The 56,452-nt window shown below is 60.0% G+C and carries 54 protein-coding genes, 4 tRNA genes and 1 pseudogene (2 of these 59 only partly in view); 27 read left to right on the top strand and 32 right to left on the bottom strand.

What is annotated here, in order from left to right; genetic code table 11:
* The 7 genes and pseudogenes from clpB to HV782_RS29100 form a co-directional block, all read left to right on the top strand.
* Positions 1–1,668, top strand: the 3' portion of a protein-coding gene (gene clpB / locus HV782_RS24945) for an ATP-dependent chaperone ClpB (protein WP_186747894.1). Its footprint begins 897 nt before the window's first position; only the last 1,668 of its 2,565 coding nucleotides appear in the window; its start codon lies beyond the left edge, outside the window; the stop codon is at positions 1,666–1,668.
* A gap of 298 nt (positions 1,669–1,966) precedes the next feature.
* A tRNA-Asn gene (locus tag HV782_RS24940) sits at positions 1,967–2,042 on the top strand.
* 9 nt (positions 2,043–2,051) lie between these two features.
* Positions 2,052–2,128: transfer RNA gene (locus HV782_RS24935), tRNA-Pro, on the top strand.
* Between the two features lie 5 nt (positions 2,129–2,133).
* Positions 2,134–2,209 (top strand) — tRNA-Lys (locus HV782_RS24930).
* A 97-nt stretch (positions 2,210–2,306) separates the two neighbouring features.
* Positions 2,307–2,383 (top strand) — tRNA-Pro (locus HV782_RS24925).
* A 164-nt stretch (positions 2,384–2,547) separates the two neighbouring features.
* A pseudogene (locus HV782_RS29105) lies at positions 2,548–3,318 on the top strand (MCP four helix bundle domain-containing protein); the annotation flags it as partial.
* Positions 3,310–4,173, top strand: a complete 864-nt coding sequence (locus tag HV782_RS29100) for a methyl-accepting chemotaxis protein (protein ID WP_371044025.1) — start codon at positions 3,310–3,312, stop codon at positions 4,171–4,173. The pseudogene HV782_RS29105 and the gene HV782_RS29100, both read left to right, overlap by 9 nt.
* 59 nt (positions 4,174–4,232) lie before the next feature.
* Here the strand turns inward: HV782_RS29100 and HV782_RS24915 are convergent, their stop codons facing one another.
* From HV782_RS24915 to HV782_RS24895, 5 genes are all read right to left on the bottom strand, one after another.
* The gene (locus HV782_RS24915) at positions 4,233–4,640 is read right to left on the bottom strand and encodes an HvfA family oxazolone/thioamide-modified RiPP metallophore (protein WP_128616131.1); all 408 of its coding nucleotides are present in this window, start codon (positions 4,638–4,640) and stop codon (positions 4,233–4,235) included.
* Positions 4,641–4,955: 315 nt separating this feature from the next.
* A complete protein-coding gene (locus HV782_RS24910; RefSeq protein WP_186747896.1) occupies positions 4,956–6,254 on the bottom strand; it encodes an NAD(P)/FAD-dependent oxidoreductase in 1,299 nt (432 codons plus the stop codon).
* Positions 6,255–6,317: 63 nt separating this feature from the next.
* Positions 6,318–6,491: a DUF3094 domain-containing protein gene (locus tag HV782_RS24905; RefSeq protein WP_007909875.1), complete on the bottom strand. Its 174-nt coding sequence runs from the start codon at positions 6,489–6,491 to the stop codon at positions 6,318–6,320.
* Positions 6,492–6,542: 51 nt separating this feature from the next.
* On the bottom strand, positions 6,543–7,070 hold the full coding sequence (locus HV782_RS24900; RefSeq protein ID WP_128616129.1) for an MOSC domain-containing protein: 528 nt from the start codon (positions 7,068–7,070) through the stop codon (positions 6,543–6,545).
* The gene (locus HV782_RS24895) at positions 7,067–7,693 is read right to left on the bottom strand and encodes a DUF1780 domain-containing protein (protein WP_007909887.1); all 627 of its coding nucleotides are present in this window, start codon (positions 7,691–7,693) and stop codon (positions 7,067–7,069) included. The genes HV782_RS24900 and HV782_RS24895 overlap by 4 nt, the downstream gene beginning before the upstream one ends.
* 129 nt (positions 7,694–7,822) lie before the next feature.
* On the opposite strand from HV782_RS24895, the gene HV782_RS24890 reads away from it, so the two are divergent.
* The 3 genes from HV782_RS24890 to HV782_RS24880 all read left to right on the top strand — a co-directional run bounded on the left by HV782_RS24890 (position 7,823) and on the right by HV782_RS24880 (position 9,257).
* Positions 7,823–8,290: an FAD/FMN-containing dehydrogenase gene (locus HV782_RS24890; RefSeq protein WP_128616128.1), complete on the top strand. Its 468-nt coding sequence runs from the start codon at positions 7,823–7,825 to the stop codon at positions 8,288–8,290.
* Positions 8,287–8,976: an energy-coupling factor ABC transporter permease gene (locus tag HV782_RS24885; RefSeq protein ID WP_123464062.1), complete on the top strand. Its 690-nt coding sequence runs from the start codon at positions 8,287–8,289 to the stop codon at positions 8,974–8,976. The genes HV782_RS24890 and HV782_RS24885 overlap by 4 nt, the downstream gene beginning before the upstream one ends.
* A 65-nt stretch (positions 8,977–9,041) precedes the next feature.
* Positions 9,042–9,257, top strand: coding sequence for a hypothetical protein (locus HV782_RS24880; protein WP_123464064.1), 216 nt, complete (start codon positions 9,042–9,044; stop codon positions 9,255–9,257).
* Positions 9,258–9,262: 5 nt separating this feature from the next.
* On the opposite strand, the gene yacG is transcribed toward HV782_RS24880, so the two are convergent.
* From yacG to pilB, 5 genes are read right to left on the bottom strand one after another with little or no spacing between them, the layout of a single operon-like run.
* Positions 9,263–9,463, bottom strand: coding sequence for a DNA gyrase inhibitor YacG (gene yacG, locus HV782_RS24875; RefSeq protein WP_123464066.1), 201 nt, complete (start codon positions 9,461–9,463; stop codon positions 9,263–9,265).
* Complete coding sequence (gene coaE / locus HV782_RS24870; RefSeq protein WP_186747898.1) at positions 9,460–10,083, bottom strand: dephospho-CoA kinase; 624 nt, start codon at positions 10,081–10,083, stop codon at positions 9,460–9,462. The genes yacG and coaE overlap by 4 nt, the downstream gene beginning before the upstream one ends.
* Positions 10,080–10,952, bottom strand: coding sequence for a prepilin peptidase (locus tag HV782_RS24865; protein ID WP_186747901.1), 873 nt, complete (start codon positions 10,950–10,952; stop codon positions 10,080–10,082). The genes coaE and HV782_RS24865 overlap by 4 nt, the downstream gene beginning before the upstream one ends.
* A 1-nt stretch (position 10,953) precedes the next feature.
* Positions 10,954–12,171, bottom strand: a complete 1,218-nt coding sequence (locus HV782_RS24860; protein WP_186747903.1) for a type II secretion system F family protein — start codon at positions 12,169–12,171, stop codon at positions 10,954–10,956.
* Positions 12,172–12,173: 2 nt separating this feature from the next.
* The gene (gene pilB / locus HV782_RS24855; RefSeq protein WP_186747905.1) at positions 12,174–13,874 is read right to left on the bottom strand and encodes a type IV-A pilus assembly ATPase PilB; all 1,701 of its coding nucleotides are present in this window, start codon (positions 13,872–13,874) and stop codon (positions 12,174–12,176) included.
* 226 nt (positions 13,875–14,100) lie between these two features.
* Here pilB and HV782_RS24850 point away from each other — a divergent pair, with 226 nt between their 5' ends.
* Both HV782_RS24850 and HV782_RS24845 read left to right on the top strand, forming a co-directional pair.
* Entirely contained in the window at positions 14,101–14,544 is a 444-nt protein-coding gene (locus HV782_RS24850; protein ID WP_128616341.1) for a pilin, read from the top strand.
* A gap of 296 nt (positions 14,545–14,840) precedes the next feature.
* Positions 14,841–15,197, top strand: coding sequence for a BON domain-containing protein (locus tag HV782_RS24845; protein ID WP_128616340.1), 357 nt, complete (start codon positions 14,841–14,843; stop codon positions 15,195–15,197).
* A gap of 208 nt (positions 15,198–15,405) precedes the next feature.
* Here the strand turns inward: HV782_RS24845 and HV782_RS24840 are convergent, their stop codons facing one another.
* The 16 genes from HV782_RS24840 to dksA all read right to left on the bottom strand — a co-directional run bounded on the left by HV782_RS24840 (position 15,406) and on the right by dksA (position 36,236).
* Positions 15,406–15,702 (bottom strand): DUF2845 domain-containing protein, encoded by a 297-nt coding sequence (locus tag HV782_RS24840; RefSeq protein ID WP_128616339.1) that lies wholly within the window; start codon positions 15,700–15,702, stop codon positions 15,406–15,408.
* Positions 15,702–18,650, bottom strand: a complete 2,949-nt coding sequence (locus HV782_RS24835) for a DUF748 domain-containing protein (RefSeq protein ID WP_128616338.1) — start codon at positions 18,648–18,650, stop codon at positions 15,702–15,704. Before HV782_RS24835 ends, HV782_RS24840 begins: the two co-directional genes overlap by 1 nt.
* Before the next feature lie 155 nt (positions 18,651–18,805).
* Positions 18,806–19,822, bottom strand: a complete 1,017-nt coding sequence (locus tag HV782_RS24830; protein WP_123464081.1) for a class I SAM-dependent rRNA methyltransferase — start codon at positions 19,820–19,822, stop codon at positions 18,806–18,808.
* Between the two features lie 110 nt (positions 19,823–19,932).
* Entirely contained in the window at positions 19,933–20,805 is an 873-nt protein-coding gene (locus HV782_RS24825) for an oxygenase MpaB family protein (RefSeq protein WP_186747907.1), read from the bottom strand.
* A gap of 51 nt (positions 20,806–20,856) precedes the next feature.
* Positions 20,857–22,794, bottom strand: coding sequence for an acetate--CoA ligase (gene acs / locus HV782_RS24820; protein WP_186747909.1), 1,938 nt, complete (start codon positions 22,792–22,794; stop codon positions 20,857–20,859).
* 221 nt (positions 22,795–23,015) lie between these two features.
* Entirely contained in the window at positions 23,016–24,680 is a 1,665-nt protein-coding gene (gene pgi / locus HV782_RS24815; RefSeq protein ID WP_128613864.1) for a glucose-6-phosphate isomerase, read from the bottom strand.
* Positions 24,681–24,904: 224 nt separating this feature from the next.
* Positions 24,905–25,285 carry an aspartate 1-decarboxylase gene (gene panD / locus HV782_RS24810; protein ID WP_123464089.1) on the bottom strand — a complete coding sequence of 127 codons (381 nt, stop codon included), beginning with the start codon at positions 25,283–25,285 and terminating at the stop codon, positions 24,905–24,907.
* A 210-nt stretch (positions 25,286–25,495) separates the two neighbouring features.
* Positions 25,496–26,356, bottom strand: coding sequence for a pantoate--beta-alanine ligase (panC, locus tag HV782_RS24805; protein WP_123464091.1), 861 nt, complete (start codon positions 26,354–26,356; stop codon positions 25,496–25,498).
* Entirely contained in the window at positions 26,353–27,153 is an 801-nt protein-coding gene (panB, locus tag HV782_RS24800; protein ID WP_123464093.1) for a 3-methyl-2-oxobutanoate hydroxymethyltransferase, read from the bottom strand. Before panB ends, panC begins: the two co-directional genes overlap by 4 nt.
* A gap of 311 nt (positions 27,154–27,464) precedes the next feature.
* A complete protein-coding gene (gene folK / locus HV782_RS24795) occupies positions 27,465–27,950 on the bottom strand; it encodes a 2-amino-4-hydroxy-6-hydroxymethyldihydropteridine diphosphokinase (protein ID WP_186747911.1) in 486 nt (161 codons plus the stop codon).
* Positions 27,951–27,954: 4 nt separating this feature from the next.
* Entirely contained in the window at positions 27,955–29,355 is a 1,401-nt protein-coding gene (locus tag HV782_RS24790) for a polynucleotide adenylyltransferase PcnB (protein ID WP_123464097.1), read from the bottom strand.
* Between the two features lie 734 nt (positions 29,356–30,089).
* Positions 30,090–31,526 carry a sigma-54-dependent transcriptional regulator gene (locus HV782_RS24785; protein ID WP_186747913.1) on the bottom strand — a complete coding sequence of 479 codons (1,437 nt, stop codon included), beginning with the start codon at positions 31,524–31,526 and terminating at the stop codon, positions 30,090–30,092.
* A 22-nt stretch (positions 31,527–31,548) separates the two neighbouring features.
* Positions 31,549–34,503: a sensor histidine kinase gene (locus HV782_RS24780; RefSeq protein ID WP_177490416.1), complete on the bottom strand. Its 2,955-nt coding sequence runs from the start codon at positions 34,501–34,503 to the stop codon at positions 31,549–31,551.
* Positions 34,487–34,663, bottom strand: a complete 177-nt coding sequence (locus HV782_RS24775) for a hypothetical protein (RefSeq protein WP_003176118.1) — start codon at positions 34,661–34,663, stop codon at positions 34,487–34,489. The genes HV782_RS24780 and HV782_RS24775 overlap by 17 nt, the downstream gene beginning before the upstream one ends.
* Positions 34,664–34,740: 77 nt before the next feature.
* Positions 34,741–35,637: a tRNA glutamyl-Q(34) synthetase GluQRS gene (gene gluQRS, locus HV782_RS24770; protein ID WP_186747915.1), complete on the bottom strand. Its 897-nt coding sequence runs from the start codon at positions 35,635–35,637 to the stop codon at positions 34,741–34,743.
* Between the two features lie 155 nt (positions 35,638–35,792).
* A complete protein-coding gene (gene dksA / locus HV782_RS24765; protein WP_003228250.1) occupies positions 35,793–36,236 on the bottom strand; it encodes an RNA polymerase-binding protein DksA in 444 nt (147 codons plus the stop codon).
* Positions 36,237–36,570: 334 nt separating this feature from the next.
* Between dksA and HV782_RS24760 the strand changes: the two genes are divergently transcribed.
* Both HV782_RS24760 and sfsA read left to right on the top strand, forming a co-directional pair.
* Entirely contained in the window at positions 36,571–37,743 is a 1,173-nt protein-coding gene (locus HV782_RS24760; protein ID WP_186747917.1) for a pyridoxal phosphate-dependent aminotransferase, read from the top strand.
* Positions 37,743–38,456, top strand: a complete 714-nt coding sequence (gene sfsA, locus HV782_RS24755) for a DNA/RNA nuclease SfsA (RefSeq protein ID WP_186747919.1) — start codon at positions 37,743–37,745, stop codon at positions 38,454–38,456. The genes HV782_RS24760 and sfsA overlap by 1 nt, the downstream gene beginning before the upstream one ends.
* Here the strand turns inward: sfsA and HV782_RS24750 are convergent.
* Positions 38,453–38,770, bottom strand: a complete 318-nt coding sequence (locus HV782_RS24750) for a Rieske (2Fe-2S) protein (protein ID WP_123464111.1) — start codon at positions 38,768–38,770, stop codon at positions 38,453–38,455. The genes sfsA and HV782_RS24750 overlap by 4 nt on opposite strands.
* Positions 38,771–38,936: 166 nt before the next feature.
* Between HV782_RS24750 and HV782_RS24745 the strand changes: the two genes are divergently transcribed.
* From HV782_RS24745 to HV782_RS24730, 4 genes are read left to right on the top strand one after another with little or no spacing between them, the layout of a single operon-like run.
* Entirely contained in the window at positions 38,937–39,809 is an 873-nt protein-coding gene (locus HV782_RS24745) for a heme/hemin ABC transporter substrate-binding protein (RefSeq protein WP_186747922.1), read from the top strand.
* A gap of 50 nt (positions 39,810–39,859) precedes the next feature.
* On the top strand, positions 39,860–40,843 hold the full coding sequence (locus HV782_RS24740; protein WP_186747935.1) for a FecCD family ABC transporter permease: 984 nt from the start codon (positions 39,860–39,862) through the stop codon (positions 40,841–40,843).
* Positions 40,843–41,610 (top strand): heme ABC transporter ATP-binding protein, encoded by a 768-nt coding sequence (locus tag HV782_RS24735; protein ID WP_186747924.1) that lies wholly within the window; start codon positions 40,843–40,845, stop codon positions 41,608–41,610. Before HV782_RS24740 ends, HV782_RS24735 begins: the two co-directional genes overlap by 1 nt.
* A gap of 21 nt (positions 41,611–41,631) precedes the next feature.
* Positions 41,632–42,483 (top strand): ChaN family lipoprotein, encoded by an 852-nt coding sequence (locus HV782_RS24730; protein WP_186747926.1) that lies wholly within the window; start codon positions 41,632–41,634, stop codon positions 42,481–42,483.
* 233 nt (positions 42,484–42,716) lie between these two features.
* Here HV782_RS24730 and HV782_RS24725 read toward each other — a convergent pair whose 3' ends face one another.
* The 4 genes from HV782_RS24725 to HV782_RS24710 all read right to left on the bottom strand — a co-directional run bounded on the left by HV782_RS24725 (position 42,717) and on the right by HV782_RS24710 (position 46,076).
* Positions 42,717–43,511, bottom strand: coding sequence for a Crp/Fnr family transcriptional regulator (locus tag HV782_RS24725; protein WP_186747928.1), 795 nt, complete (start codon positions 43,509–43,511; stop codon positions 42,717–42,719).
* 16 nt (positions 43,512–43,527) lie between these two features.
* Positions 43,528–43,800: a TfoX/Sxy family protein gene (locus HV782_RS24720; protein WP_003228231.1), complete on the bottom strand. Its 273-nt coding sequence runs from the start codon at positions 43,798–43,800 to the stop codon at positions 43,528–43,530.
* Between the two features lie 283 nt (positions 43,801–44,083).
* Positions 44,084–44,428, bottom strand: a complete 345-nt coding sequence (locus HV782_RS24715) for a pentapeptide repeat-containing protein (protein ID WP_123464123.1) — start codon at positions 44,426–44,428, stop codon at positions 44,084–44,086.
* A gap of 91 nt (positions 44,429–44,519) precedes the next feature.
* Positions 44,520–46,076 (bottom strand): bifunctional aminoglycoside phosphotransferase/ATP-binding protein, encoded by a 1,557-nt coding sequence (locus HV782_RS24710; protein WP_123464125.1) that lies wholly within the window; start codon positions 46,074–46,076, stop codon positions 44,520–44,522.
* Positions 46,077–46,194: 118 nt separating this feature from the next.
* Between HV782_RS24710 and mrcB the strand changes: the two genes are divergently transcribed.
* From mrcB to HV782_RS24695, 3 genes are read left to right on the top strand one after another with little or no spacing between them, the layout of a single operon-like run.
* Positions 46,195–48,519 (top strand): penicillin-binding protein 1B, encoded by a 2,325-nt coding sequence (mrcB, locus tag HV782_RS24705; RefSeq protein WP_186747930.1) that lies wholly within the window; start codon positions 46,195–46,197, stop codon positions 48,517–48,519.
* Positions 48,520–48,535: 16 nt separating this feature from the next.
* Positions 48,536–49,285 carry a tetratricopeptide repeat protein gene (locus tag HV782_RS24700; RefSeq protein WP_128613747.1) on the top strand — a complete coding sequence of 250 codons (750 nt, stop codon included), beginning with the start codon at positions 48,536–48,538 and terminating at the stop codon, positions 49,283–49,285.
* The gene (locus HV782_RS24695; RefSeq protein WP_123464131.1) at positions 49,285–49,620 is read left to right on the top strand and encodes a YqcC family protein; all 336 of its coding nucleotides are present in this window, start codon (positions 49,285–49,287) and stop codon (positions 49,618–49,620) included. Before HV782_RS24700 ends, HV782_RS24695 begins: the two co-directional genes overlap by 1 nt.
* Before the next feature lie 87 nt (positions 49,621–49,707).
* Here HV782_RS24695 and HV782_RS24690 read toward each other — a convergent pair whose 3' ends face one another.
* Positions 49,708–50,124 (bottom strand): DUF4124 domain-containing protein, encoded by a 417-nt coding sequence (locus HV782_RS24690; RefSeq protein ID WP_123464133.1) that lies wholly within the window; start codon positions 50,122–50,124, stop codon positions 49,708–49,710.
* A 399-nt stretch (positions 50,125–50,523) separates the two neighbouring features.
* Here HV782_RS24690 and HV782_RS24685 point away from each other — a divergent pair, with 399 nt between their 5' ends.
* The 6 genes from HV782_RS24685 to msrQ all read left to right on the top strand — a co-directional run.
* Entirely contained in the window at positions 50,524–52,248 is a 1,725-nt protein-coding gene (locus HV782_RS24685; protein ID WP_123464154.1) for an acetolactate synthase 3 large subunit, read from the top strand.
* Positions 52,249–52,250: 2 nt separating this feature from the next.
* Complete coding sequence (gene ilvN, locus HV782_RS24680; RefSeq protein ID WP_003205610.1) at positions 52,251–52,742, top strand: acetolactate synthase small subunit; 492 nt, start codon at positions 52,251–52,253, stop codon at positions 52,740–52,742.
* Positions 52,743–52,790: 48 nt separating this feature from the next.
* Entirely contained in the window at positions 52,791–53,807 is a 1,017-nt protein-coding gene (ilvC, locus tag HV782_RS24675; protein WP_007959661.1) for a ketol-acid reductoisomerase, read from the top strand.
* Positions 53,808–53,954: 147 nt separating this feature from the next.
* Positions 53,955–54,812, top strand: coding sequence for a CDP-diacylglycerol--serine O-phosphatidyltransferase (gene pssA, locus HV782_RS24670; protein WP_016983477.1), 858 nt, complete (start codon positions 53,955–53,957; stop codon positions 54,810–54,812).
* A gap of 63 nt (positions 54,813–54,875) precedes the next feature.
* A complete protein-coding gene (gene msrP, locus HV782_RS24665) occupies positions 54,876–55,889 on the top strand; it encodes a protein-methionine-sulfoxide reductase catalytic subunit MsrP (protein WP_128613748.1) in 1,014 nt (337 codons plus the stop codon).
* Positions 55,889–56,452: the 5' portion of a protein-methionine-sulfoxide reductase heme-binding subunit MsrQ gene (gene msrQ / locus HV782_RS24660; RefSeq protein ID WP_186747933.1), read on the top strand. It continues 60 nt past the right edge of the window; the window shows 564 of its 624 coding nt (coding positions 1–564); the start codon lies at positions 55,889–55,891; the stop codon falls past the right edge of the window. Before msrP ends, msrQ begins: the two co-directional genes overlap by 1 nt.

Below are 56,452 nucleotides of genomic sequence, written 5' to 3'. Positions count from 1 at the left end.
AAACCTGCGCTGGCGCGCGGAGAGCTGCACTGCGTCGGTGCGACCACGCTCAACGAGTACCGCCAATATATAGAGAAGGATGCGGCCCTCGAGCGGCGTTTCCAGAAAGTGCTGGTGGACGAGCCGAGTGAAGAAGACACCATCGCCATCCTGCGTGGCCTCAAAGAGCGTTATGAGGTTCACCACAAGGTCGCGATCACCGACGGCGCGATCATCGCGGCGGCCAAGCTCAGCCATCGCTACATCACTGACCGGCAGCTGCCGGACAAGGCCATCGACCTGATCGACGAAGCGGCCAGCCGTATCCGCATGGAAATCGACTCCAAGCCGGAAGTGCTCGATCGTCTTGAGCGGCGCCTGATTCAGTTGAAGGTCGAATCCCAGGCACTGAAGAAAGAAAGCGATGAAGCGGCCATGAAGCGCCTGGAAAAACTTCAGGAAGAAATTGTCCGCCTCGAGCGTGAGTACTCGGACCTGGAAGAAATCTGGAACTCGGAAAAAGCCGAGGTGCAGGGTTCTGCGCAGATTCAGCAGAAGATCGAACAGTCCCGTCAGGAACTGGAAGCCGCGCGTCGCAAAGGCGATCTCAATCGCATGGCCGAGCTGCAATACGGGGTGATCCCGGACCTGGAGCGCAGTCTGCAAATGGTCGACCAGCACGGCAAGAGCGAAAACCAGTTGCTGCGCAGCAAGGTGACCGAAGAGGAAATCGCCGAAGTCGTTTCGAAGTGGACCGGTATTCCGGTATCGAAAATGCTCGAAGGCGAGCGCGACAAGCTGATGAAGATGGAAAGCCTGTTGCACCAACGTGTGATCGGTCAGGACGAAGCCGTGGTGGCGGTGGCCAACGCAGTGCGGCGTTCCCGTGCCGGGTTGTCCGACCCGAATCGTCCGAGCGGCTCGTTCATGTTCCTCGGCCCGACCGGTGTCGGTAAAACCGAGCTGTGCAAGGCACTGGCCGAGTTCCTCTTTGATACTGAAGAGGCGATGGTGCGGATCGACATGTCCGAGTTCATGGAGAAACATTCCGTGGCTCGTCTGATCGGTGCACCACCGGGATACGTCGGTTACGAAGAGGGCGGTTACCTGACCGAAGCGGTACGGCGCAAGCCTTACTCGGTGATCCTGCTGGACGAGGTCGAGAAGGCGCACCCGGATGTGTTCAACATCCTCCTGCAAGTGCTCGAAGACGGTCGTCTGACCGACAGCCATGGCCGCACGGTGGACTTCCGTAATACGGTTATCGTCATGACCTCTAACCTGGGCTCTGTGCAGATTCAGGAGCTGGTCGGTGATCGCGAGGCGCAGCGTGCTGCGGTGATGGATGCGCTGACGTCGCACTTCCGTCCGGAGTTCATCAACCGGGTCGACGAAGTGGTGATCTTCGAGCCTCTGGCGCGGGATCAGATCGCAGGCATTACCGAGATCCAGCTGGGCCGTCTGCGCAGTCGTCTGGCCGAGCGCGAGCTGAAGCTGGAACTGAGTCCGGAAGCAATGGACAAGCTGATTGCCGTCGGTTACGACCCGGTTTACGGCGCACGTCCTTTGAAACGGGCGATCCAGCGCTGGATCGAAAACCCGCTGGCGCAATTGATCCTCTCGGGGCACTTCATGCCTGGCGAAACCGCGACCGGCACCGTCGAGAACGACGAAATCGTTTTCAACTGAGCCAAAGCGCCAAGGAAAAAAGGAGGGCCCCACATTGTGGGGCCTTTTTTTTCGTTAGGCTGTTGAACTCAAAGGAAAAGGCTTGTAAAGTGCGCCCCGCAGTCAGTCACCGGCAGCGTTTCAATCCTCTGGGTTGAAAACTGAAATAAGTTGCAAATCATTAACTTGAAAGCAATTTAGGGGGTTGACAGAGGTGTTCTAGGTTGTAGAATAGCGCGCCTCAGACACACGAACGCAGCGATGCGAAAACGGTGTCGAGAAGCTTCAGGTTTCACAGTTGTAAATTGAAATATGTAGTTCCGTGATAGCTCAGTCGGTAGAGCAAATGACTGTTAATCATTGGGTCCCAGGTTCGAGTCCTGGTCACGGAGCCAATTTCAAACCGGGGTATAGCGCAGTCCGGTAGCGCGCCTGCTTTGGGAGCAGGATGTCAGGAGTTCGAATCCCCTTACCCCGACCATTTTTGGGTCGTTAGCTCAGTTGGTAGAGCAGTTGGCTTTTAACCAATTGGTCGTAGGTTCGAATCCCACACGACCCACCATTTTTGAAACCAGGTAACACTGGGATCGAATCTTAAGATCAGAGGCCAAAAGCGCTGATCGAAGAAGGCGATCTTCGAAAGGTCGCCTTTTTTTTACCGGGGTATAGCGCAGTCCGGTAGCGCGCCTGCTTTGGGAGCAGGATGTCAGGAGTTCGAATCCCCTTACCCCGACCATATTAAAAATCCTCGCATCGAAAGATACGGGGATTTTTTTTGTCCCTCGAAAAGGCAATTCCCTTCAAGTCATCGTACAACTGGCCGATAGCCCGCTAACACGAGGGGACTGCCATGGCTTTCGCCCCTTGAATCTGGCCAATACAAGAATAAGGGCGTTCGTCATGTTGCTTCGTCAGTTGAATATTGCTCCCCGGGCTGCCTTGGGATTCGCCCTGATCGCGGTGTTGGTGGCATTGCTTGGCGTATTTGCGCTGGGGCAGATGTCGAGTATTCGCGACAGTGAGGTCGCGGTAGAAAATCAGTGGCTGCCGAGTATTCGTGGCGGCGACGAGATTCGCGAGATCATGCTGCGCATCCGCACCATCTCGTTGCGCATGGCGTTGGATCAGGACGCGAACAATATCGCCACCTACCGCAGCCAGATGGACACCCGCGACAAGGAGCTGAGCGAGAAAATCGCCGCCTACGACAAACTGGTCGACACCCCGGAAGGCCAGCAGCTGTATGACCAATTCAAAAAGACCTTCGCCGCGTATCGCAGCGGTATCGCTCAATCCTTTGCCCTCGCCGAGCAAGGCAAGCGTGATGAGTTGACCAGATTGTTGCTGGTCGACATGAAAACCGTCGTCGATGGCTCCGGCAAACAACTCAACGACCTGGCGGACCTGTTCGCCAAACAGGTCGCCGCCGAAAGCCAGAAGTCCGCTGCGCACTACGAAAACTCGCGCACGATTGTCAGTTTGTTTATCGCGTTGGCCGCGCTGGCCACGGTGGCACTGGCGATGATGCTCACTCGCAGTATCGTCCGCCCGCTGAGCAGTGCCGTGAGCGCAGCAGAAAGTGTCGCGCAGGGGGATCTGACCCGACCGATCGAAACCCAGGGCAACGATGAAGTCAGTCGCTTGCTCAAGGCACTGGCGACCATGCAGCAAAACCTGCGCGAGACGCTGCAAGGCATCAGCGGCTCGGCCACGCAACTGGCGACCGCTGCCGATGAACTCAATGCAGTGACACTCGACAGTACGCAGGGGCTGCAACAACAGAACAACGAGATCGAACAGGCCGCGACGGCTGTTAATCAGATGACGGCCGCAGTGGAAGAGGTCGCACGCAATGCGGTGTCGACGTCTGACGCGACCCGTCAATCCAGCGAGTCGGCGCATCTGGGGCAGGTGCGCGTCAGTGAGACCGCCACGGCCATCAACGCCCTGGCCAGCGATGTGCAACAGACTGGCGAACTGGTGCAATCACTGGCCAATCAATCGCAGGATATCGGCAAAGTGCTGGACGTGATTCGGGCGATTGCCGAGCAGACCAACCTGCTGGCGCTCAACGCGGCGATTGAAGCGGCACGGGCCGGTGAGAGTGGGCGCGGCTTTGCTGTGGTCGCTGATGAAGTGCGGGCGCTGGCCTATCGCACGCAGCAATCGACGCAGGAGATCGAGCAAATGGTTCAGGGCATGCGCAGCGGTTCGAGCCTGGCGCTGGATTCGATGCAGGCCAGTACCGCGCGGGCGACGACCACGCTGGCGCTGGCTGAGCGTGCCGGTGAGGCGCTGCAAACCATTACCGCGTCGGTGCACGAGATCCATGAGCGCAATCTGGTCATTGCCAGCGCTGCCGAAGAACAAGCGCAAGTCGCGCGGGAAGTGGACCGCAACCTGGTGAATATTCGGGATTTGTCGGTACGTTCTGCCGCAGGCGCCGACCAGACCAGTGCTTCCAGCCATGAATTGTCGCAACTGGCCAACGCCTTGCAGGGCATGGTGCGGCGTTTCCAGCTGTAAACAACCACACATAAAAAAGCCGCGTTTCTCGCAGGAGAAGCGCGGCTTTTTTCTGCCGATCAGGCGCCGTCTTGGTCTTTCAGGTGTTCGAACAGACCTTTCGGCATTTTCTTGCCGTTGGCTTCAAAGTTGGCCTTCACGTTGTTGTAGGCCTCTTGCTCGTCGATAAAGCCGTCGTGGTTGGCGTCGATCTTGTCGAAGTCCGACTTCGGCGCGACTTTCAGAAATTCGGCGCGCGAGACCTTGCCGTCACCATCGCTGTCAGTCTTGGCCATGGACGCATCGCCACATTTGCCTTCACCGCATTTGCCTTCTGGCGCTTTCACCGAGGTTTCCGCCGAGGCAACCATGTAGCCCTGTGCCAATGGCTGGGCGGCAAATACCGAGCCGGACAGCATCAAGCCGCCAGCCAGGGCTGCGCCGATCAGGCCAATGGATTGTTTACCGAGGGTCGAAGTACGGGACATTTACATTCTCCTGGTTGCACAACGCAACCACACGTTAAGGGCAAAAGCCTGAGCAGGTGCGCTCGGGTGTGGCCATTAAGCGGTGGCGGTGTATCGCGTCTGTGTCGCGCAGCGGAGGAGTTTGTAAGTGAAGGTGGGGAAAACGAGGGGGGATACAGTACGAAACAGATCTTTCGATCAACACAAAACATTGTGGGAGCGAGCCGGCTCCGGGCGGCGATCCGACGAAGAGGTTGTATCAGTCGACATTTTTGTCGTTTGACACACCGCATTCGTCGGATCGCCGCCCGGAGCAGGCTCGCTCCCACAGGTTTTTTAGTGCAGTTTCAGACGTGGCTCGGTGCCACGGCCAATCTTGCTGCCCAGCATCAGCATTGCCGTGCGGAACGGCCCGTACAGCGCCATCTGGTGCATGCGATACAGCGACACGTAAAACATCCGCGCGAGCCAGCCTTCGAGCATCACGCTACCGGTCAGGTTGCCCATCAAGTTACCCACGGCCGAGAAGCGCGAGAGCGAAATCAGCGAGCCGTAGTCGGTGTACTTATACTCCGGCAAGGTTTTGCCTTCGATGCGCAGTTTCAGCGACTTGGCCAGCAGCGATGCCTGTTGGTGCGCGGCTTGCGCCCGTGGCGGTACGTTGCGGTCCGAACCCGGTTGTGGGCAGGCCGCGCAGTCACCGAAGGCGAAGATATTTTCGTCGCGGGTGGTCTGCAGGGTTGGCAGCACTTGCAGCTGGTTGATGCGATTGGTTTCCAGGCCGTCGATGTCCTTGAGGAAGCCCGGTGCACGAATGCCTGCTGCCCAGACTTTCAGACTGGCCTTGATCTCATTGCCATCGGCGGTGATCAGGCTGTCGGCGGTCACTTCACTCACCGAAGCGTTGGTCATCACGTTGACCCCGAGTTTCTCCAGCGTCTTGTGCACCGGCCCGCTGATACGCTCCGGCAGGGCAGGCAACACCCGTGGCCCGGCTTCGATCAGGGTGATGTGCATGTTTTCCGGTTTGATCCGGTCCAGGCCATACGCTGCCAGTTCATGGGCGGCGTTGTGCAGTTCGGCCGCCAGTTCGACGCCGGTGGCACCCGCGCCGACGATTGCCACGCTGATCTGCTCGATCACATCGGTTTGCCCGGCATGGGCACGCAGGTAGTGGTTGAGCAGTTGCTGGTGGAAGCGCTCGGCCTGTTTGCGGGTGTCGAGGAACAGGCAATGCTGCGCCGCGCCCTGGGTGCCGAAGTCGTTGGTGGTGCTGCCGACGCTGATCACCAGCGAGTCGTATGCCACTTCACGGGCCGGGACCAGCTCTACGCCATTTTCGTCGTAGGTCGCTGCCAGCTGGATTTTCTTCTGCGCGCGATCGAGCCCGCTCATGCGCCCCAGCTGGAACTCGAAGTGGTTCCATTTTGCCTGAGCGACATAGTTGAGTTCGTCTTCGGAGGAGTTCAGCGATCCGGCGGCCACTTCGTGCAGCAGCGGTTTCCAGATGTGTGTCAGGTTCGCGTCGACCAGCATCACACTGGCCGTGCCGCGCTTGCCCAGAGTCTTACCCAGACGGGTAGCCAACTCCAGACCGCCGGCGCCGCCGCCGACAATAACAATACGATGGGACATGGGGATAACTCGCAAGGTTTTTAAAGGAAATCGGTGCGGTTACCCAAGCGAGCGCGAGGCAGCTCATAGCGTCAGGTAACTGATAAATCGGCTCAACAGGCCCAGACCAATGGTCACTGCCAGCACCAGCACCAGGAGCATCCACGGCCGGAAAGGCCGGCGCTCGACTCGGTGTTGGGACAGTTGCAGGTACTCTTCGACATGTTTCTGGTCTTCGGGGTTCAGGCGGCTGGTCATATTTGCCTCGTCAGGTAGACGTTGCTGAATGGGCAGAAGCTACAGCGGTTTTTATCCAGGGTTGAACGCAGCATAGCCGCTGTCCGGAACCGGCTCGACGCTCACCCGGTCTTCGAGGCGAATGATCCCGCTTTGTAGCACCCGCGCGGTAATTCCGCCATGCCCGCGCACCGCTTGAAAGGTGCCCGGACCGAGGTTGTTCTGCAGACGTGCGCACGGCTGGCACCAGCCCGTGGTTTCGAATATGGCCTGACCAATGCGAAAGCGCCGCCCTTTCAGGCTAAACAAATTGATTCCGCTGATGACGAGATTGCGCCGCAGATCTTCAGGCTTTACCGGATGATCGTCAGGGCGCCCCATCAACGCGCTGATCACCGCCAGATGTTCCCACTGAATAAGCGTCACCTGTCGCGCGTTGCGCACACCGGGGCGCGCGTGATCGCCAGTCAATCCCGCTTCCAGCCGCGCCTCTACGGCATCGAGTTCGATCATCGGCCCGCGCGACTCGGGGCGCACACCAATCCAGCGGACGCACCCGGTCTGCGGTACATCGGCGATCAGTTGCTGAAGTGGCGTCACAGGCTGATTCCCACATCAAAGACAATGCTGCGACCGAGGTTGCTGCGCAGAAAGTCCGGCGCATCCGGGTGGGCGAACAACACACGGGCGAAGGTCGGGCCGACCAGGGACAGCGAGCGCCAGCCCTGACGCAGATATTCGGTAGGCGGTGGAAAATGGCTGTTCAGATCCAGTACTTCACGTTTGAGGCTGGCGAAGGCGATGATGTCCAGTTCGCCCAGATCCATGCCGCGTTCCTTGTAGTTGTGTGCTTTCTTGCGCAGGGTCGGTGCCAGTCGCAGCAGGAACTCGTTGGCCGGGATGCGTTTCGGCTTGGCTTCGCGGCGCACCAGCTGGCTCAGGGAAAAAGCGCTGCGTCGTCGCTGCAATTCATCGCGCCATTCGTCGTTGAGCCGGCGCCCCTCGTCGAGCACGAAGAACACCTCGAAATTGGCATCACGAAACAGCACGTCCGGCGGCTCGCCGGCCGGGGCGAATTCGTCGGCGCGATAAGGAATGTTCAAGCCTTGCAGCAGGCGCTGGCAGACCCAACGCTCACGCTCCCATTTGCGGGCATTGGACAGAAAGGCGTTGGCCTGCTCGGCCGCGATGGTCAGCAGGCGTAAATAATCTGAGTCATCCATACGCCAAGCTTAGCGTTCAAATGCGACAAGCTGAAAGCGTTACGCGGCAAAGTGCATCAGTGGGCAGTGGAGAAGGGCGGTGTAGACTCATGGGAATTGATTATTTACGCCAAACCGTGAGGACTCATCGTGAAATTTCGCTGGCTGCTGCTGTTTGCTCTTTTTCCGCTGTTTGCCCATGCACTCGAAACCGGCGAGCGTCTTGCTCCCTGGACGTTACTCGATCAGTACGAGCAACCCTTCACCCTCGACAACAGCACCACCACGCTGCTGGTGGCGCGGGATATGGACGGCGCCAAGCTGATCAAGGAGGCGTTGAAGGATCAGCCCAAGGGCTATCTGGAGGCCCGTCACGCGGTGTTCGTTGCCGATATCCAGCGCATGCCGGCGCTGATTGCCAGAATGTTTGCCGTACCGGCCATGCGCGACTATCACTATCGGGTCATGCTTGATCGAGAAGGCCGGGTTGCGTCGCGCTATCCCGGCGCGGAAGGCCAGGTGTTGTGGTTGCAACTCAAGGACGGTCGATTGCTCGCGCAACGTGAGTACGCCAACGCGAGCGACCTGCGCGAGGCACTGGAGAAGGCGCGCCCATGATCGGCGTCGAGGTGCTGGCGACTGAGAGTCTGCTGCTGGGCTGGCTGATTTATCTGCCGGTGCTGCTTTGGGCGATCGTGCGGGCGCCGTGGGTCGAGTTGTTCAGCGACAGTCGGCGTCAGCATCTGCTGTTCGGCACCGTGTTTGCGTTGTTTCTGTTGTGGTTGATGCGCAGGGATTTCGACACGGGCGTGTCGTATCACTTCCTTGGCATGACGGCGGTCACGCTGCTGCTGGATTGGCCGCTGGCGATCGTCGGCGGGCTGGTGGCGCAAATCGGCCTGGTACTGCTCGGGCGTCAGGATCTCGCGGCGATGGGGGTCAATGGCGCCTTGTTCATTTTGCTGCCGGTGCTGGTTACCGAGTGCGTGGCGATCCTCGTCGAGCGTGCGCAGCCGCGCAATCCGTTCGTGTACATCTTCTGTTCCGGTTTTTTTGCCGCCGCGCTGTCAGCCCTGTTGTGCCTGATCCTGAGCCTGACGCTGCTGTGGTACGACGGCCTTTTCGCCATGCCGGAATGGCTGGAAGACTTCATCGGTTACCTGTGGCTGATCATTTTCCCAGAGGCGTTTATCAACGGCATGATCGTCAGTGCACTGGTGGTATTCAGCCCGGAATGGCTGGAGACCTTCAACCGCACCCGCTACCTTTCGGCGCCCTGGAAGGACGACGATCCGAAGTCTTGATCCACATCAAACCCGCTACGTGCGGGAAATTTCATGCTCGCGCAAATCCCTTCAGGAGCAGCAGCATGAGTGTTTACGAGTGGGCGAGGCAGGAAACCCGGCAGAGTCTGGAAGTGGCGCAGGAAGTGGGTTTTGACCCTGGGTTGAGCCTGCGCGCCTTGCTCAGTGCGGTGGTGCAACAGAGCAAGGCCGTGCGCAACGCCGAAGACCTGGCCGACGAGTTGCGCTTTCTTGCGGAAAACCTCGACGACGATCAGGACTACGGCTTTATGCGCCCCTGATCGAATCAGTGACGCGGGTCGAAATCACCGGAAAACAGTTCGTCCTCGGCATCCGGTGCGACCGGAATCTTGTGTTCTTCCGACGCCCAGGCGCCGAGGTCGATCAGCTTGCAGCGATCGGAGCAGAACGGGCGAAACTTGTTCTCAGGGGTGAATTCCACGGGGGCGCCGCAGGTCGGGCAGTCAACGGTGGGGATCTGGCTCATGCTTGGCCTCCGGATATCGTCAGGTAAAAGTGATGCAGGCGCTCGACCTCGCTGTGCAGCCAGGCGAGGTCGCGGTCGTTGACCACCACATCGTCGGCGCGGCTCACACGGTCTTCGCGGCTCGACTGAGCCTTGAGGATCGCCTGAACCTGCTGCTCGCTGGTCTGGTCACGCTGCAAGGTGCGTTCGATCTGCAATTGTTGCGGGGCGTCGATCACCAGGATGCGCTGCGTCATCGCGTATTGCCCGGATTCGATCAACAACGGCGAAACCAGAATCGCGTAAGGCGATTTTGCCAGTGCCAGATGATGCGCGATTTCCTCGGCGATCAACGGATGCAGCAGGGCTTCGAGCCAGCGACGTTGCTCCGGCACTTCGAAGATGAGTTTGCGCAGGGCGGCGCGGTCCAGCGTGCCATCGGCCTGCAACACGCCGGGGCCGAAGTGTTCGGCAATCTTTGCCAGCGCTGGACGCCCCGGCTCAACTACCCAGCGTGCCGCGTGATCGGCGTCCACCACGTGGACACCCAGATCAATGAAGTGCTGGGCGGCAGCGCTTTTACCGCTGCCGATGCCACCGGTGAGGCCGAGAATCCAGGGTTTTTCCACAGGGGTATTCATTTCAAACCGACAAACTGCCAATAGAAGCCGGTTATTTGACCACCCCAGAGCAAGGCAATCCAGCCGGCAATGGCCAGATAGGGTCCGAAGGGGATCGGCGTCGAGGTTTTCTCGTCGCGCAACCGCAGCAGAATCACCCCGACAATCGCGCCGACCAGCGATGACAACAGGATGGTCAGCGGCAGAATCTGCCAGCCGCCCCACGCCCCGAGCAGCGCCAGCAGCTTGAAATCTCCGTGACCGATGCCGTCCTTGCCGGTCAGCAACTTGAACAGCCAGAACACCGACCACAGCGCCAGGTAACCGGCCACTGCTCCCCACAGCGCGTCGTGCAGCGGCACGAACAGGCTGAAACTGTTGACGATCAACCCCAGCCACATCATCGGCAGCACCAGTACGTCGGGCAGCAGTTGATGTTCGGTGTCGATCAGGCTCATCGCCAGCAAGCCCCAGGTGAGGACGATCAACAGGGCGGCGGGCCAGCCGAAGCCCAGGTGCCAGGCAATGAACGCTGACAACAGACCGCACGCCAGTTCCGTCAGCGGGTACCGTTTGCTGATGGACCCGCCGCACGCCGAGCAGCGCCCGCGCAGGCACAGATAGCTGACCAGCGGAATGTTTTCCCAGGCGCGGATCCGGTGCGCGCAATGCGGGCATTCAGAGTGCGGCAGCATCAGATTGTAAGTCGGCAGCGGCGATTCGCCGGGCAGACCGAGAACGTCCTGCGCCTGCTGGCGCCAATCGCGCTCGAGCATTTTCGGCAGACGCCAGACCAGCACATTGAGAAAACTGCCCACCACCAGACCCAATAGCAGGGCGGTGCACACAAAGGCCAGCGGATACAGACTGAAGAGTTCGTCGATAGGCATGTCAGATCGCTGAGCCGAGTTGGAAGATCGGCAGGTACATGGCCACCACCAGACCACCGACGATCACGCCGAGGACCACCATGATGAACGGCTCCATGAGGCTGGTGAGGTTGTCGACCATGTTATCCACTTCGTCCTCATAAAAACCTGCGACCTTGTCGAGCATCTCGTCGAGCGCACCGGACTCTTCACCGATGGCGGTCATTTGCACGGCCATATTCGGAAAGACCCCGGCGGTGCGCATCGAGAAATTCAGTTGCATGCCGGTGGACACGTCCTGGCGAATGCGCAGCACTGCGCGTTTGAACACCACGTTGCCGGTGGCCCCGGCCACCGAATCGAGTGCTTCCACCAGCGGCACACCGGCGGCAAACGTGGTCGACAGGGTACGGGCGAAACGAGCGACAGCGGACTTGTACATCAACGTGCCCACCAACGGCAGTTTCAATAGCCAGGTGTCGCGACGGTCGCGCAACGCCTGGGACGTTTTCAAGGCATGGCGGGTACCGAAAAACGCTGCCACCAATGCCCCGAGAATCGCCCACCACCATTGCTGCATGAACTCCGAAAGGCTGATCACCATCAGCGTGAAGGCCGGCAGTTCGGCACCGAACCCGGAGAACACCGACTGGAATTGCGGCACTACTTTCACCAGCAGGATCCCGGTCACGACGGCCGCTACCAGTACCACGGCGGTCGGATAGGTCATGGCCTTCTTGATCTTGGCCTTGAGGCTTTCGCTTTTTTCCTTATAGGTGGCGACGCGATCGAGCAACGTATCGAGTGCGCCGGACTGCTCGCCGGCATCCACCAGGTTGCAATACAGCTCGTCGAAATATTTCGGCTTCTTGCGCAGGGACGTGGCGAAGCTGTTGCCGGCCGCGACCTCCTGTTTGACCTCATCCACCAGTTTGCGCATGGCCGGGTTTTCGAAGCCTTCGCCAATGATGTCGAACGACTGCAGCAGCGGCACGCCGGCCTTCATCATCGTTGCCATCTGCCGGGTGAACAGGGCGATGTCCTGAGCCTTGATGCGTTTGCCGAAGCTCAACAGCGAGGCGGACTTCTTGCGTACCTTGCCGGGGTTGATGCCTTGCTTGCGCAATTGCGCCTTGATCAGTGCCGGGTTTTGCCCGCTCAGTTCACCGGTGACCTTGGTGCCTTTACGGTCCGTGCCTTCCCAGGCGTAGACGCTTATTTTTGCTGCCTTGACCGCCATGTTCAGTCCTTGGTGACCCGGTTGATTTCTTCAAGGCTGGTGATGCCTTGCATGGCCTTGCGCAGGCCCGACGTGCGCAGGTTGTCGAAGCCGTCGCGGCGCATCTGGGTGTCGATTTCCAGCGAGTTGCCTTCGGCCATGATCAGCCGTTGCAGCTCGGGGGTGTTTTTCACCACTTCATAAATCCCCACGCGTCCCTTGTAACCGCCGTTGCAGTGATCGCAACCGACCGGCTCATAGATCGTGAAACTGCCGATCTGTTCCGGTGGGAACCCTTCCTTGATCAGGGTTTCGCGGGGGATCTCGATCGGCTTCTTGCAATGACTGCACAATTTGCGCGCCAGGCGCTGGGCAATGATCAGGCTGACCGAGGTGGCGATGTTGAAACCGGGAATGCCCATGTTGTGCAGGCGCGTCAGGGTTTCTGCAGCGCTGTTGGTGTGCAGGGTCGAGAGCACCAGGTGACCGGTCTGCGCTGCCTTGATGGCGATCTCGGCGGTTTCCAGATCGCGGATCTCACCGACCATGATCACGTCCGGGTCCTGACGCAGAAACGAGCGCAGGGCCTGGGCAAAATCCAGGCCTTGTCTGGGATTGACGTTGACCTGGTTGATACCTTCCATGTTGATCTCCACCGGGTCTTCAGCAGTGGAAATATTGATGTCGACGGTATTGAGAATATTCAGGCCGGTATACAGCGACACGGTTTTTCCTGACCCGGTCGGGCCTGTTACCAGGATCATGCCCTGTGGTTGCTTGAGCGCCGCCATGTACAGCTCTTTCTGCGCTGGCTCGTAACCCAGTGCATCTATGCCGATCTGCGCGCTGGACGGGTCGAGGATCCGGATCACCACTTTTTCGCCCCACAGGGTCGGCAGGGTGTTGACCCGGAAATCAATCGACTTGCTCTTCGACAGGCGCATCTTGATCCGCCCGTCCTGAGGTTTGCGCCGCTCCGAGATGTCGAGACTGGCCATGACTTTCAGGCGTGCGGCGATGCGCCCGGCCAGTTGAATCGGTGGCTTGGCCACCTCGCGCAGAATGCCGTCGGTGCGCACCCGCACCCGGTAGTTCTTTTCGTAGGGCTCGAAGTGCAGGTCGGAAGAGCCACTCTTGATCGCATCGAGCAACATCTTGTGAACGAAGCGCACCACCGGCGCATCGTCGGCGTCGAGCCCGCCGATGGCGTCCTGCTTGCTGTCGTCGATGGACTCGACATCGAGGCCGTCGAGATCGACATCGGCCATGTCTTCCAGGCCACTGGCATGGGTGTCGAAGAATTTTTCGATGGCATCGGTGAGCTTGTCTTCCTCGACCAGAATCGCTTCGGTGCTTAACCCGGTGCTGAACTGGATATCGTTGATCGCTTGATGATTGCTCGGGTCGGAAATGCCCACGAACAGTTTGTTGCCACGCCGCCACAGCGGCAGGGCGTGGTGCTGGCGTACCAGTTTTTCGCTGACCAGCCCTTTGGGCTGGGTTTCCTTGTCGAGGCAATTGAGGTCGAGGAACGCCATGCCGAAATGCTCGGAAGCGATCTCGGCCACCTGTGAGCTTTTCACCAGTTTGTTCTGTACCAGATAACTGACCAGCGACAGGCGATTGCGCTGGGCCTGTTGCCAGGCTTGCTGGGCGCTTGTTTCCGTCAACAGTTGCGCCTGCACCAGTTGCTTGGCCAGACCGCTCAGAGCGATGTCATTCATGGGGATTCCGCACGCTTGCCGTTCATGACTTATAGCCTAGTCAAGTGACAGCGCCAAACACGGCCGGCGCAGGTGACAAAAAGTGTCAGATAGTGCGGTTGCAGGCTGTAGGAAATGGCGTTGCAGGCGCTTCGCGTCGAATGAACGGGGCTTTGCAGGCATTGGCATGGCCTATGCTCCGTCCCTTGCAGATCATGAGAATTCGACTCATGCATGGAGCGTGTCTATGAAAAAACAACAAGGTTTCACTCTGATCGAGTTGCTGATCGTGGTAGCGATCATCGGGATTCTGGCGACCATCGCCTTGCCGCAGTACACCAAGTATCAGGCGCGGTCGAAGGTGACGGCGGGGCTGGCGGAAATCAGTGCGCTGAAGGTGCCTTTCGAGGACACCATCAATCAGGGGACTGACCCGACCAGTACCTTGGTCACTGGCGCTGCGACGTACACCACGACCAATTGCGGCACGGTGAGTGTGTCGGGCACGGCGTCATCCGGGGCCGGCACCATTGTTTGCACATTGGCCAATGCGCCGGGCCCTGTGTTGGGCAAAACCATCACCCTGACCCGCACGGGCGCTGCGACAGGGACTACGGCCGGGGTCTGGAGTTGTGCCTCTACCGTCAACCCCGATTACGCGCCTAAAGGTTGCCCGGGCAGCGGGGCTTGATACAGGCCTTCGTCGAATAAAATGCCCCGCTTTGCGGGGCATTTTCATTGCCTTTCCCCAAATAAAAGTTTCAATAATTTCAGCGTCTTAGGAACTTTTCAAAAAACCGCAACTTGCATGCGACTTTACGTCGAGTCATGCAAATTGCATGAATCCGGAAATTTACATAATTCTTAACTTATTGATTTTTATGATTTTTTATCATTGTCAAAAGTTGGCACAACGTTCGCAACTACCTGAGTAACCCTGCTGACAAGACAACCAGCAGACTTTCCAGAAAAACAGGAGTTACTCGTATGAAGAAGTTCGCTATCACTGCCGCTGCTGCTACCGCGCTGACCCTGACCATGGCCTCCGGCGCATTTGCACAAACCACCCAGTCGACCCAGGCTCCAATGACGCTGGCCGCTGGTGAGATGACCAAGGCTAAAGAAGCTACTTCCGATACCTGGATCACTACCAAAGTCAAAAGCGACCTGGTAACCGAAAAAGGCATCCCTGGTACTGACATCAAAGTCGAAACCAACAAAGGTGTTGTATCGCTGTCGTCGACTGTAGCTGTAACTGAATCTCAGAAAGCTACCGCTGTAGCGATCACCAAAAAAATCAAAGGCGTCAAAGCGGTTTCCGCTGACGGCCTGAAAGCCGAGTAAGGCATGACTTCTCGCCTGGACCGGGAGAAGGCGCGACAGACGGGCCGAGTAATACGTCTGCCGCAACTTTAGAGTTCATGCGAACGGTCACACGGATGTGACCATTGCGGGCCCCGGCACTTGTGTCGGGGCCTGTTCTATTTCAGGAGCACCACAAAACAGCTGTAGGCGTGAGCAGGCTCACTCCTGCAAGGGCAATCGGTGCGGCTCAGTTACCGCGCTTGCTGTTGATCTGCCGCAGGCGATTGCCTTCAAAGCGCAGGTACTGGTACATGCCGTTGCTCGGGCCGTAGGTCCATTCCTCGACCTGAAACTCTTCGCGGCGATTGGCGCTGCGCTTGTAGCCGAGGGCATCGCGGCTGATCGGCTCGCCACACTTCTGCAGCACTTCGCTGGCGCGGTCGCCGAGGCTGACCAGCTGGCTGCCGCAGCGTAAAGTGTCGGACGCCAAGGCATGGCCCACAGTGAACGTCAGTAGCAAAGCGGGTAGCCACTTGATGTTCATCATTCGGCATCCAGGTGCATTTGCGTCACGACCCGGCCATCGCTTTCGGCTTCGCCCAGGTTGGCGTCGATGAAGTAAACGCGGTCGTCCGCCAGTTGGCCTTTGTCGACGAGGTAATCCTTGATACTGCTGGCGCGGTCCTGGCCTAGTTGACGCAGCAGTACATCACTTGCGCCCCAGAACGTGATCAAGCCTGCACGCATCTTCGCCGTGCGTTCTTCCTTGCCCAGATCCTTCCATTCGGCGGGCGGCTGGGTTTTCAGACGCGTGCGGTAGATGCCTTCGAGCAACGGACCTTTCTCGTCGTCCGGTACTTGCAGGAGCGACGCCTGAGCCGGCACCTTGTCGCCGCGGCGCTGGAGCATCTTGTAGTAGTTGTACTGGTATTCGCGTTCCAGCCGTTGCTCGGCAAGCAGCGGGCCGTCGCTGCTTTTGGCGGCGGTGCCTTCGATTTCCAGGCGCAGGGCCGGGCGTTCCTTGAGCGCCTTGGCCAACTTGTCCAGTGCAGCTTCGGCATCCTTGCTCAGTTCACTGGAGCCCGGCGCGAAGGACACGGTGCCGAGGTCTTCGGAACTGCCACCGCTGATCAGCCCGCCAATCATCTTGAACGGCGCCGCAGCGGCTTTGACAATCAGGTTGCGCAAGGTCTGCCAGACAATCGGCATCACGCTGAACTGTGGATTGTTCAGGTCGCCGGTCACCGGCAGTTCGATGGAAATCTTGCCATCGACGTCCTTGAGCAAGGCGATCGCCAGTTTCAACGGCAGGCTCACGGCATCCGGACTGTCGACTTTTTCACCCAGTTGTAGCTGTTCGACCACCACTTTGTTCTCGGCCTTGAGCTGGCCCTTGGTGATCAGGTAATGCAGGTCGAGGTTGAGCCGGCCCTTGCGGATGCGGTAGCCGGCGAACTTGCCGGAGTAGGGCGTCAGGGTGGTCAGCTCGACCCGTTTGAAGCTGGTGGCGATGTCGAGGCTGGCCATCGGGTCGAACGGGTTGACCGCCCCTTTGATGGTGACCGGTGCATAGCGGTCGACCTTGCCTTTGATGTCGACGCTGGCCGGTTTGGCCTGGCGACTGTCGATGGTGCCGATCTGGCCATTGAGCTGTTGAATCGCGGTGGCGAAATTCGGCGTCAGGCTGAAGTCGGCGAAGTTGGCTGAACCGTCATTGATGGCGATGCCGCCGATGTGAATGCCCAGCGGTTTGGCGTTGCCGGCCGGTTTGGCAGCGGTGCCTTTCGTCCCGCTGTCGGCGGGCTGCGGGATCAGCAGGTCGTCGATGTTGGTCGTGCGATCGTCGTTGATCATGAACCGCGCATAGGGCTGGAACAGGTTGACCTTGTCGATCGACAGGCTGTCGCCGTGTTGATAGTTCAGGCCTTCGACCACCACTTGTTGCCACTTGAGGAAGTCGCGGGTTTTCAGAGTGTCGAGGGTGTGCAACTGATCTATCTGCGCACGTCCGGTCACGCTGAGGGCCAGCGGCTCGGTGCTCTTGAGGTTGACCTTCAGATCACTGCCGAGCATGCCGCTGCGCAGTTCGAGGCGAATGAATGGGTTGATGTAGGACTGGGCGACGCGCAGGTCGATGTCCTGGGTTTTGACATTGAGCTGCGCGGTGACCGGGGCGAGATTGACGGTGCCGTCGGCCGTGATCTTGCCTTGTTTGCCCAGGCCGCTGTCGAGTTTGAGCTTGAAGGGCGAACCGTTGAGGCTGTCGAAATCCTGCAGATCGACATTCAGCGGCGTGACATCCAGGGCCACCGCCGGCTTTGCTGAACGGTCGGCGAGGTGGACCGTGTAGTTACGCAATTGCACGTCTTTGAGCAGCACTTGCCAGGGCTTGCTCGGTGCCGGCGTTGCTTTCGGCGAGTCGGCGGCTGCCGGGGTATTGGCAGGTTCCGCTGCCGCTTTGGCAGCTGGCCTGGAGGGTTGGCTGGCGAACAGTTTCTGCCAGTCCAGTTGACCGTCGGCTTCGAGCGCGGCCCAGGTTTCCAGTTTGTTGCTGCGGATTTTGCCGACCACCACTTGCTGTCTGGCCAGGTCGATCGAGGTTTCGCTGACATCGAGGCGTTCAAGTCTTGCCAGCGGGCGTCCGTCCGGTGCCTTGATCGCGAACGGCGCAATGCTCACTGTTACGTCGTTCAGCAGCAGTTCGGTTTCTTTCGACAGATTGAGTTTGTACGTGGTGCTGAGGCTGAGCACACCGTCTTCGAGCACCAGCGGCACGGCGTCACGCACATAGGGCCAGAAGGCTTTCATCTTGCCGTCGGTGATTTTCAGTGTCCCTTCGGAGGTGAACGGGATCAGGCTGAAGTTGCCCTTCCAGTCGATCTGCCCACCCGCCGGGCCGACCGCTACGAGCGTCATGTCGGCATTGTCTTCGGGCAGGGTGCTGAGGTTCTTCAGTTCGAAGTCGAGCTTGTCGTAGAGGAACTCGATCGGCTCGCTCGGCCGGGCGTCCTCGAAATGCACATTGCCGCCGGCCAGCTGGATGCGGTCGATGCGCAGCGGGAACGGCTTGGCGTTCGGGTCGGCCGGGGTCGGTTCGCTGGCGGGGAGTTTGAACAGGCCCAGCAGGTTCAGCTGACCGTCTTTGGCGAAGAGGATTTCGGTCTTGGGTTTGTCCAGTTCGATGTCGGCCAGGTGCAGCGCTTTGGTCCACAAGCTGTCGAGTTGCAGGTTGGCGTAGAGCCGCTCGAAACCAACCTGTTCCTTGCCCGGCTCACCGATGACCAGGCCCCACACTGTCACTTCAAGGCTGAACGGATTGAGTTCGATGCGCTGGATATGCGCAGGCAGCGTGGCGTAGTGGGCCAGTTGCTGGTTGGCCACGCGCAGGGCGATGCCCGGCAAAATCAGAAACCCCAGCAAGCTGTAGAGGGCCAGAGCGGTCAACAAGGCGCCAATCGCGCGAATCAATCCTTTGGGCATGTGCGGCTTCATCTGTCTGAATCGGAGTGCCTTGGAGTATGGCACGCGATTCCGGTTCCGAAGTACATCCGAGGGCGCAGGATTGTTCAGATTGTTCTGTAGGATTAAATCCCATGAAGGGAGCGAGCCTGCTCCCTCACTGGACAGTTGTTAACCGCAGGGAAGGGTTACAACTGCAGGATCAGGGTTTTCAGCGGCGGTTGCTGGTCCATTGACGGGAAGTCGGCGCCTGGGGTCATGACGCTCCATTCGCGTACCGGGCGTCCGGCTTTCTCGGCACAGCGCAGCACTTGCTCGCGCCAGTCGGCCATGCTGACTTTCGCCAGGTTGTTGCAGCAGATCAGCACGCCGTTGTCGGCGGTGGTCAACAGGGCCGGCTTGAGCAGGCTCTGATAGTCGCGCAGCAGGTCGACGGTGCCGAACGCACTCTTGGCCCACGCCGGCGGATCGAGCAGCACCAGATCGTACTGACGCTGTTCGAGGCGCTGGTAGCTCGGCAGTTTCTGTCCGCGTCGCTGGCTGACCGGCAGACCGGCGAGCTGGCGGATCGCCGGGAAGTAGTCGGACTGGATGAACTCCATCTGCGGCAACTGCGGATTGAGCAGACCGTTTTCGCGGCCGACCGCCAGATTGCCTTCGGCGAAATCCAGATTGCACACCTCACGCGCGCCACCGGCGGCGGCACTCAGGCCAACGCCGCAGGTGTAGGCGAACAGGTTGAGCACGCTTTTGCCCCTGGCGTGATCCTTGACCCAGCCGCGGGTGTTGCGCAGGTCGAGGAACAGCAGCGGGTCCTGCCCGGCATGCCGCCCGCGGACACGGTAGTTCAGGCCCCATTCGTGGCCGACCAGATCGGCCAGCGCGGCGTCGTCGGCACGATAGACCGGGTCTTCGCGATCAATCCGCGAATTGCCCCGGGAGCGGTCGTTGTAGACCAGCAGGGTTTCCAGGCCCAGGGCCTGGTTGACCAGGGCGTGCAGTTGCAGCAGGTCGTCACGTTCCAGCGTCTGGTGAAAGCTCTGCACCAGCAGTTGCGGGCCGTAGCGGTCGATGGTCAAGCCGCCGGCGCCCTCCTGGCTGCCGTGGAACAGCCGATAGCAATCGGTGCCCTGGCCATGCAGCTCAGTGAGCAAGTCTTGACGTTGGTCGAGGGCGGCGCGCAGCGCCTGATTCAAGGAAGACATGCGGGCGCCTTGCTGGAGGGAATTGGGGCGCGGGAGTTTAGCAGTTACTGGGCTTCAAGCTCCAAGCTTCAAGCCTCAAGCTCAAATCTTGCAGCTTGCAGCTCCGGGCATCAGGTCAGAATTCCCATGCGCCGCTGTGCCCGTTGTACTGAACCATTGCGCATCGCCCAGCGCAGCATCGGTGCGCTGCGTCTGACGCTGGCGCGAATCAGTTGCCGTTGCACCGAACTCTGGCGGACGTCGAGCATGTCGCTGGCCCAGTCCGGCAGCAGGTCGATGCCGGCCTTCATCATCAGATCGCCAAAGGGCCGCGCCAACAGGCTGGGGGCCGGTGCCGCGAGCAGCAGGCGCAGCACTTCACGACTGCGCTCGTCGCACAGTAATTGTGGGCGCATGCCTTGCAGGTAATCGGCCACGGCCTGTCGGGACTTCGGTACGTCGCGGGCGCCAAGGCGTTCGGCGACCACAGCGATTTCCGCGTAATAACGATCCTGATCGGCCCACGACAGTTGCGGGTTGCGGTAACGCAAATGCGCGGCGAGGAAGTTGCTGACTTCCGCCACGTGCACCCACGTCAGCAAGTCCGGATCGCTCGCCGCGTAGGGCCGGCCGTCCGGCGCGGTGCCGACCACCTGCAGGTGGATGGTGCGCACTTTTTCGATCAGCCAGTCGGCGTCCCGACGCGAGCCGAACGTGGTGCCGGACACGAACTGACTGGTTCGGCGCAAACGTCCGAGCATGTCCTGGCGAAAGTTCGAGTGATCCCAGACGCCGGCCAGCGCCAGGGGATGCAAGGCTTGCAGCAACAGCGCGCTGATGCCGCCAATCAGCATGCTGCTGAAGTCGCCATGCACCTGCCAGCTGACTGAGTCGGGGCCGAACAGGCCGGGATCACCCTTGGGGTTTTCCAGGTCGAGCTGACCGAGAGACAGGCCGGTCAGGCTCATGAGTTGGTGTTCGATACGGCTGCGGATGAATTCCATGACCACTCTGTGCACAAGGATGAGCGCGGCCGGTTGACCGCGCCTGGCAGGTTATTGATTGAGGCGCTTGTCGATCAGGCCTTGCACCACACTCGGGTCGGCCAGGGTCGAGGTGTCGCCGAGGCTGTCGAGTTCGTTGCAGGCGATCTTGCGCAGGATGCGGCGCATGATCTTGCCTGAACGGGTTTTCGGCAAGGCCGGCGCCCACTGGATCAGATCCGGCTTGGCGAAGCTGCCGATTTCCTTGCTGACGTGGGCGAGCAGTTCTTTCTTCAGTTCATCGCTCGGCTCGGCACCATTCATTGGCGTGACGAAGGCGTAGATGCCCTGACCTTTGACGTCATGGGGATAACCGACCACCGCCGCCTCGGCGATGCTGTCGTGCAGCACCAGTGCGCTTTCGACTTCGGCGGTGCCGATGCGGTGCCCGGACACGTTGATCACATCGTCGATGCGCCCGGTGATCCAGTAATCGCCATCCTCGTCGCGGCGCGCGCCGTCACCGGTGAAGTAGTAACCGGGGTAGGGTTTGAAGTAGGTGTCGACCATGCGTTGCGGATCACCGTAGACGCTGCGGATCTGTGCGGGCCAGCTGGACTTGATCGCCAGCACGCCGCTGCCGGCACCCTTGATTTCCTTGCCGTGTTCATCGAGCAGCACCGGTTGCACGCCGAACATCGGTTGCGTGGCGCAGCCGGGTTTGATCCGTTGGGCGCTGACCAGGGGGCTGAGCATGATGCCGCCGGTTTCGGTCTGCCACCAGGTATCGACGATCGGGCAGCGCTGTTCGCCGACCACGTTGAAATACCATTCCCACGCTTCCGGGTTGATGGGCTCGCCGACGCTGCCGAGTAATCGCAGACTCTGGCGCGACGTTTCCTTCAACGGTTCGGCACCTTCGCGCATCAGGGCGCGCAGGGCGGTCGGCGCCGTGTAGAAGATGTTGACCTTGTGCTTGTCGATCACTTGCCAGAAGCGCGAGCTGTTCGGGTAGCTCGGCACACCTTCGAATATCAGCGTGGTCGCGCCATTGGCCAGCGGGCCGTAAACAATGTAGCTGTGGCCGGTGACCCAGCCGACGTCAGCGGTGCACCAGAACACTTCGCCCTCGCGGTAGTCGAGCACGTACTTGAAGGTCATCGCTGCTTGCAGCAGGTAACCGCCGGTGGTGTGCAGCACGCCTTTGGGTTTGCCGGTGCTGCCCGAGGTGTAGAGGATGAACAGCGGATCTTCGGCGTCCATCGGCTCTGGCGGGCAGTCGTCGCTGACGTCACGCACGGCCTGGTGATACCAGAGGTCGCGGCCTTCGACCCAATCGACTTTGCCTTGCGTGCGCTCGACCACCACGACGGTGCTGACGTCGGGGCAATTTTGCAGGGCTTTGTCGACGTTCTGTTTCAATGGCACGAACTTGCCGCCGCGCACGCCTTGATCGGCGGTGATCACCGTGCGGCAGTCGGCATCGAGAATGCGGTCACGTAATGAATCCGGGGAAAATCCACCGAACACCACCGAGTGGATGGCGCCGATCCGTGCGCACGCGAGCATGGCGTAGGCGGCTTCGGGGATCATCGGCATGTAGATGCACACCCGGTCGCCTTTCTTCACGCCACGACTTTTCAGCACGTTGGCCAGGCGGCAGACATGGTGGTGCAGTTTCTTGTAGGTGATTTGCGCCGATTCGGCCGGGTCGTCGCCTTCCCAGAGAATCGCGGTCTGCTCGCCGCGTCGGGCGAGGTGGCGGTCGATGCAGTTGTAACTGACATTCAGCTGGCCGCCGGCAAACCAGGACGCTTCGCCGGTTTTCAGGTCATAGCGCTGAACGGTCTGCCACGGCGTGCTCCAGTCGAGGAAGCGCGTGGCCTGTTCGGCCCAGAAGGTCGTGGGGTGTTCAATGGATTCGCGGTACAGACGCTTGTAGTCGTCCTGACTCAACTGTGCAGCCCGGCGGACGGCATCGGCTTTGGGGAACGTGCTGATATCGAACATGACGGTTCCTTATTCTTGTTGTGCACAGGAATAAAGATGCGCCGAGAGGGCCAAGGGTTCAAGCCGGATCAGGAATCTGATGGCTGAAGGGGTCCAAAATAACTGTGGGAGCGAGCTTGCTCGCGAAGGCGTCACGCCAGCCAACAAAGGTGTCGACTGACAGATTGCATTCGCGAGCAAGCTCGCTCCCACAGGGAACAGCGTTGGCCCGAAGGCCTTGATCAGCCGCGGTGACGACCGCGGAAGTAATTGATCAGGCCTTGGGTGGAGGCGTCGTCAGCGGTGGTTTCATCGCTGCCGACCAGACGGTTGTAAACGCCTTTGCCCAGTTCCTTGCCCAGTTCCACACCCCACTGGTCGAAGGCGTTGATGCCCCAGACCACGCTCTGCACGAACACTTTGTGCTCATACATGGCGACCAGCGCGCCGAGACGACGCGGGCTGATGCGTTCGACCACGAGGGTGTTGCTCGGACGGTTGCCCGGGATCACCTTGTGCGGTGCGAGCTTGTGCACCTGCTCTTCGCTCATGCCCTTGTCGCGCAGTTCGGCTTCGGCTTCCGGCAGGGTCTTGCCGAGCATCAGCGCCTGGCTCTGCGACAGGCAGTTGGCGTACAGCCATTGATGGTGGTCGGACACCGGGTTGAAGCTGACGATCGGCACAATGAAGTCGGCCGGAATCAGTTGGGTGCCTTGGTGCAGCAACTGGTGGTAGGCGTGCTGACCGTTGCAGCCGACGCCGCCCCAGATCACCGGACCGGTATCGGTCGAGACCGAGGTGCCGTCCTGACGCACGCTCTTGCCGTTGGACTCCATGTCCAGCTGTTGCAAGTGCTTGGTGATGTTGCGCAGGTAGTGGTCGTACGGCAGGATCGCGTGGCTCTGCGCGCCCCAGAAGTTGCCGTACCACACGCCGAGCAAGGCCAGCAGCACCGGCATGTTCTGTTCGAACGGCGCGGTCTGGAAATGCTGGTCCATGGTGTAGGCACCGGACAGCAGTTCCTTGAAGTTGGACATGCCGATGGCCAGGGCGATCGGTAAGCCGATGGCCGACCACAGCGAGTAACGCCCGCCGACCCAGTCCCACATCGGGAAGATGTTTTCTTCACGGATGCCGAACGCGACCGCCGCGGCGTTGTTGCTCGATACCGCGATGAAGTGACGATACAGCTCGGCTTCCGAACCACCCTGCGCCAGATACCAGGCGCGTGCGGCCTGGGCGTTCTTCAGGGTCTCGAGGGTGTTGAAGGATTTCGACGAGACGATGAACAGCGTGGTTTCGGCGCGCAGCTTTTGCGTCAGCTCGTGGAACTCACTGCCGTCGATGTTCGCCAGGTAGTGGCAGCGCACGCCTTTCTGCGCGTAGGACAACAGCGCTTCGGAGACCAGCTCGGGGCCGAGGAACGAACCACCGATGCCGATGTTGACCACGTCGGTGATCGGCTTCTCGGTGTAACCACGCCACAGGCCATCGTGGATGCGGCCGACCAGATCGGTGATCTGGTTCAGCACCTTGTGCACTTCCGGCATCACGTTGACGCCGTTGACCGACAGCTTGTCGCCCACCGGGCGGCGCAGGGCGGTGTGCAGGGCGGGGCGGCCTTCGGAGGCGTTGACGATTTCGCCGTCGAACAGCGCTTTGATCGCGCCCTTCAGATCGACTTCATTGGCCAGGCCCACGAGCAGATTGCGGGTCTCGGCGTTGATCAAATTCTTCGAATAATCGAGAAACAGTCCGCAGCTGCTGAGGGTGAACTGGTTGAAACGCTGCGGATCGGCGTTGAAGGCTTCGCGCATGCTGAAATCCTGCATGGCTTGGCGGTGGTCTTTCAACGCTTGCCAGGCGGGCAGAGCGGTAACGTCATGAGGAGTGCGGTAGTACGCCATCGCTGCGGTTTTCCTTTTTACTTGAACGGCCTTTTGAACACTGAACAGACCGCCACACCCTGTTGAGGCGCGGGGTCAAACTGCGTCGACACGATTTATTGGCGCAGGGCGAATACAGTAAACCTCACGCCGCGATCTGTCTTGACTTTGTCTGACCTGTTTCCGGTACTTTTTTAACATCGGGGTTAGAAACCGTCCGACAAACGGAAGCGGTGCAGTGCCGATCAGGCGACCTGCACCGGAATGGCGTTGCTGGTGTGGCTCAGTTCATTGCCCGGCGCCATGTAGAGCATGCGCGGCTTGAAATGCACCAGTTCCGCTTCGCTGTAGTGCGCGTATGCGCAAATTATCACGCGGTCGCCGACCTTGGCCTTGTGCGCGGCAGCGCCGTTGACCGAGATCATCCGTGAACCCTCTTCACCACGGATGGCGTAGGTGGTGAAACGCTCGCCGTTGTCGATGTTGTAAATCTGGATCTGCTCGTATTCCCGGATGCCGGACAAGTCCAGCCATTCGCCATCAATGGCGCATGAGCCTTCGTAATCGAGCACCGCGTGAGTGACTTCGGCGCGGTGCAGCTTGGCCTTGAGCATGATGGCGTGCATGAGGGATTTCCCGGCTTGGAGTCGAACGGCGGGCAGTGTGCCCGAAGGCTTTGGGGGCGGCAATATGGCTTGAAATGCAATTTTCAGGACGCTGAAAACACTGCAGGAGTGAGCTTGCTGGCGATAACGGACTGACATTCAACAGTGATGCTGAATGTCAGGTCCTCATCGCGAGCAGGCTCACTCCTACAGGGGGGATTGCGGTGCTTTTCAGGCCGGGATATCGAGGTTCAGGTGCAGGTTGTCGATCAACCGTGTGGTGCCGAGGAACGCCGCTACCAGAATCACCAGATCGCGGTCTTCGGCCGTGGCCGGACGCAAACTCAGGGCGTGGCGGATTTCCAGGTAGTCCGGGCGCAGGCCAGCCGCTTCCAGCTGTTTCAACTGCGCGCTGATCAGCGCCGGGAAATCTCGCTCCCCCTGTTTGATTGACTCGGCCATCGTGCTCAGGGCGCGATAGACCGCCGGTGCCACGGCGCGCTGTTCTTCGCTGAGGAAACCGTTACGCGACGACAGCGCCAGGCCGTCAGCGGCGCGAACGGTCGGCTCGCCGATGATCTGGATCGGCATATTCAAGTCATGCACCAAGGCGCGGATCACCGCCAGTTGCTGGTAATCCTTCTGGCCGAAAATCGCCAGATCCGGCTGGACCATGTTGAACAGCTTGCTGACCACCGTTGCCACACCTTCGAAGTGCCCCGGACGGCTGGCGCCGCACAGGCCTTCGGACAATTGCGGAACGCTGACCCGGGTCTGCCCGGCCATGCCGTCGGGGTACATCTCTTCAACGGTGGGGGCGAACAGCAGGTCGCAACCGGCTTCGAGCAGTTTTTCCTGATCCGCCGCGAGGGTACGCGGGTATTTGTCGAGGTCTTCGCCAGCGCCGAACTGCAGCGGGTTGACGAAGATGCTCGCGACCACGAAATCCACGCGTTGGGTGGCTTTGGTGATCAGTGCGACGTGGCCGCTGTGCAGGTTGCCCATGGTCGGCACGAAGCCGATGCGCTTGCCTTCACTGCGGGCGCGGGCCACGGCAGCGCGCAGTTCGCGTACGGTTTTTACGGTGTTCATGCAGAGAATCCGTGTTCGATGCCTGGGAACGTGACAGCTTTGACTTCGTTAACGTAAGCCTTCAAGGCTGACTGGATGCTGTCCTGACCGTGCATGAAGTTCTTCACGAACTTCGGCACGCGGCCAGTGATCGACAGGCCGAGCATGTCGTGCAGCACCAGAACCTGGCCGTCGGTGGCGTTACCGGCACCGATGCCGATGACCGGGATTTTCACCGCCTGGCTGATTTCGGCGGCCAGTTCGCTTGGCACGCATTCGAGCAGCAACATCGCTGCACCTGCCTGTTCCAGCGAGATCGCGTCGGCACGCATCTGCCGCGCCTGGTTCTCGTTGCGGCCCTGCACTTTATAGCCGCCGAGAATGTTGACCGCTTGCGGGGTCAGGCCCATGTGCGCGCAAACCGGCACGCCGCGTTCGGCCAGCAGGCGGATCGACTCGGCCAGCCACAACTGACCTTCGACCTTGACCATGTGCGCGCCGGCCTGCATCAGCATGGCGCTGTTGTTCAGGGTCTGTTCGACGGTGGCGTTGGCCATGAAGGGCAGGTCGGCCAGAATCAGCGCGTCGGTGTTGCCGCGTTTGACGCAGGCGGTGTGATAGGCCATTTCTGCGGTGGTCACGGGCAAAGTGCTGTCGTGACCCTGCAGAACCATGCCGAGGGAGTCGCCCACCAGCAGCACTTCGACACCGGCCTCGTTGCAGGCGTGGGCGAAGGTCGCGTCATAGCAGGTCAGCATGGTGATCTTTTCACCTTTCTGCTTGAGGCTCTGGAGCGTGGTCAGGGTGATGGCTGGCATGTAAAAAATCCTCGTTCAGGCGCTCTGGAAACTACTGCGAGTAACGCGCGTGATTCGTCATCTACTCAGGCGCACGGTCTTTTGTCGTGCTTATAAGGCCTGGCTTGCGCCCGTATGTGCCGGGTTGGCGGCAGCGGGACGCCTATAGTCGTGATGAGCCAACCGGAAGTCAATTGTGTGTGTTACCGCATTGTTACGAGGGGAGTGTTACCGGCGTTACTGATGCGATTCAGCGGCGCGGCGGGGCTGATTCGCGGGTTTTTTGTCCGACAATCAATCTGGATAGGGCGAAGGCCTACAAAGGATTTGTGTCAGGCGTGGGGGAGGCGTTCCAGGCCGACGAACGGGCAGGCTGCCAGCAGGTCGGGGAGGGTGCGGCCATCGGCCAGGCGCAGATTCTCAGGGGCCAGTTCGGCGAGGGGATAGAGCACGAACGCGCGTTCCTGAATCTGGTAATGCGGGACTTTGAGCCGCGGCTCGTCGATCAGTCGATCGCCGAATAACAGGATGTCCAGATCCAGCGTGCGCGGTCCCCAGCGTTCCAGGCGTTCGCGACCCTGATCGTTCTCGATCGCTTGCAACGCATCAAGCAGTTCAATCGGCGCAAGCGTGCTGTCGAGGGCCGCGACCGCGTTGGTGTAACGCGGTTGGCCCGGCAGCAGCGAGTCACTCTGATAGAAGGCGGAAACGCCGGCAAGCGTGGTCTGCGGCAATTGCCCCAACGCCTCGACGGCGCTGCGCAATTGTTCGGCCGGGTCAGCGAGGTTGCTGCCCATGCCAATGTAGATGCGTTCCATGCCTTTACTCGCCTGTGGCACTCGAGGCGCCGGCACGTTTGCGCTTGGAACCGCTGCTGCGGCGACGCTTGCGCGGAGCACCGCTGGCGTCATCGCCCTTGCCGCTGAGGTCGCGGATCATGTCGCGACGTTCGCTGTCGTTGGCATCCTGATAGTCAGTCCACCATTCGCCCAGACCGTCAGTTTCCTCGCCGGCGCTTTCACGTAGCAGGAGGAAGTCGTAACCGGCGCGGAAACGCGGGTTGTCCAGCAACAGGTCGGCGCGCTTGCCGCTGCGACGGGGCAGACGCTCCTGCATGTCCCAGATCTCGCGGATCGGCATGGTGAAGCGTTTTGGAATCGCAATGCGCTGGCACTGTTCGGCGATCAGCTCGTGAGCGGCTTCCTGCATCGCCGGAATCGGCGGCATGCCACGCTCTTGCAGACGCAATACACGGGCTGGCAGGGCCGGCCACAACAATGCGGCGAACAGGAACGCCGGGGTCACCGGTTTGTTCTGCTTGATGCGCAGGTCGGTGTTGGTCAGCGCTTCGCTGATCAGCGTGTGGGTGTATTCCGGGTTGTATTCCAGCGCATCGGCACTGGCCGGGAACAGCGGGGCGAACAGTTGCAGATCGACCAGCATCTCGAAGGTGATCGCGCCGTGGCCGGAGAGGAACAGCTTGAGCACTTCCTCGAACAGACGTGCCGACGGAATCTCGCGCAGCATCGGTGCCAGTTCGCGGATCGGCTGCACGGTGTGCTTCTCGATACCGAAGTTGAGCTTGGCGGCGAAACGTACGGCCCGCAGCATGCGCACCGGGTCTTCCTGGTAACGCTGCTTGGGATCGCCGATCAGGCGGATCAGGTGATTGCGGATGTCGTGTACGCCGTTGGCGTAGTCGAGGATGCGCTCGCTGACCGGATCGTAATACAGGGCGTTGATGGTGAAGTCACGGCGTTGCGCGTCTTCTTCCAGGGTGCCGTAGACGTTGTCGCGCAGAATTCGCCCGCTCTCGTTGCGCGAAGACTGGTTGCTGTCTTCGTCGTCTTCGTTGACCGGGTGATTGGCGCGGAAGGTTGCGACTTCAATGATTTCGCGACCGAAATGGATATGCACCAGTTTGAAGCGACGGCCAATGATCCGCGCATTGCGGAATTCGGCACGCACTTGCTCGGGAGTGGCGCTGGTGGCGACGTCGAAATCCTTGGGCGTGATGCCCAGCAGCATGTCACGCACGCAACCGCCGACCAGATAGGCCTGGTAACCAGCCCCTTGCAGGCGTTCGACGATATTCACCGCATAGCGGCTGAATTGCGTTTTCTGCAGCGAATGTTGGCCGCTGTTGAGCACTTCAGGGGTGCTACGGATGTGTTGCGTACGACGCACGGGAGTTCGGAATGACTGGAACAGCTTCTTCAGCATGGGATGCACTGTTTGAAGGAATGTTCGGCCATACCAAAGAATGACCGCATGATGGGCGCAGATTCTAGCATTTAGTCAGGGGATGGTGTAGGAGACAGCAGATTTGAGCTGTAAGCCGCAAGCTGCAAGGGTCGAGCAAGGGAAACTGGGAGGATTTTGCCGGAAGGGAGAAACTACAAGGGGAGCCGGAGCTCCCCAAGAAGTAGTTGCGTGCTCTTTTTATTATTGATTCGGGCTTTTTGTTTTTGTTGAGTGCCCTCGTCACGAAGGTTTTCCTTCGTGACCCTCCCAATCGGGAGCCAAGAGCAAACGGATTGCTTTGGTCGCTGAATTGCAGTGATCTCTCGATCCAACCAGTACAGGCTCTGTCTTAGGACAGTTTTTGTTGTTCTCGGCCTGGTCGTGGGGCAAGCCCCAAATACAACGCCTCTCCAAAAGAATCAGTTAGCTGCGCCTCTCGCCGTCTTGTTTTTATTGTGCGTGAGTCGATTCGTCTTATTTTTATTGTCTTGTGCATTGCTTGTTATTGTTCTTGTACCAAACATATAGCAGGGGCCGTGCCAACTTTTGCGAGGCCCAATAAAACAAGGGGTTAGGTCGATATAACCGTTTTCTCGGGGCGAAAAAAAGCCGGGGTTTCGTTACCGATAACCCCGGCTTCTGTTACGTGAAAGGACTGAGGTAACAGTTTTTTCACATCCTCAAGCGTTACCCGCACACTCGACAGGTAACGTTCAGCTCTCGCTGGCGACCCCGGTTTTGCGCCGTGGGATGCCCAGGCGCTGACGGCGTTCCCACAGACACTTGCGGCTGACGCCCAGTTTGCGCGCCAGTTCGGTCTCGGTCATGTGGTCCTGATGTTCGAGGACGAAGTGCTGGAAATAGTCCTCCAGTGACAGGTCTTCGGTCGGCTCATGGCTGCTGTTGCTGGCGTTACCCGCCGTCTGCGGCGGCAGTCCGATGAACTCGTCGTCCTCCAGATCACTCAATTCGATGTCGATGCCCAGCAGGTCGGCTGAGATTTCCGGGCTTTCGCTGAGAATCACTGCGCGCTCGACAGCGTTTTCCAGCTCACGCACGTTACCCGGCCACGAATAATGCCGGATGGCCTGTTCGGCATCGGCGGCAAATTTCAGGTCGGTACGATTGATGCGCGCACTTTGGCGAGCGAGGAATGCATTGGCGATTTCGTTGACGTCGGCGCCACGTTCGCGCAGGGCCGGCAGTTTCAGGGCGATTACGTGGAGACGGTAATAAAGGTCTTCACGGAACTGACCGATTTTTGCCAGGCTCTTGAGGTCCCGGTGGGTTGCCGCGATCAGGCGCACATCGACCTTTTGCGATTGCACCGAACCGACCCGGCGTATCTCGCCTTCCTGCAACACGCGCAGCAGACGGGCCTGGGCTTCCAGTGGCAGTTCACCAATTTCATCGAGGAACAACGTGCCGCCGTCCGCCGCTTCGACCAGACCGGCGCGCCCGGCGCTGGCGCCGGTGAACGCGCCTTTCTCGTGGCCGAACAGCTCCGACTCGATCAGGCTTTCCGGAATGGCGGCGCAGTTCACCGAGATCATCGGCGCCTTGGCGCGTTTCGACAGGTTGTGCAGGGCGCGGGCCACCAGTTCCTTACCTGTGCCGGATTCGCCCTGGATCAACACATTGGAATCGGTCGGCGCTACTTTGCGGATCTTGCCGTACAGATCCTGCATCGGTGGGCAGGAACCGATGATGCCGATTTCGCCGTTGCTGTTGTCGACGGCAGATTTGCCGCTGCCGTTGGTCGATTTACTGGCAACCACTGCACCGGCAGCCGGGGCCGACTGGCGATCGCGCAGGATCCGCGCGACTGCCTGGAGCATTTCATCGTGGTCGAAAGGCTTGGCGATGTAGTCCACCGCGCCCATCTTCATCGAGTCGACCGCCGAACGCAGGCTGGCGTAACTGGTCATGATCAGCACCGGGGTGCCTTCGCCGAGCTTGATCAGCTCGGTGCCCGGCGCGCCAGGCAGGCGCAGATCGCTGACGATCAGATCGAACGTAGGAATGGTGAAGCGTTCTTGTGCTTCCTGCACTGAACCGGCCTCGCTGACTTGGTACTGATTACGTTCCAGCAGGCGGCGCAAGGCGGAGCGGATAATTGTTTCGTCTTCGACGATCAAAATGTGCGGCATTGATTCGATACTCTCGACGGTCTCAGTTCACAGCGGACGTCGCTTCGACATGACGCGGTAAGGTCACCCGGATACGGGTGCCGCGTTGGCTTTGTACATCAGCCGGGCTGTCGATGGTGATTTGTCCATAATGCTCTTCAACGATGGAATAGACCAGTGCAAGGCCCAGACCGGTACCTTCACCCGGATCCTTGGTGGTGAAGAAAGGTTCAAACAGTCGGTCCATGATGTTCTTCGGAATACCACTGCCTTCGTCCTCCACGATCAGATCGACCGTGTGTTCGCCGGCTTCGCTTTTGACCCGCACGGCACTGCCCGCAGGCGAGGCGTCACGGGCGTTCGAGAGCAGATTGATCAAGACCTGGGCAAGTCGCTGCGGATCGCCTTCGACCCAGTGGTCCGGATCGCACAGGTTGTAGAACTGCACTTCGAAATTGCGCCGGTTCAGGGCCAGCAGGCCGATTGCATCCTGCGCGACTTCGGCCAGACAGACGGGCTCGTCACTGTGCTGATGGCTGCCGGCATGGGCAAAGCTCATCAACGACTGCACGATGCGCGAGACGCGTTTGGTCTGTTCGAGAATCTGTCCGCTGATCTCGGTCAGCTCTCCATCCTCTTCGCGTTCTTCGCGCAGATTCTGCGCCAGACAGGCGATGCCGGTGATCGGATTGCCGATTTCATGAGCCACACCCGCCGCGAGTCGACCGATGCTCGCCAGGCGTTCGGAGTGCACCAGTTTGTCTTCGAGCATTTGGGTTTCGGTCAAATCTTCAACCAGTAACACCAGGCCGCTGTTACCCGGTGCCAATGGTTCGTCGATCGCTGCTTTGTGCAGGTTCAGCCAACGGGTCTGGCCATCAAGCGCCAGGTGCTGTTTGTGCAAATGCTCGTCCGGCAGGTCGATGAAACCCTGCAGCAGGCCTTTCCACGGCTCGCCGATGGTACTCAGGCGCGAGCCGACCACGCGCTGTGCGGCGATGCCCGTCAGCTCTTCCATGGCCTTGTTCCACATCAGGATCTCTTGATCCTTGGCCAGCGAGCAGACGCCCATCGGCAATTCCTGCAAGGTCTGGCGGTGGTAACGGCGCAGGGCGTCGAGTTCGGCGGCCAGGCCGGTGAGGCGCGAGTGGTAATCCTCGAGGCGGCTTTCGATGAAGTGGATGTCTTCGGTCACATAGTTTTCGCCACCGGCCTTGTACGGCAGGAAGGTTTCCACCATGTCCTGCGCGACGCTCGGCCCCATCAGGCCGGAGAGGTTGGCTTCGATACGGTCGCGCAAACGGCGCAGGGCATACGGACGGCGCTCGTCGAAGGGCAGATAAAGATCGCGCAGCGCCTGTTCGACTTCTTTCTGCGCAGCCTTGGCGCCCAGCGGTTTGGCCAGTTGCGTGGCGAACTCCTGCGGCGAGGCGGCGTGCAGCTCGCGACGTTGCGGGCGACGGACGTTATCCACCGCACAGGCTTCGGCGGCGCTGGCTTCTTCGGGGCTGGCGTTGGTGAACAGCGAGATCAGGGTGAACATCAGCACGTTGGCCGCCAGCGACGCGATGGCCGCCATGTGCCAACTGGTATCGTCGAGCACGTAAATCATGTTCAGCAGCGGGATGTAGAAACCCTGCAGATTGCCGACCAGCGGCAGCAGCATGGTCACGACCCAGACCAGAATCCCCGCCAGCAGACCGGCAATAAAGCCGCGACGATTGGCGGTCGGCCAGTACAGCACCGACAACACCCCAGGCAGGAATTGCAGGGTCGCGACAAACGCGACGATGCCGAGGTTGGCCAGATCCTGCTCGGCGCCGAGCATCAGGTAAAAGCCGAAACCGGCCATGATGATTGCGACGATCAGCGCGCGGCGTGTCCATTTCAGCCAGCGATAGATATTGCCTTCGGCCGGTGGCTGGTAGAGCGGCAGCACCAAGTGGTTCAGCGCCATGCCCGATAGCGCCAGCGTCGTGACAATGATCAGGCCGCTGGCCGCCGACAGCCCGCCGACATAGGCGAGTAGCGCCAGCGGTTTGCTGTTGGCGGCGATGCCGACGCCGAGGGTGAAGTATTCCGGATTGGTGGTGGCGCCGAGCTTGAGCCCGGCCCACAGAATCAGCGGCACCGCCAGGCTCATCAGCAGCAGGAACAGTGGCAGGCCCCAACTGGCGCTGACCAGCGAGCGCGGGTTGAGGTTTTCGGTAAAGGTCATGTGATACATGTGCGGCATCACAATCGCCGAGGCGAAGAACACCAGCAGCAGCGTGCGCCACGGGCCTTCCTGCAACGGCGTGTGCAGGGCGGCGAGGGCGGTCTGGTTCTGCAGCAGCCACAGTTCCAGCTGTTGCGGGCCGTCGAATACGCCGTACAGCGCATAGAGGCCGACGCCACCGAGGGCCACCAGTTTAATCACCGATTCGAAGGCGATCGCGAACACCAGACCTTCGTGTTTTTCGCGGGTCGCGATATGCCGCGAGCCGAAGAAAATCGTGAACAGAATGATCAGCGCGCAAAACGCCAGCGCCACGCGGCTCTGGACCGGTTCGCCGGTCAGGATGCCAATGGAGTCGGCCACCGCCTGAATCTGCAGCGCGAGCAGCGGCAGCACGCCGATCAGCATGAAGATCGTGGTCAGCGCGCCGGCCCAGGTGCTGCGAAAGCGGAAGGCAAACAGATCCGCCAGCGACGACAGTTGATAGGTGCGGGTGATTTTCAGGATCGGATAAAGCAGCACCGGCGCCAGCAGAAACGCGCCGGACACCCCGAGATAGCTGGAGAGAAAACCGTAGCCGTACTGATAGGCCAGACCGACCGTGCCGTAAAACGCCCACGCACTGGCGTAGACCCCCAGCGACAGGGTGTACGTCAGCGGGTGGCGAATGATCGCCCGCGGGATCATGCCCCGTTCACTGATCCAGGCCACGCCGAACAGCACCGCCAGGTACGCGGCGCTGATCAGGATCATCTGGGTCAGGCTAAAGCTCATCGGCATCTTTTTGGCTCTGCAGGATGAAGGTCACGACAATCAGGATCAGCCAGAGCAGATAAGGGCGATACCAGGCGCCCGTAGCGTCGATCCACCAATCCATGATGGCGGGAGAAAACAGATAGATCCCGACGACCAAAAGCAGGACCAAGCGATAGATGTACATCCCGGCCTCTCTTTTTTATGCGCGTGCCCGAAAACGTGCGGCGATGGTAACGGATGGCGGCGCGACTGCAAGTGTCGTCATGACAGTTGCGCTTCGGGCAACGTCAGTGTGCGCGGGATCTTCGTGGCATCCCAGTGGACGCGGCCCCAGTCGAGCAATTCCCGTGGCGTGGCATAGGCCAGTTCGGCGCCGGGGGTTTGCCCGAGTGCGCGCAGGGCGCGCAACAGTAATGGCGTGGCTTGATCGGCCTCAAGCGGCGGCGAGCGGTAGGACTTACCGAGCTTGTTGCCGTCCGGTTGAGTGATCAGGGGCAAGTGCAGGTAACGCGGCTGGCGCAGGCCAAGCAGTTCTTGCAGGTACAACTGACGCGGGGTCGAGTCGAGCAGGTCGGCGCCCCGGACGATGTCGGTGATGCCTTGCCACGCATCATCCAGCACCACGGCCAGTTGATAAGCGTAGAGGCCGTCACGGCGGCGGATCACGAAATCGCCGACGTCGCGCCCCAGATGCTGGCGGTATTCGCCTTGCACGCGGTCAATGAAGTGGTATTCCAGCTCCGGCACGCGCAGGCGGATCGCCGCGTCTTGCTGATCGTGACCGGCATTGCGGCACAGGCCCGGATAAATGCCGTTGTACGCTTCGAGCTGTTTGCGCGAGCAGGTGCAGGCGTAAGCGAGGCCGTGATTGAACAGGCTGTTGAGGACCTCCGCGTAGGCCTCGTGGCGATCGCTCTGGCGCACCATGTCGCCGTCCCATTCAAAGCCATAACTTTCCAGCGCTTTGAGGATCGCCGCCTGCGCACCGGGTTCTTCCCGGGGCGGGTCGAGATCTTCCATGCGCACCAGCCAGCGACCATCGACCGAGCGTGCATCGAGATAAGACGCGAGCGCGGCGACCAGCGAACCGAAGTGCAGGTGGCCACTGGGGGTGGGGGCGAAGCGGCCGATGTAGGCGGGGGCGTTTTTGGCAGTCATGGAAACGAAACTACTTATCAGGCTATACGCAGGTCAACCTGTAGGAGTGAGCCTGCTCGCGATAGCGGTGTGACATTCAACACCGATAAAAGCAAAAGAAAAGGCAGAAACAAAAACGGAGCGTTCGCACGCTCCGTTTTTCATTCAGGTCGGGATTATTTGCCGACCTGTTTTTCCTTGATTTCCGCCAGGGTCTTGCAGTCGATGCACAGATCCGCAGTAGGACGGGCTTCGAGGCGCTTGACGCCGATCTCGATGCCGCAGGACTCGCACCAGCCGTATTCTTCGTCCTGGATCAGTTCAAGCGTCTTGTCGATCTTCTTGATCAACTTGCGCTCGCGGTCGCGGGCGCGCAGCTCGAGGGCGAATTCTTCTTCCTGGCTGGCACGGTCGGCCGGGTCAGGGAAGTTGGCCGCTTCGTCTTTCATGTGATCAACAGTACGGTCGACTTCCTGCATCAAGTCCTGTTTCCACTTGTTCAGGATCTTGGTGAAGTGCGCGCGCATCGGGGCGCCCATGTACTCTTCGCCTGCCTTCGGAACATAAGGTTCGAAGCCGCTGATCGTCGCTTGCTGCTGTTGCTTTGCTTGGGTGGGCATGAAATGGACCGCCTCTACTCTTGTAATCCATTGCGCAGGATTGCTCCATCACCGACACCTGCCGGCCCTGCGGCTGCAAGCGGGCGAACTTACCAGATCAATTCGGCCTGCGCTACTCCCGGATGTCGAGGCCCCGGCGGGTGGCGCTTGCAAATGTTTGGCAAGCCGTGTCTGGTGGTGGTGAAGACCTGTTCAATCACTGATTTTAGTCAATCCTGGAGCGTACGCGCATATCGTTACAGTCCAGCGTTCTTGAGGCTGTGACCGCTACGGGTTCTCGCTCGTTCCGGCAGATGGGTAGAATCGTCTCTTTTTCCCCGTCGAAGGAAAACCAATGGCTCAGCCTTACAGTGCCCGCAGTCGTGCGATCGAACCGTTCCATGTCATGGCGCTGCTGGCGCGGGCCAACGAATTGCAGGCTGACGGCCACGATGTGATTCACCTGGAAATCGGCGAGCCCGACTTCACCACGGCCGAACCGATCATCCGCGCGGGGCAGGCGGCGTTGACGGCGGGCAAGACGCGTTACACCGCCGCCCGGGGCATTCCCGAGTTGCGCGAGGCGATTTCCGGTTTCTACCAGACACGCTATGGACTGAATATTGATCCACGGCGGATCCTTATCACGCCGGGCGGCTCCGGTGCGTTGCTGCTGGCCAGCGCGTTGCTGGTCGATCCCGGTAAACACTGGCTGCTGGCGGACCCCGGTTATCCGTGCAACCGGCACTTCCTGCGTCTGGTCGAAGGGGCGGCGCAGCTGGTGCCTGTCGGTCCCGATGTGCGTTACCAACTGACCCCGGATCTGGTCGAGCGGCATTGGGACCATGACAGTGTTGGCGCGCTGGTTGCCTCGCCGGCCAACCCCACCGGCACGATCCTGACCCGTGATGAACTGGCCGGGTTATCCACAGCCCTCAAGGCGCGGCACGGGCATCTGGTGGTGGACGAGATCTATCACGGCCTGACCTATGGCACTGATGCGGCCAGCGTGCTGGAAGTCGATGACGACGCGTTTGTCCTCAATAGTTTCTCCAAGTATTTCGGCATGACTGGCTGGCGCCTCGGCTGGCTGGTGGCGCCCGATGCGGCGGTCAGTGAACTGGAGAAACTTGCGCAGAACCTCTACATCAGCGCCCCGAGCATGGCCCAGCACGCCGCCTTGGCCTGTTTCGAGCCGGACACCATTGCCATTCTCGAAGAGCGCCGCGCTGAATTTGGCCGCCGCCGGGACTTCCTCCTGCCGGCGTTGCGCGAGCTCGGTTTCAACATCGCTGTTGAGCCCGAAGGTGCGTTCTATCTGTATGCCGATATCAGCCAGTTCGGCGGCGATGCCTTCGCGTTCTGCCGGCATTTTCTCGAAACCGAGCACGTTGCCTTTACCCCGGGCCTGGATTTCGGCCGGTATCAGGCCAGCCACCACGTACGTTTTGCCTACACGCAAAACCTCCCGCGCCTACAGGAAGCGGTTGAACGGATCGCCCGTGGCTTGAAGAGCTGGCAAGCCTGATGCGCTTTTATCCAGCGCTGGAAGAGGCGCGACTGATCCGTCGTTACAAGCGTTTTCTCGCCGATATCGAAACCGTTGGCGGCGAGTTGCTGACCATTCACTGCCCGAACACTGGCTCGATGCTCAATTGCCAGGTCGAGGGCGGACAGGTCTGGTTCAGTCGCTCCAACGATCCGAAACGCAAACTGCCGGGCACCTGGGAAATCGGTGAAACCCCGCAGGGGCGGTTGTTTTGCGTGAATACGGCGCGGGCCAACGGTCTGGTCGAGGAAGCGTTGCAGGCCGGGGTGATTACCGAGCTGAACGGGTTTACCGCGTTGAAGCGTGAAGTTGCCTATGGCCAGGAAAACAGCCGCATCGATTTTCGTCTCGAATACCCGGGCGGCCCGGCTTACGTGGAAGTGAAGAGTGTCACTCTGGGCTTCGATGGCACCCGTGTGGCGGCGTTTCCCGACGCCGTGACCCAGCGCGGCGCCAAGCATTTGCGGGAGCTGGCGCATCTGGCCCGGGACGGGATTCGGGCGGTGCAGTTGTATTGCGTGAATCTCACCGCAATTGACGCGGTGCGACCGGCCGCAGAGATCGACGCTGCCTATGCCGACGCGCTGCGCGAGGCCGTGGCCTGTGGCGTTGAAGTGCTGGCCTATGGTGTGCGGTTGACCCCTGAAGAGATGATCATCGACCGGCGCCTCGACGTGTTGCTCAACGGTTAAACATCAATCCACAACCCTTGCGCGTCTTCACGGCAAGGGATCGCCGTCAGTGATTGCCCGGCGCAGGGGCCGGCGACGCATTCGCCATCCTCGATCAGAAACAGTGCGCCGTGGGTGGCGCACTGGATCAGGCTGTTGCTCGGGTCGAGAAAGCGGTCTGGCTGCCATTCCAGCCCGACGCCGCGGTGCGGGCAGCGGTTGAGGTAGACATAGGCCTGACCGCCACGGCGTACGGCGAACAGCCTTGTTCCGTCGAGATCGAAACCGCGGCTGCCGGCCTCGGCCAGTTCGGCGCCCGCGCAGAGAAACTTCATGGCTATCCTCTGAGGTCGGCTCGTGACTGGATATGTCCGAGCTTGACGTTTAAATGCAAACAATTATCAAATGGCCGCCTTCACCCGCGGGATGGCCGGCCGGTATCGAGGATACTTGGCCTGTCATCCGGATGCCCGGGAAAAACTTCGTTCAAGGAAGCTGTGTATGCGCCTGAATACCCGCGTTGCTGTGTTGTGTATGGGTCTTTTCCTCGGCCATCCGGCTGCGGCGGCCGATCTCCCACAACGTTGGGTCAGCGCTGGCGGGGCGTTGTCGGAATGGGTCAGCGCGCTCGGCGCTGAAGCGAAACTGGTCGGTGTCGACACCACCAGTCAGCATCCCGAAGCCTTGAAGGCGCTGCCGAGCATTGGCTATCAGCGCAGTCTTTCCGCCGAAGGCATTCTCAGCCTGCGCCCGGATATCCTGATCGGCACCGAAGAAATGGGCCCACCGCCGGTACTGGCGCAGGTGAAAGCCGCTAAGGTGCAGGTGGAGTTGTTTTCAGCTCAGCCAGATCTGCCGACGCTGGAAAAGAACGTCACACATCTGGGCCGCTTGCTCGGCGCTGAACGCCAGGCGACGCAACTGCTGCAAGGTTATCAACAGCAACTCGAGACGCAGAAAGTGCGCGTGATGCAAGCGCAGGCGAAACAGAAAGCGCCCGGCGTGCTGTTGCTGCTCGGCCATGCCGGTGGCAAACCGTTGATAGCCGGCCAAGACACCGCTGCCGACTGGCTGCTGCAACAGGCCGGGGGACATAATCTGGCGACCCATTCCGGCTACAAGCCGTTTTCCGTGGAATCGCTCGCCGGTCTCGATCCTGAAGTCCTGGTGTTTGCCGACCGGGCGCTCACCGGTGAGGCGGCAAAAGCTGCGCTGTTCAAGGAAAACCCGATCCTCAATGCCAGTCGTGCGGCCAGGGCCGGGCGTGTTCTGGAGCTCGATCCAACGCTCTTGGTGGGTGGGCTCGGGCCGCGTCTGCCGGCGGCATTGCAAACCTTGTCTGACGCTTTCTACCCGGCCAAGAGCGGCCAATGACCACACTGGTCAAGCCCCGCGGCCTGTTCATTGGCCTGACGCTCCTGTGTTTGCTGGCGATCTGGCTGTCACTGGCGCTTGGCCCGGTCAGCCTGCCGCTGTTCGATACGCTGCGGGCAGCGCTGCGTTTGATTGGCGTGCCATTGGCGCCGGACGGCCTGGAGCAGGCTGAGTTGATTCTCGGGCAGATTCGTCTGCCGCGTACCTTGCTGGGACTGGCAGTGGGGGGCGTGCTGGCGCTGTCCGGTGTGGCCATGCAGGGCCTGTTTCGCAATCCGCTGGCGGACCCGGGGCTGGTCGGCGTTTCCAGTGGCGCGGCGTTGGGCGCGGCGATCGCCATTGTCGGCGGTTCTTTGTTGGGCGGCTTGCCGGAATGGTTCGGGCCGTACCTGTTGTCGGCGTGCGCATTTCTTGGCGGACTCGGGGTGACGGCGCTGGTTTATCGACTCGGTCGGCGCAACGGCCAGACCCACGTCGCGACCATGTTGCTGGCGGGTATCGCGCTGACGGCACTGGCCAGTTCGGCGGTCGGCCTGTTCACCTATCTGGCGGACGATGCGACCTTGCGTACGCTGACCTTCTGGAACCTCGGCAGCCTCAATGGCGCCAGTTATGCACGGCTCTGGCCATTGCTGATCATCACGGCCAGCGTCGCGCTGTGGCTGCCGCGTCGGGCACGGGCGCTGAATGCCTTGCTGCTGGGTGAATCCGAGGCCGGGCACTTGGGGATTGATGTCGAACGCCTCAAGCGTGAGCTGGTGTTTTGCACGGCACTGGGGGTCGGCGCGGCGGTGGCAGCGGCCGGGATGATCGGTTTCGTCGGGCTGGTGGTGCCGCATCTGGTGCGCTTGCTGGCGGGGCCGGATCATCGCGTGCTGTTGCCAGCCTCGGTACTGGCCGGGGCCAGCCTGCTGTTGCTGGCCGATCTGGTCGCACGGCTGGCGCTGGCGCCGGCGGAATTGCCGATCGGCATCGTCACGGCGTTTATCGGGGCACCGTTCTTCCTTTATCTGCTGCTGCGAGGACGCACCTGATGCTGCGTGCACACAATCTGCACATCCAGCGCGGCCGCCAGACCGTGCTAAGCGGCGTCACGGTGCAACTTGAGCCGGGTGAAGTGCTGGGTGTGCTGGGGCCGAACGGTGCCGGTAAAAGTACCTTGCTCGGCGCCTTGTGCGGGGAGCTGAGTGCCAGCGAGGGTGAGGTTTGCCTCGACGGTGAGGCGTTGAGCAACTGGAGCGGCACGCAACGCGCTCGACGCCTGGCGGTGTTGCCGCAAGTCTCAACCCTGGATTTTGCCTTTCGCGTGGAGGAAGTGGTGGGGATGGGGCGTTTGCCCTATCAAACCGGGCGAGTGCGCGATGACGAGATTGTCGCCGCGGCGCTGGCGGCTGCGGATGCCGGGCATTTGAGCGGGCGCAGTTATCTGGCGTTGTCCGGTGGCGAGCGTCAACGCGTGCATCTGTCGCGGGTCCTGGCGCAACTCTGGCCGGGGCAGGCCGGACAAACCTTGTTGCTGGATGAACCGACGTCGATGCTCGATCCGTTGCATCAGCACACCACGCTGCAAGCGGTACGCGACTTCGCCGATCGCGGCGCGGCGGTGCTGGTGATTCTGCATGATCTGAATCTGGCGGCGCGCTATTGTGATCGGGTGTTGTTGCTTGAAGGTGGCCGTCCAGTCGCGCTGAATACGCCGGAGCAAGTGTTGCGCCCGGATACCCTGAAAGCCGTGTTCGGTCTTGAAGTTCTGGTGCAACCGCACCCGGAGCGCGGGCATCCGCTGATCATCGCCCGCTGAGATTCTCGTCGAGGTGATTGCATGCGTGGGATGTGGTTATTGGCGCTGGTGTGGCTTGCGGGGTGTCAGCATGTTGTTGCACCGCCACCCGTCGCCGATGACATCCGCGATCTGCACAGCGGTCAGGTGCTGACGGCGGAGCAATTGTTGGCGCGTCTTTCCAGGCCTGAGCGGGTGCTGATCGGCGAACAGCATGACAATGCCGATCATCATGCTGTGCAGTTGTGGCTGTTGCAGACGCTGGCCGAGCAGCGCCCCCAAGGCAGTCTGCTGATGGAAATGCTCACCCCGGAGCAGCAGCCCCGAATCGATCAAGTGCATCACGCGCAGAAACTGCCTGCCGATCTCCCCGGTGCATTGGCCTGGGAGGAGGGCTGGGACTGGAATCTCTATGGTCCGATCGTCCGCTTTGCTCTGACTCAACCCTCGCCACTGTTGGCGGCGAATCTTGAGCGCAGTGAAATCCACACGTTCTATCGCAACCCGCCAGTTTTGCGCGGTGAGCGCAGCAATGCTCAGCCTGTGAAAAGTGTTTTGTTGGGCCAGATCGGCGATTCCCACTGCGGCCTGCTGCCTGAATCGCAGATGCCGGCGATGCTGGCGGTGCAGCAACAGCGTGACCGGCGCATGGCCGAGCGTCTGCTGGCGGCGCCGACACCGTCATTATTATTGGCGGGGGCGTGGCATGCGCGAAAAGATCTGGGCGTGCCGTTACATGTGCTGGACCTGGGCGCGACTCAGTCACCGACGGTGCTGATGCTGGCAGAGCAGGGCGACGACGTGACCGCGGCAATGGCCGATTTCGTCTGGTACACCCCGCCCACTGCGAAGCAGGATTACTGCGCGCAGATGCGTAAACAGTTCGGTAAATGACATTTCCACGGGCAAAAAAAGACCCGGTAAAAACCGGGTCAAATAACCGTGATTAGCCTGATGAGGAGATAATCTGAGAGTCCGAACCAAGGGCTTTTCAGAATATCGACCGATCTCGCGATCAGTTGTGATAATCATAGCGATTCTCATTACCGAGTCAACCACTGTTTCTGCATTTATTTTATTCAGCCCCAAAAATGGCCGGAATGTCCCGCAAAAGCAGGGCTTCAGCGCTAACCTTTGCTCGGTGTCAGTTGCGTGATCTGGCGATTCAACTGGCCGATGCGCCGCGCCATGCTCTCGATCAGGCTGTGGGCGATCTTCGGATTGGTGTGGCACATGCTCAAAAACTGATCACCGGGAATCAGCATCACCGTGCTCGGTTCTCGCGCAATGACCGTCGCATTGCGCGGCTCGCCGGTGAACACGGCCATGGCGCCGAAGATCTCGTCCTTGGGCACTTCGCCGACTTTATGCCCGTCAACGAATGCCTCGGCGTGGCCATCTATGATCACAAACACATGATCGGCCGCATCGCCCTGGTGAATCAGCGTTTCACCGGCCTCGACCCGTTTGAAACCATTGGTGCTGCGAAACTCGCGCGGTTTCAGCTCGGCTACGGCATGGGCGAGCAGGGCCATTTGCCCCAGCAGATATTCCAGAAACTGTTCTGAACGAATGGGCTCGGCAAACAGATACAGCAAAACATCGCTGCGCCGATAGGGCATCAAGCGCAATGGCCCGTCCGCGCACAAACGGCAATCGGCCCAGGCGTCGCCCTGCTGCAGGCCGATCAGATCGCCTTCCTGCCAGTAAAACAGCAGCCGTGCGCCGACGCCGCCGTTGATCACGCCTTCGCTCAGTAGAAATACCTGATCGCCAGGTAACTGCGCCATCAGGTCAGCGGTCGCGTCTATCTGCAGAACCGGCCCGCACGGCGCCAGACCCTCCAGCCACTTCGCGGGCAAATTCTGCAAGCGATTGATCAGTGCATCGGCGTACGCCGATTGTTCCCCTAGCAGGTACATGGCGGTCAGCGCCCGTTCAGTTCTTGTGGCGCGAGGAAATCGCTTCGAGCTGTTTGTTCAAGGCATCCTTGCGTTCGGCGGGGATGTCGTTCCAGTGCACATCCATCAATGCCCCCTCGATCGCATACAACAACACCTTCGATGCGCGAAACCCACGGGTACGCACGGCCCGGTAGGCGTCCACCGCTCCCAGGCGACGCAAGTCCGAGGCGCTGTGGATGCCCACGGCATGCAGCCATTGCGCCGACGTCTTGCCAAGATTTTTCAGGTGTTGCAGTTCATCATTCATCAAGCCTCCTTGCGACGGCCGAATGGTGCGTGGGCGAGCTTCCCAGGAGTGTAGCCATCAGTAGGAAAAGCGTGGTTGTTTGGTCGGATTCAACGCAAACGCTTCTAAGAAAGGGCGCTTGAACGGCCTGCGAACGCAGAAAGGGGGGGGAACACAATTGAATGTAGGAGTGAGCCTGCTCGCGATCGCGGACTGGCAGGCACACATGTGTTGAATGTTAGACCGCTATCGCGAGCAGGCTCACTCCACAGGGAAGGCGTTGTGTCAGGGAATAATGAGGCGATCAGCGAGTGCGATAGCGCAATCGCGTACCGAAATTCATCGACATCAGGATTTCATCGGCACTCAGTTCCGGCGGGAAGTACGCTCCGGAAATCTGGGCGTGGGCCAGGCTTGCGCCTTCGAGCGATGAGTTGCGGAAATCGATGCCGCGCAGGTCGGCGGAACGGAAATACGCGTCCCGGAAATCCACGCCATCGGCATTCAGTTCGCGCAGGTCGAGGCCGCGGAAGTCGCCGCCCACCATGTCGATCGGGCCGTCATTGGGACGCTCCTTGTTAAAACCGGTGATGTCATCCTTGTGCAGCAGGGCATAAAGCGGGGTGTCGAGAAGTTTCGGCTGGCTCATGTCATATCACCTGTTGGTTTTATGACGCCAGTATAGTGCCACTATTTGACGGCCGTGAAGCGAGCGAGGGCTTCACGGCCGAAATAGTTTCTTACAGGCCTGGCAGGCGCTGACGGATCTGCGCGACCACCGTATCCAGCGTGCCGGATTCGTTGGTCTGCACGCGCTTGCTACGCAGAATCTCTTCCGGTGTCAGCGCTTCGCGGTTGGCCTGTTGGGCTTCGATCACGGCGAGGGTGGCGTCGGAAGGATCTTTTTGATCCGCCTGACGAATCGCCAGCCAGCTCTCGATCACCGCCTGCGGCGCATTGCAGTCGAGGATAAGGAACGGCGTGCCAGTGGCCTCGGCGATTTTCGCGGCGCTGTCGCGTTGTTCACGCTTGAGGTAAGTCGCGTCGATTACCACCGGGAAACCGGCGTGCAGGATGACCTCTGCGATCTCATGCAGCCGCGCGTAGGTCGCGACACTGGCATCGGCACTATAAATGCCGGCCTGCACGTCATTGGCCACGGTTTGCTCACCGAACAGACGCTTGCGCTCGACATCGGAGCGCAGACGGATCGCGCCCAGCGCTTCGACCAGACGCATGGCCACGTGGCTCTTGCCGACGGCGGAAACACCGTGGGTGATGGCCATGAAGCGCGACGGAATGGTGCTGTAGCTTTCTGCCAGGTTGGCGTAGTTGCGATACTGACGCAGGGTGGTCGCGCGCTGCACCGGCGTGGCGTCCGCCGGCATGCTGAACAGCGCAACCTTGGCGCGAACCAGAGCGCGGTAGGCTTTGTAGAAGTTCAGCACTTCCAGGCCCTGATAGTCACCGGTCAGCTCCAGGTACTGGCTGATGAAGCGACGGGCCAGGGATTTCAGGCCGCGGTCTTCCAGGTCCATTGCCAGGAAACCGGTGTCGGCCCAGACGTCGGTGAAACGAAACGGTTCGTTGAACTCGATGCAGTCGAAGATCACCACTTTGCCGTCGATGACTGTGGCGTTGCCCAGATGGATGTCACCGTGGCATTCGCGGGTGAAGCCCTCGGTCTTGCGCTGCGCGAACAATGGCTTGAGGCGTTCGAAGCTGCTTTCGGCCCAGGCTTTCAGCGCTTCGAGTTGCAGCAGATCGCTTTTATCGCTGAGGAACGGCAGGATCTGTTCGAAGTTTTGCGAAACCGGTGCCATCACCGCGTCCGGGGTGCCAGCTTCATGTTCGGCCGGCACTTTTGGTGCGCTGAGGTGGAAGTGAGCAATCTGCTCGGCCATTTCGTCGATGTGCCGAGTGGTCAGCTCGCCGTTGGCCTGCAGGGTGCTGAGCAAACCGGTCTGCGGGAATTGACGCATCTTCAGCACATATTCGATGGCCGGACCGTCACCGTCCAGTTGCGGTGCTTCGGCGCTGCCAGTGACCGGTAACACGTCCAGATACAGATCGTCGGTCAGGCGCTGGTTCAGACGCAGTTCTTCAGCGCAGAAATGCGCGCGTGACTCCAGGCTGGTGAAGTCGAGAAAGCCGAAATTCACCGGCTTCTTCACTTTGTAGGCAAAGGGACCGGTGAGGATCACCCACGAAATGTGGGTTTCGATGACCTGGAACCCTTCGACGGGGTGCGGGTAGAGGGCCGGGTTTTGCAGGGCAGCGATCAGTGACTGGCTCACGGGCGATCCTTCAGAGACTGGGGGAAATTCGAGGTCGCCATTATGGCCGCTCGCCAGCCCGACGCAAACCTCGGAGCGCTCCTGTTGAGTATGAATAAAGTGCGTATAATCCGCCGCCATGACTCGATCTCGATCCCCCCGTACCAAGAAAAAACCACCTGCCAAGGGCCTGAGCCCGTGGCTGGGCTGGGCCATTAAACTCAGTCTGGTCGGCCTTGTGGTGCTGGCCGGCTTTGCCGTTTACCTCGATGCCGTGGTGCAGGAGAAGTTCTCCGGCAAGCGTTGGACCATCCCGGCCAAGGTGTACGCACGCCCGCTTGAGCTGTTCGTCGGACAAAAGCTCAGCAAGGACGACTTCCTCACCGAACTCGATGCCCTCGGCTATCGTCGCGAAGCCGTGAGCAACGGCCCCGGTGCCGCAGCGGTCAATGGCAACACAGTCGATCTGAATACCCGCGGTTTCCAGTTCTATGAAGGCCTGGAGAAACCACAGCCGGTGCGCGTGCGTTTCTCCGGCGACTACGTGGCGGAGCTGTCGGCGATCAACGGTTCGAAACTGTCGGTCGTGCGTCTCGAACCGCTGATGATCGGTGGCATTTACCCGAAAAACCTTGAAGACCGCATCCTGATCAAACTCGATCAGGTGCCGCCGTACCTGCTGGAAACCCTGGTTGCGGTTGAAGATCGCGACTATTACAGCCACTGGGGCGTGTCGCCGAAGTCGATTGCCCGAGCCATCTGGGTCAACACCTCTGGCGGCAAAATGACTCAGGGCGGCAGCACGCTGACCCAGCAGTTGGTGAAAAACTTCTACCTGACCAATGAACGCAGCCTGACCCGCAAGCTCACCGAAGCGATGATGGCGATGTTGCTGGAGCTGCATTACGACAAGAAAGAGATTCTTGAGGCGTACCTCAACGAAGTCTTCGTCGGTCAGGACGGTCAGCGTGCGGTGCACGGTTTCGGTCTGGCGAGTCAGTTCTTTTTCGGTCAACCGTTGTCCGAGTTGAAGTTGCACCAGGTTGCATTGCTGGTCGGCATGGTCAAAGGTCCGTCTTATTACAACCCGCGTCGCAACCCGGAGCGTGCGCTGGAGCGGCGTAACCTGGTGCTCGACGTGCTCGAGCAACAAGGCGTGGCAACCGCGGAGCAGGTCGAGGCCGCGAAGAAAATGCCACTGGGCGTGACGACGCGCGGCAAGCTCGCCGACAGCTCGTTCCCGGGCTTTATTGATCTGGTCAAACGCCAGTTGCGTGAAGACTATCGCGACGAAGACTTGACCGAAGAAGGTCTGCGGATCTTCACCAGTTTCGACCCGATTCTGCAGATGAAGGCCGAGGCTTCGGTCAACGATACCTTTAAACGTCTGGCCGGGCGCAAGGGCTCCGACGACGTGGAAGCGGCGATGGTCGTGACCAACCCGGAAACTGGCGAAGTCCAGGCCATGATCGGCAGCCGTCAGGCCAGTTACGCCGGTTTCAACCGGGCGCTGGACGCCGTGCGGCCGATCGGTTCCCTGGTCAAGCCGGCGGTCTATCTGACGGCGCTGGAGAAACCGAGCCATTACACGCTGACCAGTTGGCTGTCGGATGAGCCGTTGTCGATCAAGGGCGCGGACGGCCAGGTGTGGAAGCCGCAGAACTATGACCGTCGCTCCCACGGCACGGTGTTCCTCTATCAAGGGCTGGCGCACTCCTACAACCTGTCGACCTCGCGTCTCGGGCTGGAAGTCGGTGTGCCGAATGTGCTCAAGACCCTTGCGCGTCTGGGTGTGACCCGTGAATTCCCGGCGTTCCCGTCGATGTTGCTGGGTGCTGGCGGCATGACCCCGATCGAAGTGGCGACCATGTACCAGACCCTCGCCAATGGTGGTTTCAATACGCCAATGCGCGGGATTCGCAGCGTACTGACCGCCGAGGGCGAGCCGCTCAAGCGTTATCCGTTCCAGATCGAGCAGCGTTTCGATCCGGCGTCGATCTACCTGATCCAGAACGCCATGCAGCGGGTGATGCGTGAAGGTACCGGCAGTTCGGTTTATAACGTGCTGCCGAAGACGCTGACCCTGGCCGGCAAGACCGGTACCAGTAACGATTCGCGTGACAGCTGGTTCGCCGGTTTCAGTCAGGATCTGCTGGCGGTGGTCTGGCTGGGTCGCGATGACAACGGCAAGACGCCGTTCACCGGGGCTACCGGTGCGCTGCAGGTCTGGACCAGTTTCATGCGCAAGGCCGATCCGCTGCCGCTGGACATGCCGCAGCCGGACAACATCGTCCAGGCGTGGGTCGATTCGCGGACCGGACAGGGCTCCGATGCCAACTGCCCGGGGGCGGTGCAGATGCCGTATATTCGCGGCAGCGAACCGCCACCCGGCGCCGCGTGTGCAAGCGAAACGCCTGCTTCGCCGGAATCGGTGATGGATTGGGTCAAGGGCTGGATGAATTAAGCAAAGAGGGTTTCAAGTGAACAAGTGGTTGATTCCAGCGGTGACCGCCGTGGCTTTGCTCAGCGGCTGCTCTACCGTACAGCGTGGTTCGATTCCGGTGGTCGATTCCGGTACCGCCGTGTCCAACAGCGAGCGCATTTCGGCCAATGGCGGCTTCCGTCAAACGACCGTCAAGCGCCCTGTGCAGGGCCAGACTCAGGCGATCCCGCAAGGCGATACCGGCGTGGTGGTGATGGTGCCGGGTGGTGGCGCGACAACATCCGCGCCGATCAGCACTTCGCCAATCGTGCCGGGACCGGCGTCCGGCGGAATTACCCCGGGACCGTACAATCCGTCGCCGGTTGACTCGGCGCCCGTCAACACTGGCAGCTACAGCATGCCGTCGACGCCGAGCGGCATTCCTTCGGCCAGCAGCGGCGGCGGTCTGTCGGCCGACGAGCAACTGGACGGCCCGGTGCTCGCGTTGCTGACCACTGCGCAACAGCAACAGGCCGGTGGCGACCTCAATGGCGCTTCGTCCAGCCTGGAGCGTGCCCAGCGTGTTGCCCCGCGTGAGCCGCAAGTGCTTTACCGTCTGGCGCAAGTGCGCATGGCCCAGGGTGACGCCCCGCAAGCCGAGCAATTTGCCCGTCGTGCATTGACCATGGCCAACGGTCGTCCTGATCTGCAAGCCAATCTGTGGGAAATCATCGCGCAGTCCCGTGAAAAACAAGGTGACGCTGCCGGCGCCGCGCAGGCCCGTCAGAAGGCCAGGGTTTCGCTGTGATGGATGTTCGGTTCCCGAAAATCGCCGATCAGCTGTTGCTGATCGAGCGTGAGTTGCGCACTCAGGGCTGGTGGGACGAGGTCTCGCCGTCGGCTGAAGCCCTGAGCAGTGTCGAGCCGTTTTCGGTCGACACACTGGACTTCGAGCAGTGGCTGCAATGGATCTTCCTGCCACGGATGAAAATGATCCTCGAGCAGGATCTGCCGTTGCCCAATGCCTCGGGGATTCAGGAAATGGCTGAAATGGTCTTCGCCCAGCGCAATCTGCAGGGCAAGGATCGCCAGTTGCAGGTGCTGCTCAAAGAGTTCGACCTGCTGATCACCGCTTCCCGTTAATACCGATTCCGTGCAGGAACTGCCGCAGGCCGCGATCTTTTGATCTTGTCTTTAACGATCGCAGCCTGCTGCAGCGCCTACAGGTCTCTATTCACAGTTTTGCGTAATCTGTTTCTGCGCTTCGATAATGCGCTCCTGCCGTTGTGCAGCGTCCAGGCGCCTTGATTCTCCCTCTACTTCTTCTCTCAAACGTGGATTGTTCTGCAATTGCGCAAGGTTCGTCCGTGCCTGTTCGCAAAACTGTTTGAGCTGTGCCTGCTGGTCGGCGACCTGTTTCTTGACCTTGGCGTCGATCACCTTCTGATCCCCCAGTGCACCGCTGCCCGGCATTGGCGCAGCTTTGGGCGGTGGCGAGGAGGGCGTTTGTACGGTACTGGACGGCTGGCCTTGCGGCGGCTGCGCATCGAAGTGCGTGACACCTTGAGCGTCGACCCATGTGTAAATTTGAGCGGCCATGCACCACGGGCTGAGGCCGATCAGCAGAGTGAGGAGTAGCGTTCGCATGCTGATTCCTTGGCAAAATTGCGCAATTGACGCTAACAGAGTAGCGGTTTTCAGGTTTTTTCTTGCGTTCTCATGTGCTTACCCACAATTAAGCACATAGACGGCTTGACTTGGAGAGGGCGAAACAGAAGAATCCAAAGTCCGCTGTAGAGGGACTGCCAGAAGCAGACCCACTCGGTAGATCATGAGGCGCACATCCGCGCCGACCTGTTACACCCGCAACGCGTTACCTCGCGCTGGGTGGGAAAGGCCCGCAACACTTGGGACGATCCCAATACTTGCTCAGTCAGTGCTGACGTAGTCGGCGACCACCGTCGCTCATGCTCTGCCGAGAAGTAAACCTATTAAGACCCGCCCCTTTTTTGTGGACGGTATTCTGGCGTTTTAGAGGTGAACAACGTGGAGCTTTTATCTGGCGGTGAGATGCTCGTCCGCTTCTTGCGTGACGAAGGCGTCAAATATATCTACGGGTACCCGGGTGGTGCTCTCCTGCATGTTTACGATGCCCTGTTCAAAGAACCGGAAGTGACCCACATCCTGGTTCGTCACGAACAAGCGGCGACCCATATGGCTGACGGCTACGCCCGTGCCACCGGTAAAGCCGGCGTGGTATTGGTGACTTCCGGTCCAGGCGCCACAAACGCCATCACCGGTATCGCCACGGCCTATATGGACTCGATTCCAATGGTGATTATTTCCGGTCAGGTGCCAAGCACCATGGTCGGCACCGACGCGTTCCAGGAAACCGACATGATCGGTATCTCCCGGCCGATCGTGAAGCACAGCTTCATGATCAAGCACGCCTCGGAAATCCCGGAAGTCATGAAGAAGGCCTTCTACCTGGCGCAATCCGGTCGTCCGGGCCCGGTCGTGGTCGATATCCCGAAAGACATGACCAATCCGGCCGAGAAGTTCGAATACGTCTTCCCGAAAAAAGCCAAGCTGCGCTCCTACAGCCCGGCCGTTCGCGGTCACTCGGGGCAAATCCGCAAGGCGGCAGAAATGCTCCTCGCGGCCAAGCGCCCAGTGCTGTACTCCGGCGGCGGCGTGATTCTGGGCAATGGTTCCGCACCGCTGACCGAACTGGCGAAGATGCTCAACCTGCCAGTGACCAACACCTTGATGGGCCTGGGTGGTTACCCTGGTACCGATCGGCAGTTCATCGGCATGCTCGGCATGCACGGCAGCTACACCGCCAACCTGGCGATGCATCACGCTGACGTGATCCTGGCGGTCGGCGCGCGTTTCGACGATCGCGTGATCAACGGCGCGGCGAAGTTCTGCCCGAACGCCAAGATCATCCACATCGACATCGACCCGGCTTCGATCTCCAAGACCATCAAGGCCGACGTGCCAATTGTTGGCCCGGTAGAGAGCGTCCTGACCGAAATGGTCACGATCCTCAAGGAAATCGGCGAGACCCCGAACAAGGAGTCGGTTGCCAGCTGGTGGAAGCAAGTCGATGAATGGCGCGGTGATCGCGGCCTGTTCCCTTACGACAAGGGCGATGGCAGCAAGATCAAGCCGCAGACCGTGATCGAGACTCTGTGTGAAGTGACCAAGGGCGATGCCTTCATCACTTCCGACGTGGGCCAGCACCAGATGTTCGCGGCGCAGTACTACACGTTCAACAAGCCTAATCGCTGGATCAACTCCGGTGGCCTGGGCACCATGGGCTTCGGTTTCCCGGCGGCCATGGGCATCAAGTTGAGCTTTCCGGATGATGACGTCGCCTGCGTGACCGGCGAAGGCAGCATCCAGATGAACATCCAGGAGCTGTCGACCTGCCTGCAATATGGTCTGCCGGTGAAAATCGTCATCCTCAACAACGGTGTTCTGGGGATGGTTCGTCAGTGGCAGGACATGAGCTACGGCAGCCGTCACTCGCACTCCTACATGGAATCGCTGCCTGACTTCGTCAAGTTGGCTGAAGCCTACGGCCACGTTGGCGTACGCATCACCGAATCGAAAGATTTGAAGTCGAAGATGGCAGAAGCGTTCGCCATGAAGGATCGCCTGGTCGTGATCGACATTTCGGTCGACACCAGCGAGCACGTCTATCCGATGCAGATCAAAGACGGCTCGATGCGCGATATGTGGCTGAGCAAGACGGAGCGTACTTAATCATGCGGCACATTATTTCCTTGCTTCTGGAAAACGAACCCGGCGCTTTGTCTCGCGTAGTCGGCCTGTTCTCGCAGCGCAACTACAACATCGAAAGCCTGACCGTGGCCCCGACCGAAGACCCGACCCTGTCGCGTCTGACGCTGACCACCGTGGGCCACGATGAAATCATCGAGCAGATCACCAAAAACCTGAACAAGCTGATCGAAGTGGTCAAGCTGGTGGACCTGTCGGAAAGCGCTCACATCGAGCGCGAGCTGATGCTGGTCAAGGTCAAGGCCACTGGCGCCCAGCGCGCCGAGATCAAACGCACCACCGATATTTACCGTGGACAGATCGTCGACGTCAGCGCCAGCGTGTATACCGTTCAATTGACCGGTACCAGCGACAAGCTCGACAGCTTCATTCAGTCCATCGGCACCGCATCAATTCTGGAAACCGTCCGTAGCGGCGTGACCGGCATTGCTCGCGGCGACAAAGTACTCAGCATCTAAACCAAATTAGCGAATGGCCTGAACGGCCTGGATATATAGGGGAAATTCATGAAAGTTTTCTACGATAAAGACTGCGACCTGTCGATCATCCAGGGCAAGAAAGTTGCCATCATCGGTTACGGTTCCCAGGGCCACGCCCAAGCGTGCAACCTGAAAGATTCCGGTGTCGACGTTACCGTTGGTCTGCGTAAAGGTTCGGCCACCGTTGCCAAAGCTGAAGCTCACGGCCTGAAAGTGACCGACGTGGCTGCCGCTGTTGCCGGCGCCGACCTGGTCATGATCCTGACCCCGGACGAGTTCCAGTCCCAGCTCTACAAGAACGAAATCGAGCCGAACATCAAGAAGGGCGCCACCCTGGCCTTCTCCCACGGCTTCGCGATCCACTACAACCAGGTTGTTCCGCGTGCCGACCTCGACGTGATCATGATCGCGCCGAAAGCCCCGGGCCACACCGTACGTTCCGAGTTCGTCAAAGGCGGCGGTATCCCTGACCTGATCGCGATCTACCAGGACGCTTCGGGCAACGCCAAAAACGTTGCACTGTCCTACGCTGCTGGCGTTGGTGGCGGTCGTACCGGCATCATCGAAACCACGTTCAAAGACGAGACCGAAACCGACCTGTTCGGCGAACAAGCCGTTCTGTGCGGCGGTACCGTTGAGCTGGTAAAAGCCGGTTTCGAAACTCTGGTTGAAGCTGGCTACGCGCCGGAAATGGCCTACTTCGAGTGCTTGCACGAACTGAAGCTGATCGTTGACCTCATGTACGAAGGCGGTATCGCCAACATGAACTACTCGATCTCCAACAACGCCGAGTACGGCGAGTACGTGACCGGTCCGGAAGTGATCAACGCCGAATCCCGTCAGGCCATGCGCAATGCCCTGAAACGCATTCAGGACGGCGAATACGCCAAAATGTTCATCAGCGAAGGCGCAACCGGCTACCCTTCGATGACCGCCAAGCGTCGTAACAACGCCGCTCACGGTATCGAAATCATCGGCGAGCAACTGCGCTCCATGATGCCGTGGATCGGTGCCAACAAGATCGTCGACAAAGCCAAAAACTAAGTCGTCACCCTTGTACGAAAAACGCGGCCTCGGCCGCGTTTTTTCGTTTGAGGCGGTGGTTCTGGTATAAAGCTGCATCGTTTGTGGCCGAACTGTCGTCCTCAAGCACCTGTCGAATTTTCTCCAAACCGTTGCAAGGTAATGTCCATGAGCGAACGTCCCGAAGAGCCGAACAAGGCTTCTGACGCCGAAAGCCTGCTGCCCATCGATGAACACATCGAAGAAGGGCACGACGCAGAAGGTCGTAAAGTCCGGCATCGTGGTATCTATCTGCTGCCGAACCTGTTCACCACGGCGAACCTGTTTGCCGGGTTCTATTCCATCATCAACTCGATGAGCGCCCAGGCGGCCCTGAGCGCTGGCGATTCGGCGAATGCGAGCAAGTATTTCGCCTTCGCTGCGATCGCGATCTTCGTTGCCATGGTGCTCGACGGTCTCGACGGCCGGGTTGCGCGCATGACCAATACGCAAAGTGCTTTTGGCGCCGAGTACGACTCGCTGTCGGACATGGTTGCCTTTGGCGTCGCGCCGGCGCTGCTGGCTTTCGGCTGGGCGTTGGGTGACATGGGCAAGGTCGGCTGGATGGTTGCCTTCATCTATGTAGCGGGCGCGGCGTTGCGTCTGGCACGTTTCAACACCCAGGTTGGCACCGCAGACAAACGTTACTTCATCGGCCTGGCCAGTCCGGCAGCCGCCGGTGTGGTGGCCGGTATCGTCTGGGCATTCAGCGATTACGGCATCCAGGGTTCGAAAATGTCGTTCCTGGTCGCGTTGATGGTCGCGGCTGCCGGCATGCTGATGGTCAGCAATATCAAGTACAACAGCTTTAAAGAGCTGGACTTGAAAGGGCGCGTGCCGTTCGTGGCAATCCTTGCGGTGGTGCTGGTGTTCGCCGTGGTCTTCAGTGATCCACCGCGCATTCTGCTGCTGGTGTTCCTCGCCTACGCTGCTTCCGGCCCGGTGCAATACCTGTTGCATCTTCGTCGGCACAAAAAAGCCGAGTGATGTAATTTCCCGCATACTCCGCAGTCTATGGGTGCATCTGTCCTCCAAAGCTGCGGAGTTGCCATGCTGATCAAAGTCCCCCAAGCGTCTGACTGCCATGAGTCGGATGTCACGCCTGAATCCATTTATCTCTCCCGCCGCCAGTTGCTGGGGGCCACTGCTGCCGGTATCGCCGTCAGTAGCCTGCCACGCTGGGCCAATGCCGATGATGCGGCGCGTTATCCCGATGTCGAGCCGGGCAAGGCTCCAGCCTGGTTTGCCGAAAAGCTTCCTTCTACTAAATGGGGGGCGGTCAACGTCAAGGATGAGGCGATCACGCCTTATAAAGATGCGACCCACTACAACAACTTCTATGAGTTCGGGACCGACAAGGGTGATCCGGCGGCGAATGCCGGCGCGTTGAAAACCGAACCGTGGACGGTGGTGGTGGACGGAGAGGTGGGTAAGCCGGGGCGCTATGCGCTGGAAGACTTCATGAAACCGTATCAGTTGGAAGAGCGCATCTATCGACTGCGTTGTGTCGAGGCCTGGTCGATGGTCATTCCATGGATCGGTTTTCCGATCTCGGCGCTGCTCAAGCAGGTCGAGCCCACCTCCAAAGCCAAGTACATTCGCTTTGAAACCTTGCAGGATCCCAAGAGCATGCCCGGGCAGCGCTCGGGATTCGCTTTGATCGACTGGCCTTATGTAGAGGGCCTGCGCCTGGATGAGGCGATGAATCCTCTGGCGATTCTTGCGGTGGGTATGTATGGCCGCGAACTCCCGAATCAGAACGGTGCGCCGCTGCGTCTGGTGGTGCCGTGGAAGTATGGCTTCAAGAGCGTCAAATCCATTGTGCGGATCAGTCTTGTCAGCGAGCAGCCAAAGACGACATGGCAGAGCATTGCGGCAGATGAGTACGGCTTTTACGCGAACGTGAATCCGACGGTCGATCATCCGCGCTGGACCCAGGCGCGGGAGCGGCGTCTGCCGAACAGTCTGTTCAAGCCGAATGTGCGTGATACACAGATGTTCAACGGCTATTCGGATGAAGTCGCTTCTTTATATACAGGGCTCGATCTGCGGAAGAACTACTGATGCGATTCCCGTACTGGCGTATAGGCGTTTTCATTGCGGCGGCAGTCTGGCCGATGCTGTGGTTGTATCAGGCTCTCGGGGATTTGCTCGGGCCTGATCCTGGCAAAGTGCTGGTGGATCGGCTGGGGCTGGGGACGTTGGTGTTGTTGTTGATTACCCTGAGCATGACACCGATGCAAAAGCTAACCGGGTGGGCAGGGTGGATTGCTGTTCGTCGGCAGTTGGGGCTTTGGTGTTTTGCCTATGTGGTTTTGCACCTGGGCAGCTATATGGCGTTCATTCTGGGGTTCGATTGGTCGCAGCTGGCGGTCGAACTGCGTAAGCGGCCTTACATAATAGTAGGGGCGTTGGCTTTCCTAGGACTGTTGGCGCTGGCGGTGACCTCCAATCGCTACAGTCAGCGTCGTTTAGGTGTGCGTTGGAAGAAGTTACATCGTCTGGTGTACGTGATTCTTGGCCTGGGTTTGCTGCATATGCTGTGGATTGTGCGTGCTGATCTCGAAGAGTGGGCGATCTATGCCTTTATAGGTACTGTGCTTCTGCTGCTGCGTATTCCGCCAGTG

The organism is Pseudomonas monsensis (assembly GCF_014268495.2).
GTDB lineage: Bacteria > Pseudomonadota > Gammaproteobacteria > Pseudomonadales > Pseudomonadaceae > Aquipseudomonas > Aquipseudomonas monsensis.
The sequence above is the reverse complement of the archived record's forward strand: the minus strand, read 5'-3'. Positions and strand labels throughout refer to the sequence as shown.

Bases quoted from the DNA above. Each gene is read 5' to 3' on its own strand.
- HV782_RS29100 (WP_371044025.1), top strand. From the start codon at position 3,310: ATGCAGCAAAACCTGCGCGAGACGCTGCAAGGCATCAGCGGCTCGGCC.
- HV782_RS24915 (WP_128616131.1), bottom strand. From the start codon at position 4,640: ATGTCCCGTACTTCGACCCTCGGTAAACAATCCATTGGCCTGATCGGC.
- HV782_RS24910 (WP_186747896.1), bottom strand. From the start codon at position 6,254: ATGTCCCATCGTATTGTTATTGTCGGCGGCGGCGCCGGCGGTCTGGAG.
- HV782_RS24905 (WP_007909875.1), bottom strand. From the start codon at position 6,491: ATGACCAGCCGCCTGAACCCCGAAGACCAGAAACATGTCGAAGAGTAC.
- HV782_RS24895 (WP_007909887.1), bottom strand. From the start codon at position 7,693: ATGGATGACTCAGATTATTTACGCCTGCTGACCATCGCGGCCGAGCAG.
- HV782_RS24885 (WP_123464062.1), top strand. From the start codon at position 8,287: ATGATCGGCGTCGAGGTGCTGGCGACTGAGAGTCTGCTGCTGGGCTGG.
- HV782_RS24880 (WP_123464064.1), top strand. From the start codon at position 9,042: ATGAGTGTTTACGAGTGGGCGAGGCAGGAAACCCGGCAGAGTCTGGAA.
- yacG (WP_123464066.1), bottom strand. From the start codon at position 9,463: ATGAGCCAGATCCCCACCGTTGACTGCCCGACCTGCGGCGCCCCCGTG.
- coaE (WP_186747898.1), bottom strand. From the start codon at position 10,083: ATGAATACCCCTGTGGAAAAACCCTGGATTCTCGGCCTCACCGGTGGC.
- HV782_RS24865 (WP_186747901.1), bottom strand. From the start codon at position 10,952: ATGCCTATCGACGAACTCTTCAGTCTGTATCCGCTGGCCTTTGTGTGC.
- HV782_RS24860 (WP_186747903.1), bottom strand. From the start codon at position 12,171: ATGGCGGTCAAGGCAGCAAAAATAAGCGTCTACGCCTGGGAAGGCACG.
- pilB (WP_186747905.1), bottom strand. From the start codon at position 13,874: ATGAATGACATCGCTCTGAGCGGTCTGGCCAAGCAACTGGTGCAGGCG.
- HV782_RS24850 (WP_128616341.1), top strand. From the start codon at position 14,101: ATGAAAAAACAACAAGGTTTCACTCTGATCGAGTTGCTGATCGTGGTA.
- HV782_RS24845 (WP_128616340.1), top strand. From the start codon at position 14,841: ATGAAGAAGTTCGCTATCACTGCCGCTGCTGCTACCGCGCTGACCCTG.
- HV782_RS24840 (WP_128616339.1), bottom strand. From the start codon at position 15,702: ATGAACATCAAGTGGCTACCCGCTTTGCTACTGACGTTCACTGTGGGC.
- HV782_RS24835 (WP_128616338.1), bottom strand. From the start codon at position 18,650: ATGAAGCCGCACATGCCCAAAGGATTGATTCGCGCGATTGGCGCCTTG.
- HV782_RS24830 (WP_123464081.1), bottom strand. From the start codon at position 19,822: ATGTCTTCCTTGAATCAGGCGCTGCGCGCCGCCCTCGACCAACGTCAA.
- HV782_RS24825 (WP_186747907.1), bottom strand. From the start codon at position 20,805: ATGGAATTCATCCGCAGCCGTATCGAACACCAACTCATGAGCCTGACC.
- acs (WP_186747909.1), bottom strand. From the start codon at position 22,794: ATGTTCGATATCAGCACGTTCCCCAAAGCCGATGCCGTCCGCCGGGCT.
- pgi (WP_128613864.1), bottom strand. From the start codon at position 24,680: ATGGCGTACTACCGCACTCCTCATGACGTTACCGCTCTGCCCGCCTGG.
- panD (WP_123464089.1), bottom strand. From the start codon at position 25,285: ATGCACGCCATCATGCTCAAGGCCAAGCTGCACCGCGCCGAAGTCACT.
- panC (WP_123464091.1), bottom strand. From the start codon at position 26,356: ATGAACACCGTAAAAACCGTACGCGAACTGCGCGCTGCCGTGGCCCGC.
- panB (WP_123464093.1), bottom strand. From the start codon at position 27,153: ATGCCAGCCATCACCCTGACCACGCTCCAGAGCCTCAAGCAGAAAGGT.
- folK (WP_186747911.1), bottom strand. From the start codon at position 27,950: ATGGAACGCATCTACATTGGCATGGGCAGCAACCTCGCTGACCCGGCC.
- HV782_RS24790 (WP_123464097.1), bottom strand. From the start codon at position 29,355: ATGCTGAAGAAGCTGTTCCAGTCATTCCGAACTCCCGTGCGTCGTACG.
- HV782_RS24785 (WP_186747913.1), bottom strand. From the start codon at position 31,526: ATGCCGCACATTTTGATCGTCGAAGACGAAACAATTATCCGCTCCGCC.
- HV782_RS24780 (WP_177490416.1), bottom strand. From the start codon at position 34,503: ATGCCGATGAGCTTTAGCCTGACCCAGATGATCCTGATCAGCGCCGCG.
- HV782_RS24775 (WP_003176118.1), bottom strand. From the start codon at position 34,663: ATGTACATCTATCGCTTGGTCCTGCTTTTGGTCGTCGGGATCTATCTG.
- gluQRS (WP_186747915.1), bottom strand. From the start codon at position 35,637: ATGACTGCCAAAAACGCCCCCGCCTACATCGGCCGCTTCGCCCCCACC.
- dksA (WP_003228250.1), bottom strand. From the start codon at position 36,236: ATGCCCACCCAAGCAAAGCAACAGCAGCAAGCGACGATCAGCGGCTTC.
- HV782_RS24760 (WP_186747917.1), top strand. From the start codon at position 36,571: ATGGCTCAGCCTTACAGTGCCCGCAGTCGTGCGATCGAACCGTTCCAT.
- sfsA (WP_186747919.1), top strand. From the start codon at position 37,743: ATGCGCTTTTATCCAGCGCTGGAAGAGGCGCGACTGATCCGTCGTTAC.
- HV782_RS24750 (WP_123464111.1), bottom strand. From the start codon at position 38,770: ATGAAGTTTCTCTGCGCGGGCGCCGAACTGGCCGAGGCCGGCAGCCGC.
- HV782_RS24745 (WP_186747922.1), top strand. From the start codon at position 38,937: ATGCGCCTGAATACCCGCGTTGCTGTGTTGTGTATGGGTCTTTTCCTC.
- HV782_RS24735 (WP_186747924.1), top strand. From the start codon at position 40,843: ATGCTGCGTGCACACAATCTGCACATCCAGCGCGGCCGCCAGACCGTG.
- HV782_RS24730 (WP_186747926.1), top strand. From the start codon at position 41,632: ATGCGTGGGATGTGGTTATTGGCGCTGGTGTGGCTTGCGGGGTGTCAG.
- HV782_RS24725 (WP_186747928.1), bottom strand. From the start codon at position 43,511: ATGTACCTGCTAGGGGAACAATCGGCGTACGCCGATGCACTGATCAAT.
- HV782_RS24720 (WP_003228231.1), bottom strand. From the start codon at position 43,800: ATGAATGATGAACTGCAACACCTGAAAAATCTTGGCAAGACGTCGGCG.
- HV782_RS24715 (WP_123464123.1), bottom strand. From the start codon at position 44,428: ATGAGCCAGCCGAAACTTCTCGACACCCCGCTTTATGCCCTGCTGCAC.
- mrcB (WP_186747930.1), top strand. From the start codon at position 46,195: ATGACTCGATCTCGATCCCCCCGTACCAAGAAAAAACCACCTGCCAAG.
- HV782_RS24695 (WP_123464131.1), top strand. From the start codon at position 49,285: ATGGATGTTCGGTTCCCGAAAATCGCCGATCAGCTGTTGCTGATCGAG.
- HV782_RS24690 (WP_123464133.1), bottom strand. From the start codon at position 50,124: ATGCGAACGCTACTCCTCACTCTGCTGATCGGCCTCAGCCCGTGGTGC.
- ilvN (WP_003205610.1), top strand. From the start codon at position 52,251: ATGCGGCACATTATTTCCTTGCTTCTGGAAAACGAACCCGGCGCTTTG.
- ilvC (WP_007959661.1), top strand. From the start codon at position 52,791: ATGAAAGTTTTCTACGATAAAGACTGCGACCTGTCGATCATCCAGGGC.
- pssA (WP_016983477.1), top strand. From the start codon at position 53,955: ATGAGCGAACGTCCCGAAGAGCCGAACAAGGCTTCTGACGCCGAAAGC.
- msrP (WP_128613748.1), top strand. From the start codon at position 54,876: ATGCTGATCAAAGTCCCCCAAGCGTCTGACTGCCATGAGTCGGATGTC.